This is a genomic window from Sphingobium tyrosinilyticum (assembly GCF_042654265.1).
Taxonomy (GTDB): domain Bacteria; phylum Pseudomonadota; class Alphaproteobacteria; order Sphingomonadales; family Sphingomonadaceae; genus Sphingobium; species Sphingobium tyrosinilyticum.
In genome coordinates this window covers 1-54,942 of record NZ_JBHSFZ010000013.1, presented here as the reverse complement: position 1 = coordinate 54,942, position 54,942 = coordinate 1, and the positions used below count along the sequence as shown (strand labels likewise).

55 protein-coding genes and 1 tRNA gene (1 of these 56 only partly in view) are annotated in these 54,942 nt (G+C 63.1%); 17 read left to right on the top strand and 39 right to left on the bottom strand.

Annotation, left to right across the window (positions count from 1 at the left end):
* Both groL and groES read right to left on the bottom strand, forming a co-directional pair.
* Positions 1-668, bottom strand: partial view of a chaperonin GroEL gene (groL, locus tag ACFO3E_RS08125; RefSeq protein WP_066524326.1) — the start only. The gene continues 979 nt to the left of window position 1, outside the view; 668 of the gene's 1,647 nt are visible here — the first part of the coding sequence; it begins with the start codon at positions 666-668; the stop codon falls past the left edge of the window.
* Positions 669-769: 101 nt separating this feature from the next.
* A complete protein-coding gene (groES, locus tag ACFO3E_RS08120) occupies positions 770-1,057 on the bottom strand; it encodes a co-chaperone GroES (RefSeq protein ID WP_025549259.1) in 288 nt (95 codons plus the stop codon).
* 95 nt (positions 1,058-1,152) lie between these two features.
* Between groES and ACFO3E_RS08115 the strand changes: the two genes are divergently transcribed.
* Together ACFO3E_RS08115 and yghU are read left to right on the top strand one after the other, a co-directional pair.
* Positions 1,153-1,443 (top strand): hypothetical protein, encoded by a 291-nt coding sequence (locus ACFO3E_RS08115; RefSeq protein ID WP_380803652.1) that lies wholly within the window; start codon positions 1,153-1,155, stop codon positions 1,441-1,443.
* The gene (yghU, locus tag ACFO3E_RS08110) at positions 1,433-2,305 is read left to right on the top strand and encodes a glutathione-dependent disulfide-bond oxidoreductase (protein ID WP_066524328.1); all 873 of its coding nucleotides are present in this window, start codon (positions 1,433-1,435) and stop codon (positions 2,303-2,305) included. The genes ACFO3E_RS08115 and yghU overlap by 11 nt, the downstream gene beginning before the upstream one ends.
* A gap of 216 nt (positions 2,306-2,521) precedes the next feature.
* Here yghU and ligA read toward each other — a convergent pair whose 3' ends face one another.
* The 13 genes from ligA to rimP form a co-directional block, all read right to left on the bottom strand.
* Positions 2,522-4,666: an NAD-dependent DNA ligase LigA gene (gene ligA, locus ACFO3E_RS08105; RefSeq protein WP_380803650.1), complete on the bottom strand. Its 2,145-nt coding sequence runs from the start codon at positions 4,664-4,666 to the stop codon at positions 2,522-2,524.
* A gap of 32 nt (positions 4,667-4,698) precedes the next feature.
* The gene (recN, locus tag ACFO3E_RS08100; protein ID WP_380803648.1) at positions 4,699-6,360 is read right to left on the bottom strand and encodes a DNA repair protein RecN; all 1,662 of its coding nucleotides are present in this window, start codon (positions 6,358-6,360) and stop codon (positions 4,699-4,701) included.
* Positions 6,361-6,472: 112 nt separating this feature from the next.
* The gene (locus ACFO3E_RS08095; RefSeq protein ID WP_066524330.1) at positions 6,473-7,258 is read right to left on the bottom strand and encodes an outer membrane protein assembly factor BamD; all 786 of its coding nucleotides are present in this window, start codon (positions 7,256-7,258) and stop codon (positions 6,473-6,475) included.
* A 67-nt stretch (positions 7,259-7,325) separates the two neighbouring features.
* A complete protein-coding gene (locus ACFO3E_RS08090) occupies positions 7,326-8,342 on the bottom strand; it encodes a sensor histidine kinase (RefSeq protein WP_380803645.1) in 1,017 nt (338 codons plus the stop codon).
* Positions 8,343-8,483: 141 nt separating this feature from the next.
* Positions 8,484-10,817 carry a polyribonucleotide nucleotidyltransferase gene (pnp, locus tag ACFO3E_RS08085; RefSeq protein ID WP_066524334.1) on the bottom strand — a complete coding sequence of 778 codons (2,334 nt, stop codon included), beginning with the start codon at positions 10,815-10,817 and terminating at the stop codon, positions 8,484-8,486.
* Between the two features lie 177 nt (positions 10,818-10,994).
* Positions 10,995-11,264 carry a 30S ribosomal protein S15 gene (gene rpsO, locus ACFO3E_RS08080; protein WP_022681215.1) on the bottom strand — a complete coding sequence of 90 codons (270 nt, stop codon included), beginning with the start codon at positions 11,262-11,264 and terminating at the stop codon, positions 10,995-10,997.
* Positions 11,265-11,279: 15 nt separating this feature from the next.
* Positions 11,280-12,263: a tRNA pseudouridine(55) synthase TruB gene (gene truB, locus ACFO3E_RS08075; protein WP_380803642.1), complete on the bottom strand. Its 984-nt coding sequence runs from the start codon at positions 12,261-12,263 to the stop codon at positions 11,280-11,282.
* A 32-nt stretch (positions 12,264-12,295) separates the two neighbouring features.
* The gene (gene rbfA / locus ACFO3E_RS08070; RefSeq protein WP_066524337.1) at positions 12,296-12,694 is read right to left on the bottom strand and encodes a 30S ribosome-binding factor RbfA; all 399 of its coding nucleotides are present in this window, start codon (positions 12,692-12,694) and stop codon (positions 12,296-12,298) included.
* Between the two features lie 98 nt (positions 12,695-12,792).
* On the bottom strand, positions 12,793-15,387 hold the full coding sequence (infB, locus tag ACFO3E_RS08065; RefSeq protein WP_380803640.1) for a translation initiation factor IF-2: 2,595 nt from the start codon (positions 15,385-15,387) through the stop codon (positions 12,793-12,795).
* Positions 15,388-15,457: 70 nt separating this feature from the next.
* Positions 15,458-16,114, bottom strand: coding sequence for a DUF448 domain-containing protein (locus ACFO3E_RS08060; RefSeq protein WP_380803638.1), 657 nt, complete (start codon positions 16,112-16,114; stop codon positions 15,458-15,460).
* Between the two features lie 171 nt (positions 16,115-16,285).
* The gene (locus ACFO3E_RS08055; protein WP_066524342.1) at positions 16,286-16,537 is read right to left on the bottom strand and encodes a tautomerase family protein; all 252 of its coding nucleotides are present in this window, start codon (positions 16,535-16,537) and stop codon (positions 16,286-16,288) included.
* A gap of 6 nt (positions 16,538-16,543) precedes the next feature.
* Positions 16,544-18,115 (bottom strand): transcription termination factor NusA, encoded by a 1,572-nt coding sequence (nusA, locus tag ACFO3E_RS08050; protein ID WP_380803636.1) that lies wholly within the window; start codon positions 18,113-18,115, stop codon positions 16,544-16,546.
* A gap of 13 nt (positions 18,116-18,128) precedes the next feature.
* Entirely contained in the window at positions 18,129-18,653 is a 525-nt protein-coding gene (gene rimP / locus ACFO3E_RS08045) for a ribosome maturation protein RimP (protein ID WP_066524349.1), read from the bottom strand.
* Positions 18,654-18,898: 245 nt separating this feature from the next.
* Between rimP and ACFO3E_RS08040 the strand changes: the two genes are divergently transcribed.
* Positions 18,899-20,041 (top strand): PQQ-dependent sugar dehydrogenase, encoded by a 1,143-nt coding sequence (locus ACFO3E_RS08040; RefSeq protein WP_380803634.1) that lies wholly within the window; start codon positions 18,899-18,901, stop codon positions 20,039-20,041.
* 187 nt (positions 20,042-20,228) lie between these two features.
* Here the strand turns inward: ACFO3E_RS08040 and ACFO3E_RS08035 are convergent, their stop codons facing one another.
* The 3 genes from ACFO3E_RS08035 to tpiA all read right to left on the bottom strand — a co-directional run bounded on the left by ACFO3E_RS08035 (position 20,229) and on the right by tpiA (position 23,270).
* Positions 20,229-21,860: a CTP synthase gene (locus ACFO3E_RS08035; RefSeq protein ID WP_066524353.1), complete on the bottom strand. Its 1,632-nt coding sequence runs from the start codon at positions 21,858-21,860 to the stop codon at positions 20,229-20,231.
* 90 nt (positions 21,861-21,950) lie between these two features.
* Entirely contained in the window at positions 21,951-22,331 is a 381-nt protein-coding gene (gene secG, locus ACFO3E_RS08030) for a preprotein translocase subunit SecG (protein WP_066524355.1), read from the bottom strand.
* Between the two features lie 195 nt (positions 22,332-22,526).
* A complete protein-coding gene (gene tpiA, locus ACFO3E_RS08025; RefSeq protein WP_066524357.1) occupies positions 22,527-23,270 on the bottom strand; it encodes a triose-phosphate isomerase in 744 nt (247 codons plus the stop codon).
* A gap of 169 nt (positions 23,271-23,439) precedes the next feature.
* On the opposite strand from tpiA, the gene ACFO3E_RS08020 reads away from it, so the two are divergent.
* Together ACFO3E_RS08020 and trpE are read left to right on the top strand one after the other, a co-directional pair.
* Positions 23,440-25,392 carry a peptidylprolyl isomerase gene (locus tag ACFO3E_RS08020; protein ID WP_380803630.1) on the top strand — a complete coding sequence of 651 codons (1,953 nt, stop codon included), beginning with the start codon at positions 23,440-23,442 and terminating at the stop codon, positions 25,390-25,392.
* Positions 25,376-26,923 (top strand): anthranilate synthase component I, encoded by a 1,548-nt coding sequence (gene trpE, locus ACFO3E_RS08015; RefSeq protein ID WP_380803627.1) that lies wholly within the window; start codon positions 25,376-25,378, stop codon positions 26,921-26,923. The genes ACFO3E_RS08020 and trpE overlap by 17 nt, the downstream gene beginning before the upstream one ends.
* Here the strand turns inward: trpE and ACFO3E_RS08010 are convergent, their stop codons facing one another.
* From ACFO3E_RS08010 to ACFO3E_RS07995, 4 genes are all read right to left on the bottom strand, one after another.
* Positions 26,924-27,196, bottom strand: coding sequence for a DUF4242 domain-containing protein (locus ACFO3E_RS08010; RefSeq protein WP_066528589.1), 273 nt, complete (start codon positions 27,194-27,196; stop codon positions 26,924-26,926).
* Between the two features lie 63 nt (positions 27,197-27,259).
* Positions 27,260-27,985: an extensin-like domain-containing protein gene (locus ACFO3E_RS08005; protein WP_066524364.1), complete on the bottom strand. Its 726-nt coding sequence runs from the start codon at positions 27,983-27,985 to the stop codon at positions 27,260-27,262.
* A gap of 3 nt (positions 27,986-27,988) precedes the next feature.
* A complete protein-coding gene (locus ACFO3E_RS08000; protein WP_380803624.1) occupies positions 27,989-28,816 on the bottom strand; it encodes an NUDIX hydrolase in 828 nt (275 codons plus the stop codon).
* 11 nt (positions 28,817-28,827) lie between these two features.
* Positions 28,828-28,903, bottom strand: a tRNA-Ala gene (locus ACFO3E_RS07995).
* Positions 28,904-29,112: 209 nt separating this feature from the next.
* On the opposite strand from ACFO3E_RS07995, the gene ACFO3E_RS07990 reads away from it, so the two are divergent.
* Entirely contained in the window at positions 29,113-30,045 is a 933-nt protein-coding gene (locus ACFO3E_RS07990; RefSeq protein ID WP_066524365.1) for a DUF2171 domain-containing protein, read from the top strand.
* Between the two features lie 54 nt (positions 30,046-30,099).
* Here the strand turns inward: ACFO3E_RS07990 and ACFO3E_RS07985 are convergent, their stop codons facing one another.
* Positions 30,100-31,980: an acetyl/propionyl/methylcrotonyl-CoA carboxylase subunit alpha gene (locus ACFO3E_RS07985; RefSeq protein WP_380803622.1), complete on the bottom strand. Its 1,881-nt coding sequence runs from the start codon at positions 31,978-31,980 to the stop codon at positions 30,100-30,102.
* Positions 31,977-33,578 carry a carboxyl transferase domain-containing protein gene (locus ACFO3E_RS07980; RefSeq protein WP_066528593.1) on the bottom strand — a complete coding sequence of 534 codons (1,602 nt, stop codon included), beginning with the start codon at positions 33,576-33,578 and terminating at the stop codon, positions 31,977-31,979. Before ACFO3E_RS07980 ends, ACFO3E_RS07985 begins: the two co-directional genes overlap by 4 nt.
* A gap of 63 nt (positions 33,579-33,641) precedes the next feature.
* On the opposite strand from ACFO3E_RS07980, the gene ACFO3E_RS07975 reads away from it, so the two are divergent.
* Positions 33,642-33,980: a DMT family protein gene (locus ACFO3E_RS07975; protein ID WP_066524367.1), complete on the top strand. Its 339-nt coding sequence runs from the start codon at positions 33,642-33,644 to the stop codon at positions 33,978-33,980.
* A 1-nt stretch (position 33,981) separates the two neighbouring features.
* On the opposite strand, the gene ACFO3E_RS07970 is transcribed toward ACFO3E_RS07975, so the two are convergent.
* A complete protein-coding gene (locus tag ACFO3E_RS07970) occupies positions 33,982-35,127 on the bottom strand; it encodes an isovaleryl-CoA dehydrogenase (RefSeq protein ID WP_066528594.1) in 1,146 nt (381 codons plus the stop codon).
* Between the two features lie 84 nt (positions 35,128-35,211).
* On the opposite strand from ACFO3E_RS07970, the gene ACFO3E_RS07965 reads away from it, so the two are divergent.
* A complete protein-coding gene (locus ACFO3E_RS07965) occupies positions 35,212-36,102 on the top strand; it encodes a LysR family transcriptional regulator (RefSeq protein ID WP_066524369.1) in 891 nt (296 codons plus the stop codon).
* Here ACFO3E_RS07965 and queA read toward each other — a convergent pair.
* The 5 genes from queA to ACFO3E_RS07940 all read right to left on the bottom strand — a co-directional run bounded on the left by queA (position 36,072) and on the right by ACFO3E_RS07940 (position 39,683).
* Positions 36,072-37,100: a tRNA preQ1(34) S-adenosylmethionine ribosyltransferase-isomerase QueA gene (queA, locus tag ACFO3E_RS07960; protein ID WP_066524371.1), complete on the bottom strand. Its 1,029-nt coding sequence runs from the start codon at positions 37,098-37,100 to the stop codon at positions 36,072-36,074. The genes ACFO3E_RS07965 and queA overlap by 31 nt on opposite strands.
* A 40-nt stretch (positions 37,101-37,140) precedes the next feature.
* Positions 37,141-37,893, bottom strand: a complete 753-nt coding sequence (locus ACFO3E_RS07955; RefSeq protein ID WP_066524372.1) for a peptidylprolyl isomerase — start codon at positions 37,891-37,893, stop codon at positions 37,141-37,143.
* A 96-nt stretch (positions 37,894-37,989) separates the two neighbouring features.
* Positions 37,990-38,499 carry a pantetheine-phosphate adenylyltransferase gene (coaD, locus tag ACFO3E_RS07950; protein WP_066524374.1) on the bottom strand — a complete coding sequence of 170 codons (510 nt, stop codon included), beginning with the start codon at positions 38,497-38,499 and terminating at the stop codon, positions 37,990-37,992.
* A 3-nt stretch (positions 38,500-38,502) separates the two neighbouring features.
* Positions 38,503-39,411, bottom strand: coding sequence for a polyprenyl synthetase family protein (locus ACFO3E_RS07945; protein ID WP_066524376.1), 909 nt, complete (start codon positions 39,409-39,411; stop codon positions 38,503-38,505).
* Positions 39,412-39,422: 11 nt separating this feature from the next.
* Positions 39,423-39,683, bottom strand: coding sequence for an exodeoxyribonuclease VII small subunit (locus tag ACFO3E_RS07940; RefSeq protein WP_066524378.1), 261 nt, complete (start codon positions 39,681-39,683; stop codon positions 39,423-39,425).
* A 170-nt stretch (positions 39,684-39,853) separates the two neighbouring features.
* Here ACFO3E_RS07940 and ACFO3E_RS07935 point away from each other — a divergent pair, with 170 nt between their 5' ends.
* On the top strand, positions 39,854-40,237 hold the full coding sequence (locus ACFO3E_RS07935; RefSeq protein WP_066524381.1) for a hypothetical protein: 384 nt from the start codon (positions 39,854-39,856) through the stop codon (positions 40,235-40,237).
* A gap of 64 nt (positions 40,238-40,301) precedes the next feature.
* Here the strand turns inward: ACFO3E_RS07935 and ACFO3E_RS07930 are convergent, their stop codons facing one another.
* Entirely contained in the window at positions 40,302-40,736 is a 435-nt protein-coding gene (locus tag ACFO3E_RS07930) for a DUF805 domain-containing protein (RefSeq protein ID WP_066524383.1), read from the bottom strand.
* 108 nt (positions 40,737-40,844) lie between these two features.
* On the opposite strand from ACFO3E_RS07930, the gene purL reads away from it, so the two are divergent.
* Positions 40,845-43,022 carry a phosphoribosylformylglycinamidine synthase subunit PurL gene (purL, locus tag ACFO3E_RS07925; RefSeq protein ID WP_380803617.1) on the top strand — a complete coding sequence of 726 codons (2,178 nt, stop codon included), beginning with the start codon at positions 40,845-40,847 and terminating at the stop codon, positions 43,020-43,022.
* Positions 43,023-43,073: 51 nt separating this feature from the next.
* Here the strand turns inward: purL and ACFO3E_RS07920 are convergent, their stop codons facing one another.
* Positions 43,074-43,844 (bottom strand): methyltransferase domain-containing protein, encoded by a 771-nt coding sequence (locus ACFO3E_RS07920; protein WP_380803615.1) that lies wholly within the window; start codon positions 43,842-43,844, stop codon positions 43,074-43,076.
* 60 nt (positions 43,845-43,904) lie between these two features.
* Here ACFO3E_RS07920 and ACFO3E_RS07915 point away from each other — a divergent pair, with 60 nt between their 5' ends.
* The 3 genes from ACFO3E_RS07915 to bfr all read left to right on the top strand — a co-directional run bounded on the left by ACFO3E_RS07915 (position 43,905) and on the right by bfr (position 46,015).
* Complete coding sequence (locus ACFO3E_RS07915; RefSeq protein WP_066524389.1) at positions 43,905-45,149, top strand: DUF418 domain-containing protein; 1,245 nt, start codon at positions 43,905-43,907, stop codon at positions 45,147-45,149.
* Between the two features lie 56 nt (positions 45,150-45,205).
* Complete coding sequence (locus tag ACFO3E_RS07910) at positions 45,206-45,376, top strand: (2Fe-2S)-binding protein (protein ID WP_066524390.1); 171 nt, start codon at positions 45,206-45,208, stop codon at positions 45,374-45,376.
* Positions 45,377-45,535: 159 nt separating this feature from the next.
* The gene (gene bfr / locus ACFO3E_RS07905) at positions 45,536-46,015 is read left to right on the top strand and encodes a bacterioferritin (RefSeq protein WP_066524391.1); all 480 of its coding nucleotides are present in this window, start codon (positions 45,536-45,538) and stop codon (positions 46,013-46,015) included.
* A gap of 45 nt (positions 46,016-46,060) precedes the next feature.
* Here bfr and ACFO3E_RS07900 read toward each other — a convergent pair whose 3' ends face one another.
* Entirely contained in the window at positions 46,061-46,468 is a 408-nt protein-coding gene (locus ACFO3E_RS07900; protein ID WP_380803611.1) for a (deoxy)nucleoside triphosphate pyrophosphohydrolase, read from the bottom strand.
* 79 nt (positions 46,469-46,547) lie between these two features.
* Between ACFO3E_RS07900 and ACFO3E_RS07895 the strand changes: the two genes are divergently transcribed.
* Together ACFO3E_RS07895 and ACFO3E_RS07890 are read left to right on the top strand one after the other, a co-directional pair.
* A complete protein-coding gene (locus ACFO3E_RS07895) occupies positions 46,548-46,733 on the top strand; it encodes a Flp family type IVb pilin (RefSeq protein WP_066524397.1) in 186 nt (61 codons plus the stop codon).
* A gap of 133 nt (positions 46,734-46,866) precedes the next feature.
* A complete protein-coding gene (locus ACFO3E_RS07890; RefSeq protein WP_066524400.1) occupies positions 46,867-47,028 on the top strand; it encodes a Flp family type IVb pilin in 162 nt (53 codons plus the stop codon).
* Between the two features lie 90 nt (positions 47,029-47,118).
* On the opposite strand, the gene ACFO3E_RS07885 is transcribed toward ACFO3E_RS07890, so the two are convergent.
* From ACFO3E_RS07885 to ACFO3E_RS07865, 5 genes are all read right to left on the bottom strand, one after another.
* Positions 47,119-48,594 (bottom strand): M48 family metalloprotease, encoded by a 1,476-nt coding sequence (locus ACFO3E_RS07885; protein WP_066524402.1) that lies wholly within the window; start codon positions 48,592-48,594, stop codon positions 47,119-47,121.
* A gap of 76 nt (positions 48,595-48,670) precedes the next feature.
* Positions 48,671-49,615, bottom strand: a complete 945-nt coding sequence (locus ACFO3E_RS07880; RefSeq protein WP_066524403.1) for an acetyl-CoA carboxylase carboxyltransferase subunit alpha — start codon at positions 49,613-49,615, stop codon at positions 48,671-48,673.
* Between the two features lie 11 nt (positions 49,616-49,626).
* Complete coding sequence (locus ACFO3E_RS07875; RefSeq protein WP_066524405.1) at positions 49,627-50,544, bottom strand: tyrosine recombinase; 918 nt, start codon at positions 50,542-50,544, stop codon at positions 49,627-49,629.
* Between the two features lie 5 nt (positions 50,545-50,549).
* Positions 50,550-52,358: a hypothetical protein gene (locus tag ACFO3E_RS07870; RefSeq protein ID WP_066524407.1), complete on the bottom strand. Its 1,809-nt coding sequence runs from the start codon at positions 52,356-52,358 to the stop codon at positions 50,550-50,552.
* A gap of 4 nt (positions 52,359-52,362) precedes the next feature.
* On the bottom strand, positions 52,363-52,551 hold the full coding sequence (locus tag ACFO3E_RS07865; RefSeq protein WP_066524409.1) for a hypothetical protein: 189 nt from the start codon (positions 52,549-52,551) through the stop codon (positions 52,363-52,365).
* An 82-nt stretch (positions 52,552-52,633) separates the two neighbouring features.
* On the opposite strand from ACFO3E_RS07865, the gene ACFO3E_RS07860 reads away from it, so the two are divergent.
* Both ACFO3E_RS07860 and aroB read left to right on the top strand, forming a co-directional pair.
* On the top strand, positions 52,634-53,182 hold the full coding sequence (locus tag ACFO3E_RS07860) for a shikimate kinase (protein ID WP_066524410.1): 549 nt from the start codon (positions 52,634-52,636) through the stop codon (positions 53,180-53,182).
* Positions 53,173-54,279 (top strand): 3-dehydroquinate synthase, encoded by a 1,107-nt coding sequence (gene aroB / locus ACFO3E_RS07855; protein WP_066524412.1) that lies wholly within the window; start codon positions 53,173-53,175, stop codon positions 54,277-54,279. Before ACFO3E_RS07860 ends, aroB begins: the two co-directional genes overlap by 10 nt.
* Before the next feature lie 179 nt (positions 54,280-54,458).
* Here the strand turns inward: aroB and rpmE are convergent, their stop codons facing one another.
* Positions 54,459-54,683 (bottom strand): 50S ribosomal protein L31, encoded by a 225-nt coding sequence (rpmE, locus tag ACFO3E_RS07850; RefSeq protein WP_037461922.1) that lies wholly within the window; start codon positions 54,681-54,683, stop codon positions 54,459-54,461.
* Between the last annotated feature and the right edge of the window lie 259 nt (positions 54,684-54,942).

Here is a 54,942-nt window from a genome sequence, read left to right as displayed (position 1 = left end):
TGGATCAGGATGTAAGGGTCGGCCAGTTCGACTGCCATCTTTTCCGGATTGGTCACGAAGTAAGGCGACAGGTAGCCGCGGTCGAACTGCATGCCTTCAACGACGTCCAGTTCGAATTCGAGGCCCTTGGCTTCCTCGACGGTGATCACGCCTTCCTTGCCGACGCGCTCCATCGCTTCGGCGATCTTTTCGCCCACGACGGTGTCGCCATTGGCCGAAATGATGCCGACCTGAGCGATTTCCTTGGTTCCGGAAACCGGCTTCGAACGGGACTTCAGGTTCTCGACGATCTTGGTCACGGCGAGGTCGATGCCGCGCTTCAGGTCCATCGGGTTCATGCCGGCGGCAACCGACTTCATGCCTTCGCGAACGATCGCCTGGGCGAGAACGGTCGCGGTCGTGGTGCCGTCACCGGCGATGTCGTTGGTCTTCGAAGCAACTTCGCGGACCATCTGGGCGCCCATATTCTCGAACTTGTCCTTCAGTTCGATTTCCTTGGCGACCGAAACACCGTCCTTGGTGATGCGGGGCGCGCCGAAGCTCTTGTCGATGACGACGTTACGGCCCTTCGGGCCCAGGGTCACCTTGACCGCGTCGGCCAGGATGTCGACGCCGCGCAGGATGCGCTCACGAGCGTCACGCGAAAACTTTACGTCCTTCGCTGCCATGATCTTTTACCTCTCTTGAGAATTGCAAATCTTGCGAAGTTCACACCGTTACAGGGCACGAATTCCGCCGAAAATTGGAATGCGGTATCCGGTTCGCAGCTTTACGCGACGACGCCCAGAATGTCCGATTCCTTCATGATCAGCAGGTCTTCACCATCGACCTTCACTTCGGTGCCCGACCACTTGCCGAACAGGATGCGGTCGCCAGCCTTGACGTCCAGCGGGGTCACCTTGCCATCTTCCGACTTGCTGCCGGTGCCGACGGCGACGATTTCGCCTTCCTGCGGCTTTTCCTTGGCGGTGTCGGGGATGATGATGCCGCCTGCAGTCTTCTCTTCCGCCTCTACGCGACGGACGAGAACGCGGTCATGCAACGGACGAAATGCCATGTTGAGTGCCTTTCCCTCTGTTTGGGATGGGTCTGGCGTAGGATCGCCGGGCCGTTGCCCGGAACGAATCCGCATACGCACATTCCTTCTCCCGAATGAACCATGTGCTGTTAGCACTCTCTTTTGAAGAGTGCCAGCGTGGCGGAATATGGAACTACGAATTTATCGGTCAAGGGATCAAATGCAGATTTTTTCAGCTGACCCGGCGTGACAGCCGGGAAGCCGCGCGGGTTCTGCGCCCGGAAGCTGCTCTTGTCACGCGGCCAGCGCCAGCTTGCGGGATTGTTGCGACCATCTCCATCGGCGAGGCGGTTGCGGCTCGTGCTTCCGTTGCTTACTTGCAAAGCCATCTCGCACGATGGGAGCATTCGCCGAATGACCGATAGCTACACCCCGCCCCGCGTTTGGACATGGGACAAGGATAATGGCGGCGCCTTCGCCAACATCAACCGGCCGATCGCCGGGCCTACCCATGACAAGGAATTGCCCGTCGGCAAGCATCCCCTGCAGCTTTATTCGCTAGGCACGCCCAACGGGCAGAAGGTGACGATCCTGCTCGAAGAATTGCTGGCCGCGGGACATCAGGGCGCAGAATATGACGCCTGGCTGATCAACATCGGATCGGGCGACCAGTTCGGCAGCGGCTTCGTATCGGTCAATCCGAACAGCAAGATCCCGGCGCTGATGGATCACAGCGTCTCGCCGCCGCAGCGCGTGTTCGAATCGGGCGCGATCCTCCTCTACCTTGCCGAGAAATTCGGCGCTTTCCTGCCAAAGGACCCGGCGAAGCGCGCCGCTACGCTGTCCTGGCTGTTCTGGCAGATGGGCAGCGCGCCGCTTCTGGGTGGGGGCTTTGGCCATTTCTTCGCCTATGCGCCAGAAAAGATTGAATATGCGATCAACCGCTACGCGATGGAGGTGAAGCGGCAGTTCGACGTGCTCGACCGCCAGTTGGCCGAGAATGAATTTGTGGCGGGCGATGAATATACGATCGCCGATATCGCGATCTGGCCCTGGTATGGCGGGCTGGCGTTGGATCGCACCTATACCGGCGCGGGAGAATTTCTGGACGTTGGGAGCTATGTGAATGTCCAGCGCTGGGCGAAGCAGATCGACGCCCGCCCGGCCGTGAAGCGCGGCCGCATCGTTAACCGCGCCAACGGACCACTGGAAGAGCAACTGCACGAGCGGCATGACGCTAGCGATTTCGAGACGGGGACGCAGGATAAGTTGGAAGGCGCGACTTGATGCTGGGGTAATCTTCCTCGCGTCATCCCGGACCTGTCGGCAAGCTCAGGACGGGCTTGGTTGCGCCCGCTTTTCGTCCGTCACTAGCCACTTCAGGGAGCGGGACCCCGGGTCAAGCCCGGGGTGACGGGGGTGATATCGCCACTTGGCAGAGCGGCGTGCGTCCATATGTCGTCACCCCAGCGAAAGCTGGAATGACGGATAGGTTGAGGCCACCTACCCCGCTGCTTTCACAATCTCCGCCCAAGCCGCTTCGTCGATCACCTCGATCCCCAAAGCCGCAGCCTGCTTCAGCTTCGATCCCGCGCCCGGACCGGCCACCACCAGGTCGGTCTTGGCGCTGACCGATCCAGCCGCTTTCGCTCCCAGCCGTTCCGCCTGCGCCTTGGCCTCGTCGCGGCTCATGGTTTCCAGCTTGCCGGTGAACACCACGGTCTTGCCGGTGACCGCGCTCACGGTAGTTTCGACCACATAATCGGGCGGCGACACTTCGGACAGCAGGTCGTCCCATGCTTCCCGGTTATGCGGTTCATGGAAGAAGTCGGCCAAGGCATGGCCTACCGCAGACCCCACATTTTCAACGCCGATCATCTCGGCAATCGCCTTGTCGAGCCGATTGCGAAAGCGCGCCTCTTCTTCACCGGAGAGACGGGGCGTCGCGTCACGCAGGGCGATGATCTCCTCCGCCAGGACGCGGACGCCCGCGAGGCTGGTGTAGCGCTTCAACAAGTCCCGCGCGGTCACCGCGCCGATATGGCGGATGCCGAGACCGAACAGCAGCCGCGCGGCGTCAGGCTGCCGCTTTGCTTCGATCGCGGCAAGCAGATTATCGACCGACTTTTCCTTCCACCCCTCGCGCCCCAGCAGCGCAGCGCGATGGGCCTTCAGCCGGAAAATGTCGGCAGGCTCGGTGATCCAGCCAAGGTCGAGAAATTCCCGAATCGTCTTCTCGCCCAGCCCTTCAATATCCAGCGCACCACGGCTGACGAAGTGACGCAGCCGTTCGAACCGTTGCGCGCCGCAGATGAGGCCGCCGGTGCAGCGGATATCGACTTCCCCCTCTTCACGCACGGCCTCCGATCCGCAGAACGGGCAGTGATGGGGAAAGTCGAAGGCGGCCCGCGCCTCATCCCGCGTCAGATTGTCCACCACTTGCGGGATGACGTCTCCGGCGCGCTGCACCACAATGCGGTCGCCAGGCCGCACGCCGAGCCGCGCTATCTCGTCGGCATTATGGAGCGTGACGTTGGATACGACCACGCCCCCAACGGTGACGGGGGTCAGGCGGCCGACCGGGGTCAGCTTGCCCGTGCGCCCGACCTGGATATCGATCGCTTCCAGCGTCGTCTGCGCCCGTTCTGCCGGAAATTTATGCGCGATCGCCCAGCGGGGCGCTTTGGCGACAAAGCCCAGCCGCTGCTGCCAATCGAGCCGGTCGACCTTATAGACGACGCCGTCAATGTCGAAGGGCAGGTCGGCGCGCGCCGCCTCTATGCCGCGATAATGGGCGATCAGGGCGGGCAGCGTATCGACGCAGGTCAGCCGGTCCGACACGGGCAAACCCCATGCGGCGATCGCCTGCATGACGCCAAGCTGCGTTTCCGCAGGCAGCGCGCTGACATCGCCCCAGCCATGGGCCAGAAAGCGCAGCGGCCGACTGGCGGTTACGGAGGGGTCCTTCTGCCGCAGCGATCCCGCCGCCGCATTGCGGGGGTTGGCGAACTGGCGCGCCTTTTCCGGGTCATCAGCCTCGGCGAGAAGCCGCGCGTTCAACGCCACGAAGTCGGCCTTAGCCATATAGACTTCGCCCCGCACTTCGAACAGGTCGGGGATATTGAAGCCGGTGAGACGATCGGGAATGTCGCCGATCGTGCGGACATTGGCGGTTACATCCTCGCCAGTGGTCCCATCCCCGCGCGTCGCGGCCAGTCGCAGCTCGCCCTTTTCGTAACGGAGCGAGCAGGAGAGGCCGTCGATCTTCGGCTCTGCGGTGAGTGCGACCGGCGCATCGTCCGGCAGCGCGAGGAAACGTCGAACGCGGGCGACGAATTCGGCGATGTCGTCGTCCGAAAAGCCATTATCTAGGCTCATCATGCGCACGGCATGCTGGACCTTCTTCAGCCCCGACGTGGGGGCTGCGCCGACCTGGGCGTTGGGCGAATCCGCTCGCACCAGATGCGGGAAAGCGGCCTCCAGCGCGCTATTCTCGCGGATCAGCGCGTCATAGGCCGCGTCCGTGATTTCCGGCTGATCCTGGTCATGATAAAGCCGGTTGTGCCGGGCGATCTCCCTGGCGAGGCGCATCAAGCGGTTAGCTGCTTCGGCTTCGGTCATTTGGGCGGGGTTGGTCGAATCATCCATATCCTGCTCCATCCCCGAACGGATGTTGGCCGTCAAACCCCCAGCAAGCGCTCCGCCTGCGCCCGCGCTTCCACCGTGATCTCCGCGCCCGACAGCATGCGTGCAATCTCTTCCCGCCGCTCGCCATCATTGAGCGCATGCACGCCGGTGCGTGTCACCGTGCCGTCGCTCGCCTTGGCGATCAGCATATGCCCCGCCCCGCGCGCCGCGACTTGCGGGCTGTGGGTGACCACCAATATCTGATTGCTCTGCGCCAGCCGCGCGAGCCGGTCGCCGATCGCGGAGGCCACCGCGCCGCCCACGCCCCGGTCGATCTCGTCAAAGATCAGCGTGTCGGCCCCGCCCCGCTCCGCCAGCGCGACCTTCAAGGCCAGGATGAAGCGCGACAATTCGCCGCCCGAGGCGATCTTCACCAGCGACGCGAAGGGTGCCCCGGGGTTGGTGGAAATCTCGAACTCCACCCGGTCCATCCCCTGCGCGCTCCACTGTCCTTCGTCGAGCGGGGCGACCACGGTGCGGAAGCGCGCGGCGTCGAGCTTCAGCGGCGCCAGTTCGGCCGCGACGGCCGCGTCCAACCGGGCGGCGGCTTCCTTGCGCTGATCGGACAGCGATTGCGCCGCCTCTCGATAGGCGAGCGCGTTGGCCGCGACCTCCGCCTCCAGCGCGGCGAGATGCTCCTCACCTCCCTCGATTGCCGCCAGCTTGCCTGCCATGTCGTCCCGCAAAGCCGCTAGTTCGTCTGCCGCGACATGATGCTTTCGCGCCAGTCCGCGCAGATCGAACAGCCGGGTTTCGATACTATCCAGCCGCGCCGGATCGAAGCTCAGCGCCTCGGCCGCGCTGGTCAGCCGGTCTTCGGCTTCGCCAGCTTCGATCACCGCCCGGTCCAGGGCCGCCAGCACCTCCGCAAGCGGTTCATATTCGCCCACGATGCGATCGAGCCGCCGCGCAGCCTGCCGCAATTGCGCGAGGCCGCCGTCCGATCCGGTCAGGCATTCGGTCACGGCGGACAGATCGCCGGCTAGCCGGGCGCCCTTCTGCATCGTGGCCCGCTCCTCGGCCAGCGCGGCCTCTTCGCCCGGCTCCGGCGCAAAGCGGGACAGTTCGTCGACGGCATGGGTGAGATATTCGCGGTCGCGCGCCGCCACCTCCACCGCCGCACGGCTCTCCGCCAACCGCTCCGCCGCCGCGCGCCACGCCATATAGGCCCGGCTCACCGCCCCATTGTCGCAGCGGCCATAGGCGTCGAGCAAGGTGCGGTGGCCGCGCGGGTTCAACAATCCGCGATCGTCATGCTGACCATGGATTTCGACCAGCGTGCCGCCAACATCGCGCAGCAGCGCCGCCGAGCAGGCCTGATCGTTGATGAAGGCGCGGCTGCCGCCATCGGCCTTCAGCGTGCGTCGGATGATCAGCGGCTCGCCCGGTTCAAGGTCGATGCCATTATCGCCGAGCAATTGGGCGGCGCGATGATCGGCGCGCGGAATGTCGAAGGTCGCGGTGACGCTGGCCTGCGCTTCTCCGCTGCGCACGAGACCGCTGTCTGCCCGCGCACCCAACGCGAGGCCCAGCGAATCGAGCAGGATTGACTTGCCCGCCCCTGTCTCCCCGGTCAGCACGCCCAGGCCCGCGCCGAACTCCAGGTCCAGCGCTTCGATCAAGACGACATTGCGGATGGAGAGGTTGGTCAGCAAGCAGTCGGGCTCCCAAGAACGTCACCCCAGCGGAAGCTGGGGTCTCAGGCCGCTGGATCGAACCTGGCGGCACGAGATCCCAGCTTGCGCTGGGATGACGGAAAATCCGCCCTTACGCCTTCGCGCCATGTTCCCGCATGAGCTTGTAGGAGCGCTCATACCATTCGGAACCCGGATAGTTCCTGCCCAGCACCGCCGCCGCCTTTTGCGCTTCCTCGGGGATGCCGAGCGAGAGATAGCTTTCCACCAGACGTTCCAGCGCCTCGGGGGTGTGGGTCGTCGTCTGATATTTATCGACCACGGTGCGGAAGCGAAGGGTCGCGGCCAGCCACTGCCCGCGCCGCTGATAGAAGCGGCCGACTTCCATTTCCTTGCCCGCAAGGTGATCGTTGACCAGGTCCAGCTTCAGCCGCGCATCGGCGGCGTAGCGCGTGTCGGGATAGCGGCGGATCAGTTCGCCCAGCGCATCGAGCGACTGCTGCGTGATCTTCTGGTCGCGGGTGACGTCCGCGATCTGTTCATAATAGCAGAGCGCGATCAGATAATAGGCGTAGGGCGCATCCTTGTTGCCGGTATGGATCGCCAGGAAGCGCTGCGAGGCCGCGATCGATTCACTATAATCGCGGTTCATATAATAGCTAAACGCCGACATCAGCTGCGCCCGGCGCGCCCAGGGCGAATAGGGATGCTGGCGCTCGACCTCGTCGAACAGGGCCGCCGCCAGCTTATATTGGCCGCGGTCGAGCCGGTATTTGCCCGCATTGTAGAGCGTGGACACGTCGCGCGCGACATATTGGGTGTCGGTCTTGTTCTTCGACGTGGCGCAGCCGGCGAGCAGGGCGGCAAGCAGAACCGGGGCGGTAGCCGCGCCAATGCGCGTCATGGTTTTCGTCAGCATGGCCGGGTCATAGCGGAGCGAATGGCACTCGCCAAGCGGCAGAATGGCGAGCAGGCGCTTCAGCCCGTCATCGCGCCTGAGCAGGGAGGTCCAGCCGGACGACCGCGCCGCCCTCCGGCCGGGGGTGCAACGCGAATTGGCCCCTAAGCTGTCCCGCCAGCGCGCTTGCGATCCGAAGGCCGAGGGAGCTGCCTTTGTCGATTTCGAAGCCGGGCGCGATGCCCTGACCGTTGTCGGCGATCTTCAACGTCAATGTGCCGCTTGAATCCTCCAGCGTCACGTCGATCGACCCGCCGCGATGCGGTAGGCCATGCTCTATCGCGTTGCTCACCGCCTCGGCGACGATCAAGGCGAGCGGCACGGCGACATGGGATTCCAGCGTCAGGTCTGGAGGCGCGGAGACTGTGACGTTGATGTCCCCCCTTCCGCTCGCTTCGACCACATCCTCGGTCAGCCGGGTCAGGAAGGCATGCAGATCCTGCCCCCCTTCCGAAGGATCATATAGCGCGCGGCTGATCCGGCCGATCAGCGACAGGCGGCTGGCCGCATCATCCAGAGCGCGGGCGGCCAGTTCATGATCCACATGACGCCGTTGCAACGACAGCATCGCGGCGACCACCTGAAGATTGTTGGACACGCGATGCTGCAATTCGTGGAACAGCAGTTCGCGATTCTCCGCGAGCGCCCTGCTGCGCTCACGCTCCACAGCCAGATTGAAGTTGGCGCGCTGCATCAAGTGGATGAGGGCGATGTCTATACCCACGACCGCAGCGTAAAAGATGAGAGCCAGGACAACGCCCCCGTCAAACCCGACGGCTGGAGACGCGGGTATGAAGAAAAACCAGGACAGCAGTCCGCACAATATCGCAGCGAAAATTCCTGGGCGCATGCCGAACAGGAAGGTCGAAAGGATGACGGCCGGAAAGAAGGACACGAAGGGATAGCCGATTGGCAGGAGCCTCTGCGCGCTTAGCCGCAGCCCAAGTGCGATGCCGCAAAAAAGGGCCGACAGAAGATAAGCGTAGATGGGCCTTGGTAGCAAAAGCGGCAGGCGCTCGACGAACCGTTCGTTGGTGCGCTGCATAAGTCCCCCTGCACTCCAAGAGCGACAGTATCAGAAGATTGCGCGTCTCCAATTGATGGAGATCAAAAAAAATTCCGCACCCATGAAAAAGGGGCGCCCGATGCCGGACGCCCCCTCCACTAGCGCGTTGATGCGGAACTATTAGTCCTGCGTCAGGAAGTCCGGCAGACCGGCATTGGAGCCGTCATCGTCGCCGCCATTGCCCTTGTCGCTGCGCGGACCACGGTCACGGCGCGGGCCACGATCGCCGCCGCGATCACCACCACGACCGCCACGGTCGCCGCCATCACGACGCGGGCCACGGCCACGGTCGCCACGGTCGCCGCGATCACCACGGGGTTCGCGCGGTTCGCGGGCGGGACGGGTGTCCTCCAGCTCTTCGCCGGTTTCCTGATCGACGACGCGCATCGACAGGCGAACCTTGCCGCGCGGGTCGATCTCGAGGACCTTGACCTTCACTTCCTGGCCTTCCGACACGACGTCGGTGGGCTTTTCGACGCGCTCATTCTTCATTTCGGACACGTGGACGAGACCGTCCTTGCCACCCATGAAGTTCACGAACGCACCGAAGTCGACGATGTTGACGACCTTGCCATTGTAGATCTTGCCGACTTCCGCCTCCTCGACGATGCCGAGAATCCACTTCTTGGCGGCCTCGATCTGGTCGATGTCGGACGAGCTGATCTTGATGATGCCCTCGTCGTCGATGTCGACCTTGGCGCCGGTTTCCGCAACGATCTCGCGGATAACCTTGCCGCCGGTGCCGATGACGTCGCGGATCTTCGACTTGTCGATCTGGATCGTCTCGATGCGCGGGGCGTGGGCCGACAGTTCGCTGCGGGTCGAGGACAGCGCCTTGTTCATCTCACCCAGGATGTGGGCGCGGCCTTCCTTAGCCTGACGCAGCGCGACTTCGAAGATTTCCTGCGTGATGCCGGCGACCTTGATGTCCATCTGCATGGTAGTGATGCCCGCTTCCGTGCCCGCCACCTTGAAGTCCATGTCGCCGAGATGATCTTCGTCACCCAGGATGTCGCTCAGGACCGCAAAGTCCTTGCCGTCCAGGATCAAGCCCATGGCGATGCCCGACACCGGACGCTTCAGCGGAACGCCCGCGTCCATCATCGAGAGCGAACCGCCGCAGACCGTCGCCATCGACGACGAGCCGTTGGACTCGGTGATGTCCGACAGGACGCGGATCGTGTAGGGAAACTCGTCCTTGGTCGGCAGCACGGGATGCAGCGCACGCCATGCGAGCTTGCCATGGCCGACTTCACGACGGCCCGGCGCGCCGAAGCGGCCGACTTCACCGACCGAATAGGGCGGGAAGTTATAGTGCAGCATGAAGTTTTCATAATAGACGCCGTTCAGGCCGTCGATCATCTGCTCGGCGTCCTTGGTGCCCAGCGTGGTGGTGCAGATCGCCTGCGTTTCACCGCGGGTGAACAGCGCCGAACCATGGGTGCGCGGCAGGAAGCCGACCATCGCCTCGATCGGACGGATCTGCGTGGTGGTGCGACCGTCGATGCGCTTGCCATCCTTGATGATGGCGGTGCGGACGATTTCCGATTCCAGCTTCTTGGTGACCTTGATGCCGGCCATCACGGACTGCGCGTCCAGACCTTCCTCGGCGAACCACGCCTTCGCTTTGTCGCGCGCGGCGTTGATCGCGTTCGAACGGGCCGACTTGTCGGTCAGCTTGTAAGCGGCGGCAATGTCCTTGCCGATCAGCTTCTTCAGCTTCTTCTTCAGATCCTCGACGTCATCGCCCTTGGCGACTTCCCACGGATCCTTTGCAGCCTTCTCGGCCAGCTGGATGATCGCATCGACGACCTTCTTGCTGGCTTCATGGGCAAACAGGACGGCGCCCAGCATGACGTCTTCCGACAGCTCCTTGGCTTCGGATTCCACCATCATCACGGCGTTGCCGGTAGCGGCCACGACCAGGTCGAGTTCGCCTTCCTTCACCTCGTCCGCCGACGGGTTCAGCTGATATTCGCCATCCTTGTAACCGACGCGGGCAGCGCCGATCGGACCCATGAAGGGCACGCCCGACAGGGTCAGCGCGGCCGAAGCGGCGATCATCGCAACGATGTCAGGCTCGCTCTCGCCGTCAAAGCTCAGAACCTGAGCAATGACGTTGATTTCGTTGTAGAAACCTTCGGGGAACAGCGGGCGGATCGGACGGTCGATCAGGCGGCTGGTCAGCGTTTCCTTTTCGGTCGCGCCACGCTCACGCTTGAAGAAGCCGCCCGGAATGCGTCCGGCGGCCGAATATTTTTCCTGATAATGGACGGTGAGCGGGAAGAAATCCTGGCCTTCCTTCACCGACTTGGCGGCGGTCACGGCGCACAGCACCACGGTCTCGCCATAGGTCGCCAGCACGGCGGCGTCGGCCTGACGCGCAATACGGCCGGTTTCGAGCGTGAGGGTCTTGCCGCCCAGCTCGATTGACACTTTCTTTACATCGAACATGCTTTTTTTCCTTCGCCCGCGCGGCCCTATTGCCGGGCGGGGCCTGTGTGCGAACTAAACCGGCCCGCAGCGGTTTCGGAGCATCATCTGGCCCCTGGGACGGAACGCCTTGCCGAATTGCAAGAGTCCCGGAATCGGAAACGGCCCCGCTGGGGGGCCGTCCCTTCTTTAGCAGACTTACTTGCGCAGGCCCAGCTTGGCGATGAGGTCGGTATAACGCGCCCCATCCTTCTTCTTCAGATAGTCCAGCAGCGAACGGCGCTTGTTGACCAGCATGAGCAGGCCGCGACGGCTGTGGTTATCCTTGTGGTGACCCTTGAAATGCTCGGTCAGGTTCGAAATGCGCTCCGAGAGGATCGCAACCTGAACTTCCGGCGAACCGGTGTCGCCTTCGGCGCGGGCATGTTCCTTGATCAGCGCTTCCTTGCGCTCAGCAGTAATCGACATCGGCTTCCTTTCATTTTAGAGATTAAAGCCGCGCACCACCCGGATCTCCGGGCCACTGGCTTCGACCAGCGCGACGGGCGTTTGCCCCTCCATCGCCAGCATCAGGCCGGTATGCGGTTTCCCCACAAGCACCTTCCCCTGTCGGAGAGCCAATGCGTCGTCGGGAGAGACTGCGAGAGCCGGGATGTCGTCCAGCCCCGCCGTCAACGGCAGCATAAGCTGCGCGATGCCGCCGCCCCTAGCAGCTTCGTCCAATTTGTCCAGCGAAATCGCGGTTTCCAGGGCGAACGGCCCCGCCTTCACCCGGCGGAGCATGGTGACATGGCCGACCGTGCCGAGCGCCAGCGCGAAGTCGCGCGCGAGGGAGCGGATATAGGTGCCCTTGGAGACATGGGCGGTGAGGGTGACAGCCGCCAACCTATCGTCACCCTGAATTTGTTTAGTTTCGCTGGCCTGTCGGCTCAGGGTCCATTCCTCCTCACACGCATCCGCTCCCGAAGGCGCGATGGATGCTGAAACAAGTTCAGCATGACGGACCGTGAGGGAGTGGATCGTCACCGACCGCAGCTTCATCTCGACCTCCTGCCCCTGACGGGCAAGGTCATAGGCACGCGAGCCGCCGATCAGGATCGCGGAAAAGGCAGGAGGCGCCTGCTCGATCGCCCCGGTGAAGCGCGGCAATACCGCCTCGACCTCCGCCAGCGTCGGCCGGTGGTCGCTCGTCGCGATCACCTTTCCTTCCAGGTCCAGCGTGTCCGTCTGCGCGCCGAACGCAATCGTGAAGTCGTAAATCTTGTCGCTGTTGAGCATCCGCCCCGCGAGCTTCGTCGCCTCGCCCACCGCCACCGGCAACACGCCGGTCGCCAGCGGATCGAGGGTTCCGCCATGACCGACTTTCACCTTGCCCGCGCCACTCTGCCGCAGCGCGCGTTTGACGGCGCTCACCGCCTGGGTGGAGCCAAGGCCATGGGGTTTGTCGAGGATGATCCAGCCGTGCATGGCCGGGCCCCTACCGGGGGACGGCGCTGCTGTCAGCCCTCTTCGTCCGGTTCCGCCAGGTCGCGCGCCACTTTGGGATCGCGCAGCAGTCGGTCGATATGACTGCCTTCGTCGAAACTCTCGTCCGCCAGGAATTTGAGCTTGGCCGCATATTTGAGGCGGATGCGATGCGCGACCTCGCGCTGGAGATAGGCAGTATTGGTCCGCAGCGCCTTCAGCACAGCTTCCTCATCCTGCCCCAGCAGCGACTTCACGAACACGGTGGCGTGGCGCAGGTCGGGCGACATGCGCACTTCAGTGACGCTGACCACATGCTTCGCCAGCACATCATCATGCACGTCGCCGCGCTGAAGGATGTCGGACAGGACATGGCGCACTTGCTCCCCAACGCGGAGGAGGCGGACAGAGGGACCTTCGGGTTGATTGGACATGATCAATCCTCGTCATCCCAGCGAAAGCTGGGATCTCAAGCGGCTATGAACGACCAAGAGGCACGAGACCCCAGCTTTCGCTGGGGTGACGCACTTTCTTAAAGCGTCCGGGCGCGCTCTTCGACCTCGAACAGTTCCAGCGTATCGCCGACCTTGATGTCGTTCGTGTCCTGCAGCACCGCGCCACACTCCATGCCCGCACGCACTTCGGACACATCGTCCTTGAAGCGGCGGAGCGAAGCGATGTGCGTGCGTGAGACGATGACATCGTCGCGGGTAAGGCGTGCATTGAGCCCCTTGCGGATGATGCCGTCGAGAACGAGCAGACCCGCCGCCTTGTCCTTCTTGCCCGCCGGGAACACCTGCAGCACTTCGGCCCGGCCGACTATCGTCTCGATCCGCTCGGGAGCGAGCTGGCCCGCCATTTCACCACGGACTTCTTCGAGCAGGTCGTAGATCACGTCATAATAGCGCAGCGAGATCTTCTCGCGCTCCGCCAACTGACGCGCCTTGGCATTGGGACGCACGTTGAAGCCGATCAGCGGCGCGCGGCTGGCGGCTGCCAGCGTGACGTCGCTTTCGGTGATCGCGCCGACACCGGAATGCAGGATGCGGACCTTGATCTCGTCGGTCGAGATGCGGTTGAGCGACGATACGATCGCTTCGACAGACCCCTGCACGTCACCCTTCACCACCACCGGATATTCGATGACCGTGGTGTTGAGCGCCGAGAACATATGTTCGAAGCTGGTCGGAGCCGCCGTGGTCCGCTTCTTGGTAGCCTGTTCCTGGCGGTAGGCCGCGACTTCGCGGGCCCGCGCTTCATTTTCAACGACGGTCATCTGGTCACCGGCGAGCGGAACGCCCGACAAGCCCAGAACCTCGACCGGGGTCGAAGGTCCTGCGACCTTCACATTCTGACCCTTATCGTTGATGAGCGCGCGCACCTTGCCGCTTTCGGCGCCGATGACGAAGGTGTCGCCGACCTTCAGCGTACCCTTGCGCACCAGCACGGTCGCAACCGCGCCGCGGCCCTTGTCCAGCTGCGCCTCGACCACATTGCCTTCGGCAGCGCGGTCGGGGTTCGCCTTCAGCTCGAGCAGTTCGGCCTGGAGCAGGATTTTTTCGATCAGCGTATCGAGGCCGGTCTTCTTGAGCGCGGACACTTCGACGTCCTGCGTCTCACCGCCCATGTCCTCGACGATCACCTCATGCTCCAGCAGACGCTCGCGCACCTTCTGGGGATTGGCTTCGGGTTTATCGACCTTGTTGATCGCCACGATCATCGGCACGCCGGCCGCCTTGGTGTGGTTGATCGCCTCGATCGTCTGCGGCATCAGCCCGTCATCGGCCGCCACCACGAGGATGACGATATCCGTGACGTTGGCGCCGCGTGCGCGCATTTCCGAAAATGCTTCGTGGCCCGGCGTATCGAGGAAGGTGATGATGTCACCGTTCGCCGTCTTCACCTGATAGGCGCCGATATGCTGGGTGATGCCGCCGCTTTCGCCCGCGACCACATCGGTCCCGCGCAGCGCATCGAGCAGCGAGGTCTTGCCGTGATCGACATGGCCCATGATGGTGACGACCGGCGGACGCGACTGCAGCGTTTCAGGCGAGTCAACATCGCCTTCAATGCCGATTTCGACGTCGGCATCGGACACGCGCTGGATGCGGTGGCCGAATTCTTCCACCAGCAACTCCGCCGTATCCTGATCGATCGGCTGATTGAGCGTGACGGCAGTGCCCATCTTGAACAGGGCCTTCACCAGGTCCGCGCCCTTTTCGGCCATACGGTTGGCGAGTTCCTGCACGGTGATGCTTTCGGGTACGACCACATCGCGGACCTGCTTCTCACGCTGCTGAGCGCCGCCCGAATAATGGGCGCGGCGTTCCTTCTCGCGGGCGCGCTTCAAGGCGGCCAGGCTGCGAGCGCGTGCGCTGTCATCGTCCGCCAGAGCGCGGGTGACGGTCAGCTTGCCCGACTGGCGGCGATTGTCGTCGCCGCGCTTGGCGCGTTCAGGCTTGGCAGGCTCGGGCCGCTTGATCGGGGTGACCGGCGTGAAGCGGCGCGGGGGCGGCGTGGCCGAAGTCGGCGCGGACGCGGGCGCAGCGCGCTGCTCAGGCGCTTCGGCTGCGGGCTGTTCCTCCGCCCGAGCGGGCGCAGGCTCGGCAGCCGGAGACTCGGCGGGCGCTTGGGCTTCCTCCGTGACGCGGCGCGCGGCTTCCGCCTCCGCGGCTTCGGCGGCCAGGCGATTTTCCTCGACCCGGCGCTTCTCTTCCTCGGTGGCGGCAAGGCGCTGCGCATCCTCGCGGCGGCGCGCTTCCTCCAGCGCGTTCATCCGCGCTTCCTCAGCCTCCCGCAGCAGCTTCGCCTGCAATTCCTGACGCGACATCAGGCTCTGCGGCGGGGCCGGGCGAGCCGGTGCGGCAGGCTGCGGCGCGCGCGCCTGGGGCTGCTGCGGCGCAGGGGTTGCGGCAACGGGTGCGGGGGTCGGATCAGGCTGCGGCGCAGGCGTGGGCGCGCCGGCTTCGCCCGGCTTCCCCAGGATGCGGCGCCGCTTCACCTCAACCACGACCGTATTCTTGCGGCCATGGCTGAACTGCTGCTGCACCTGGCCGGATTCGACGGTCCGCTTGATGCCCAGCGGCTTGCGGCCCAGAACCGGCTTGTCTTCCTTGCTGTCACTCATACGACTGAATAGTACCCTTCGCTTCATCCCGACCGGCAAGGCCCGTCGGCGCCTTATTCAAAATGCTGCCTCAGGCGCCCAGCGCATTGGCGGAGTACTGCTCCCCATGCACCGGCGCTCCGGTAGCGCAACCCAGATAGCTTTCCAAGCGGCCTATGGCCGAACGCAGACGCGACGCCGCACGCGAGTCGGTCACTGCGATATGGACGACATTGTCCCGCCCCATTGCCATAGATAGGGCCTGTCGGTCCACAGGCAAGACGAGCCCGGCCAAATCGGTGCCTTCCGCCTCCTGCCCGACACGCAAAGCCTGGTCCAGCTTGCGATTGCCATCGGCCGCCGCATCGCTGGCGTGGAGCAGCAGCTTCACATCGCCCTTGCGGCAAGACACGTCGATTTTTTCTGAGCCCGTAAGAACCATGGAAGCCTTCGCCTCCAGCCCCAGCCGATCGAGCAACGCCTTGCGCAGCCCGTCTTCGATAAGGCCGGGCAGCGTGTCGGGGATCTGCAACTCGCCGGTCTTGAAGGCCCGCGCGAGCGCACCCTTGAGCTTGCCCTTGGCGAGAGCCTGCTCCAATTCAGCGCGAGCCACGCCAATCCACGCCCCTCTGCCGGGAGCCTTGGCGCGAATGTCGGGCAGCACCTGCCCCTCCGGCCCAACCGCAAGGCGGATCAGCATTTCCGGATCAGCGCGATCGCCGGACAGGATGCATTTGCGCTCGGTCATGGAACTAGCCCCTCCCTTTCAAGAGAGGGCTGGGGTGCGTGCGCATCGCGCGCCCGCAACCTCACCCAATCGCCGGTGCTGGCAATTGTTGTGCAATCGCACCCACCCCCTGCCCTTCCTTTGAAAGGAAGGGGTGAGGATGTCGCAGCGCTAAAAGTCGGCCTTAGCCTCTCATCGGGAAGTGACCGCAGCATTAGCGTCCTCCCCAGGCTTGGGCCCAGTTGCTTGAGGAGCGGGCGCGCGGTCAGCGATCAGCTGTCCGCCCGACCCGTAATTTTCCGTCGAGATTTCGGAAATCACCACCTGGACGGCAGAGGCCGGCTTGCCCAGCCGCTCGACGAGCGATTGGGTGACGTCAGCGACGATAGCCGCTTTCTGCTCACGGGTGGCGTTTCCGGCCAGACGGATATCGATAAAGGGCATGAGTGCTTAGGCTTCCTCACCCTCGAACCAGTGGGCGCGAGCGGCCATGATGATTTCATTGCCCTGCTCTTCGCTGAGGCCATATTGGGCAAGGATTCCGCCCTTGTCCTCCGTGGTCTCGCTGCGGCGGCGGCGCTGATCGACGCGCTTCTTCGCCACCAGTTCGTCGGTCGCAAGATCGGCCAGATCGTCGAGCGTCTTGATCCCTGCCTTGCCCAGCGTCACCAGCATGGCTTCGTTGAGGTGCGGCATGTCGGCCAACGCGTCCTCGACGCCCAGCGCGCGGCGCTCGTCGCGGGCAGCGGCTTCGCGGCGTTCCAGCGCTTCCTGCGCACGGCTCTGCAGCTCTGCGGCGAGATCTTCGTCGAAACCTTCGATCCCGGCCAATTCCTCGACGCCGACATAGGCGACTTCTTCCAGCTCGCCAAAGCCTTCAGCCACCAGCAGCTGCGAGAGGGTCTCGTCCACGTCCAGTTCGTTCTGGAACAGTTCGGAACGGGCGACGAATTCCTTCTGGCGCTTCTCGGACGCGTCGGCCTCGGTCATGATGTCGATCGCCTTGCCGGTCAGCTGGCTGGCGAGCCGGACATTCTGGCCACGACGGCCGATGGCGAGGCTGAGCTGATCGTCGGGAACGACGACTTCGATGCGCTCTTCTTCCTCGTCAATGACGACGCGGGCGACCTGAGCAGGCTGGAGCGCGTTGACGACGAAGGTCGCGGTGTCTTCGCTCCAGGGGATGATGTCGATCTTTTCGCCCTGCATTTCCTGCACGACGGCCTGCACGCGGCTGCCCTTCATACCGACGCAGGCGCCGACAGGATCGATGCTCGAATCGCGGCTGATGACGCCGATCTTGGCGCGCGAGCCCGGATCGCGGGCCGCAGCCTTGATCTCGATCACGCCGTCATAGATTTCGGGCACTTCCTGCGCGAACAGCTTCTTCATGAATTCGGGATGCGCGCGGCTGAGGAAGATCTGCGGTCCGCGATTTTCGCGGCGCACGTTCAGGATCACCGAACGGATGCGGTCCCCGACGCGCACGACTTCGCGCGGGATCTGCTGGTCGCGGCGGATGACGCCTTCGGCGCGGCCCAGGTTCACGACGACATGGCCGAACTCGACCGACTTGACGACGCCGGTGATGATCTCACCCACGCGGTCCTTGAATTCCTCATGCTGACGCTCGCGCTCAGCGTCGCGGACCTTCTGGAAGATCACCTGCTTTGCCGACTGCGCGTCGATTCGGCCAAGGTCGATCGGGGGCAGCGGATCGACGATGAAGTCGCCGACAACGGCGTCCTTCTTCAGCTTCTGCGCCTGCTTGAGATCGACCTGCTTGAAATAGTCATCGACGGCCTCGACCACCTCGACCACACGCCACAGGCGCAGGTCGCCGCTTTCGGGGTCCAGCTTCGCGCGGATGTCGTTTTCCGCACCATAGCGCGCGCGGGCGGCGCGCTGGATCGCATCTTCCATCGCCTCGATGACGATCGCCTTGTCGATCATCTTCTCGCTGGCGACGCTGTTCGCGATTGCGAGCAACTCGGCCTTGTTGGCGGAAATGGCGTTGGCCATGGCAGTCGAACCCTTATTCTTCGGTGTCAAACTCGTCCGCACCCTCGGAAGAGAGCGGCATGGTAGCAGAAATGAGCGCGTCGGTCAGCACGAGCTTGGCCTCGCCCACGGTCGCGAAGGGGATCATCACATCCCCGGCCTTATTGTCCTTGAACTGAATTTCCTCGCCTTCGACGCCGTTCAGAAGCCCGCGAAAGCTCTTGCGCCCGGCAACCGTCTCGGTCGTGGCGATCTTTGCTTCGTGCCCGGCCCATTCCATGAAATCGTGCAGCCGGGTAAGCGGCCGGTCGATCCCAGGCGAGCTGACCTCCAACCGATAGGCCTCCTCGATTGGATCAGCTTCGTCCAGCACATCGGACAGGCGGCGCGAAATGGTGGCGCAATCCTCGATGACGAGCTGCTTGGTGGCTGGATTTTCCGCCATGATCTGCAGCGTATATTCGTCACCGGACCCGAACAGCTTGATGCGCACAAGCTCGAACCCCAAGGCTTTCACCTCTGGTTCGATCAGCGCGGTCAGTTCGGCGATGTCCGCCATGCAGTCTCCAACAGAATATGTGCGCTTCCGCCGCCGCGAGCGTCCCCGCCCGCGACCCTGACATGTTTGACGATGTAAGGAAGCAAGCGCGATATAGGCAGGATGCGGGAAAGCTGCAACATTATTCGTGCGAGAGGATTGTAGGAAAAACTGTATCCCGCTTGTCCTGAGTTTGCTGAAAGGCTGTTCTTCTCTTCAAGGGGAAACCCGGTTTCGACAAACTCAGCCCGAACGGAGAAAAAGGCATGCGTACTTCCCTGGTGGCTTTGCTTCCTCTCATCCTATTGGCCTGCTCGCCCGACAACGCCACCGGCCAGAACAGCGCAGCCTCGGCCGAAAGCACTAAGCCTTTCAAAACCTCCATTATCGCCGATTTCGATTCGCCCTGGGCGATGACCTTCCTCCCCGACGGACGCGCTCTGATCGCGGAAAAGGCGGGCGAGATGGTCCTGTTCGATCCGAAGAACGGCACCAAAATCCCGATCGCTGGCATCCCGCAGGTCGATAGTGCGGGCCAAGGCGGGCTGATGGATGTTGTCTTGGCGCCGGGCTTTGCCAAGGACGGGACAGTCTATTTCAGCTTTTCCGAATCCGGCCCAGGCGGCAAGGGCGTGGCGCTCGCCACCGGCATCTTCAACCAAGCAAGCGATGGCACAACCAAGCTAGACGGCGTAAAAACCATCTTCCGCGCGACACCCTATGTGGAGGGAAACGGCCATTATTCGGGCCGCATCGCTTTTTCCCCCGATGGAAAATATCTCTTCTTCACCAATGGCGAGCGGCAGAAATTCGATCCGGCGCAGGACCCTAAATCAACATTGGGTAAGGTGCTGCGCCTCAATCTCGACGGCACGCCCGCCGCGGGCAATCCCCTCGCCGCCAAGGGTTTCCACCCGGCCATCTGGTCCTACGGCCACCGCAACCTGCTGGGCATCGCTTTCGATAAGGATGGCCGCCTGTGGGAGCAGGAAATGGGCCCGAAGGGCGGCGACGAGGTCAACCTGATCAAGCCCGCGCTCAACTATGGCTATCCCAAGGCGTCGAACGGGGACCATTATGACGGCAAGCTGATCCCCGATCACAGCGCGCATGACGGGTTTGAAGCGCCTAAAGTGTGGTGGAATCCGGTGATCTCGCCCGCGGGGCTGCTGTATTATTCAGGCAATATGTTTCCGGAATGGAAGGGTTCGCTGTTCATCGGCGGACTGTCGAGCCAGTCGCTTGTCCGGGTGAAGCTCGATGGTGAGACTGCCGCCAAGGCCGATCAATGGGATATGGGCGCGGGGATTCGCGAGGTGGAACAAGGTCCCGACGGCGCACTCTGGCTGCTGGAGGATGGGGGACAAGGGTCTCAAGGCCGGTTGTTGAAGCTGACGCCGGCGCGTTAGTCCCTCCCCAACCTCCGTTCGTTTCGAGCGTAGTCGAGAAACGGAAAGCGCACCCACATCATTTCTTGACTACGCTCGAAACGAACGGAGCTTTTATCGTCATCCCAGCAGAAGCTGGTATCTCATGAGACGTGTCGCACGCGTGCGCCCGAGACCCCAGCTTTCGCTGGGGTGACGGGTGCGAATATCAAACCAACCGGCTTTGCTTCACTGCCGCTTCGATAAAGCTCGCAAACAAGGGATGCGGGTCGAACGGCTTGGACTTCAGCTCCGGATGGAACTGTACCCCGACGAACCAGGGATGGTCCGGCCGCTCGACAATCTCCGGCAGCGTGCCATCGGGCGACATGCCCGAAAAGATCAGCCCGCCCTTTTCCAGCGGCTCGCGATAGCCCGCATTGACCTCATAGCGATGGCGGTGCCGCTCGCTGATCTCGGTCGCGCCATAGACGCCCGCCACGACGCTGTTGCCGTCGAGCTTTGCCGGATAGGCCCCCAGCCGCATCGTGCCGCCCAGATCAGTTTCGGCCGTGCGCTTCTGCAGCCCTTCCGTGCTCATCCATTCGGTGATGAGGCCGACCACAGGTTCGCTTGTCTCGCCAAATTCGGTGGTCGATGCTTCGGCGATTCCCGCCGTATTGCGCGCGCCTTCGATGCAGGCCATCTGCATGCCCAGGCAAATGCCGAAGAAAGGCACGTTCCGCTCACGCGCGAACTTGACGCTGGCGATCTTGCCTTCCGACCCGCGCACGCCAAAGCCGCCGGGGACGAGGATGCCGTGCATCGGTTCCAGGCTGGCGGCGACATCGTCGCCCTTCTCGAACAGCTCGGCGTCGATCCACTTGATGTTGACCTTCACCCGGTTCGCGAAGCCGCCATGATGCAGCGCTTCGTGCAGCGACTTGTAGGCATCAGGCAGGCCGACATATTTGCCGACCACGCCAATGGTGACCTCGCCTTCGGGATTTTGCTGCCGGTCCATGATGTCGAGCCAGCGGTCCATCGACGGCTTGCGCGACCCTTCGATGCCGAAGGCGCGCAGCACTTCGTCATCCAGCCCTTCGGCATGATATTGCGCAGGAACGGCATAGATGCTGCTGGCGTCGAGCGCCGGGATCACCGCTTCCTTCCGCACATTGCAGAAGAGCGCGATCTTCGCCCGCTCACTGTCGGGCAGCGGATGTTCGCAGCGGCAGAGCAATATGTCGGGCTGGATGCCGAGCGACGTCAGCTCACGCACGCTATGCTGCGTCGGCTTGGTTTTCAGTTCGCCCGCCGCCGCGATATAGGGAACCAGCGTCACATGAACGAAGATCGACTGCCCGCGATCAAGGTCGTTATGCAGCTGGCGGATCGCCTCCATGAAGGGCAGCGATTCGATGTCGCCCACCGTGCCGCCGATCTCGCACAGGACGAAATCCAGATCGTCGGTGTCGGCGGTCGCGAACGCCTTGATCTCATCGGTTACGTGCGGGATCACCTGCACCGTCGCGCCAAGATAGTCACCGCGCCGCTCGCGCTGGATGATGGTCTGATAGACCCGGCCCTGCGTCACATTGTCCGATTGGCGCGCGGAAACGCCGGTGAAGCGCTCATAATGGCCAAGATCGAGGTCGGTTTCCGCCCCGTCGTCGGTCACATAGACTTCGCCATGCTGATACGGGCTCATCGTGCCCGGATCGACGTTGAGATAGGGATCGAACTTCCGAATGCGCACACGGAAACCTCGCGCCTGCAGCAGTGCTGCAAGCGAAGCGGCCATCAGGCCCTTGCCAAGCGAGGAGACCACGCCGCCGGTGATGAAAATATACCGCGCCATGGGAGTGGAGGCTTAGCCTTTTACAAACAAGTTGGGCAAGCGCGCGAATCCACGCGCGAGCAAAAAAGATTGGAAATCTGATCGAAAAGTTCAGTTGGCGAGCGGAACCGCGCCGTTTGCCGCCTGGCCATTGCTCGCCGCGCCCGCTGCACCAGCAAGCGGATCAGCGCTGCCGGTGGCCGGAGCCGGAGCAGCGGGCGTCGCGGGCGCCTGCTTCACCAGGGACGTGTCGATATCGCTCGGCGCATGCTGGACCGAAGCAATCACCGCCAGCACCACCGACAGCAGCACGAAGATGGTCGCCAGAACAGTCGTCGAACGGGTCAGGAAGTCCGCTGCACCACGCGCGGACATCAACCCCGCCGGGCTGCCACCGACTCCAAGGCCGCCACCTTCCGACTTCTGCATCAGAATGACGGTGACAAGCAGGGCCGCGACAATGGCCTGCACGACGAGGATGAAAGTGAACATGCGAGGAATCTGTCCCAATGGGTGCGTTGGGGAGCCCATAGCGGCGAAGGGCGGCGGGGGCAACCGGCCACCTCACCTCCAACTTCGCACAGTGCCGTCCGTTGCGGCTCCCTCCGTTCGCTTCAAGCTTGCCGAGACGTTTTCGCGCCGCTTCTCGACTTCGCTCGAAGCAAACGGATCATGGAGAGGCTAGGTTCAGCGCGCCGCCGCGATCACCGGGGCGAATTTCGCCGCAGTCAGGCTCGCACCGCCGACCAGACCGCCATCGACATCCTCGATCGCCATCAACTCGGCCGCATTGTCGCCGTTCATCGACCCGCCATAGAGGATGCGCATCGCGCCGGCCTTGCCTTCGCCGATGCGGCCCGCAAGCGCCGAGCGCAGCGCCTTGTGCATGTCCTCGACCGCTTCCATCGTCGGGATGCGTCCGGTGCCGATCGCCCAGATTGGCTCATAGGCAATCGCCAGCCAGTCCGCCGCCGCGCCCTCGGGCAGCGAGGCCAGCAGTTGCGCCGAGACAATTGCTTCGGCATCGCCCGCATCGCGCACGTCCAGGCTTTCGCCAACGCAAAGGATGACCTTCAGACCCGCAGCCTTTGCCGCGAGCGCCTTGGCCGCCACATCGGCATCGCTTTCGCCCTGGTCCTGCCGCCGCTCGCTATGGCCGACGATGGTCCAGCTCGCGCCCGCTTCGGCCAGCATCGTCGCCGACAGGCAGCCGGTATGCGCGCCGCTATCCTTCATGTGGCAGTCCTGCGCCCCGACAAAGGCCGCGCCACTGACCGCGCTCGCCGCTGTAATCAGCGTCGCGGGCAGGCACAGGCCAACCTCCACCCCAGCATGTTCCGCGGCAACCCCGCCGATCGCCTCGACCTCACCCAGCTGGGCGCGGAGGCCGTTCATCTTCCAATTGCCGACCACCAGCTTGCGCCTGCCCATCGATCCATACCCCTTCAGTCATCAATCTGCATTGTCAGCCGTCAGGAGCCGACCCACCGAGGCGGATGGACAAGAGCAGTCCATTTGTCCAGCCATGCCGGACTTGCCGCCGCGACGATCCGCCCCTAAAGCGGGCCACCGTAAAGTCTTCCTATTCTGGACTTCCTTCATGCTTTCCAACTTCCGCCGCTTCATCCATTCGAAATTCGGCGCGCTTTTCGCGCTCCTTTTCCTCGGCGTCATCGCGGCGGCCTTCATCATGGGCGACATCAGCAGCGGGAAGTTCGGTTCATCGCTCGGCGGCGGCGGCGAAACCGTGGCCAAGGCCGGCGGCACGCGCCTGACGCTGACGCAGTTCCAGGAACGGGTGCAGCGCGTCTTCGAAAATGCCCGCCGCGGCACCCCCGGCCTCCAGATCAGCGAGTTTCTGGCACAGGGCGCTGCTAGCCAGATCTACGATCAGTTGGTCGCTGCGATGACGCTGAAGGAATATGCCAAGGATCAGGACGTCCACATTTCCAAGCGCCTGGTCGATGCGCAGATCGCGCAAATCCCCGCCTTCCAGGACGCAGCCGGCAATTTCAGCCAGGAAAATTTCCGCCAATTGCTGCTCCGCGAACGCATCACCGAACAAGCATTGCGCGAGGATATCACGCGAGAGATACTCGAGCGGCAGATGCTTGCGCCCTTGGGCTTGGGCGCGAAGCTCTCCGACAGCATCATCCTGCCTTACGCCTCGCTTCTGCTTGAGGCGCGTCAAGGCACGATCGCCGCTATCCCGGCCATGGCGTTCAAGGACATCAAAGATCCCAGCGACGCTCAGCTTGCTGGCTACTATCGCGAGAATGCGGCGCGTTTCACGATCCCCGAACAGCGGCGCATCCGTTACGCGGTCATCGATGGTGAACGCTTCACCCAGGCTGCTCAGCCGACCGAAGCTGAAATCGCCGCTGCCTATAATCAGAACAAGGCCAGCTATGCCGCGAAGGAAAGCCGCAGCTTCGAACAACTGATTCTGCCCACCGAAGCGGCCGCCAAGGCGATCGCTGCTGAGGTGAAGGGTGGCAAGTCGCTCGCCGCCGCCGCGCAGGGCGCAGGTCTTGAAGCATCGACGCTGACCGACCAAAGCCGCGAGAGCCTGGCCGCTTCCTCTTCGGCTGCCGTCGCCAATGCCGGTTTCGCCGCCAAGCAAGGCGAGTTGGCCGGTCCGATCCGCGGGTCGCTCGGATGGGTCATCCTGCGTGTCTCGTCGGTGAAGACCATCCCGGCGCGTGCCCTGTCAGCTGTCCGCGATGAAATCGCCGCCACGCTGCGCAGCCAGAAACAGAAGCGTCTGCTGAGCGAATTCACCGGCAAGGTCGAAGACCAAATCGCGGACGGCGGCAGCTTTGAAGAAGTGGTCAAGGATAATGGCCTGAAGTTGGAAACCACGCCCTTCCTGCTGGCGAACAGCAAGCAGGTCGAGGATCAGGCCTATCAGCCCTCCGCCGATGTGGTCCCGCTGCTGGCGCCGGTTTTCCAGATGAGCCAGGACGATGATGCCCAGCTTATTCCGATCAAGCCCGACCAGCGTTATGCACTGGCCGCACCTGCCGAAATTCGCGCGGCAGCCCCGCCGCCGCTGGAAAAGGTGAAGCCCCTTGTCGTTGCCCAATATAAGCTGACGCAGGGCAGTGCGAAGGCGAAGGCGCTGGCGGAACAGATCCGGGCGAAAGTCGCCAAGGGCATGAAGCTAGCCGACGCTGTCTCGCAAGCGGGCGTTGCCTTGCCCGCGCCGCAGACCGTTGGTGGCCGCCGCGCCGACATCATGCGCGAAGGACAGCGTCCCCCTGCCGAAGTCGCCATCCTCTTCTCCATGGCCGCGAACAGCGTGAAGACGCTGCCGATCGGACAGGATCGTGGCTATTTCGTCGTGCAGTTGAACGGCATCAAACATGGTGATGCGGGCGGGCAGACAGCGTTGCTCAATCAGGTCCGCAGCCAGCTCAGCGATGTCGTCGGCCAGGAATACGCCCAGCAGTTCGAACGCGCCGTGGAAAAGCAACTTGGCGTGACGCGCAATCCGTCAGCGGTGGCAGACGTCCAACGGGCGCTCGCCAGCACCAATGGCGGCGCGCAATAAGATGGCGATCGGCGTGGGCCCGGCAGGCAATGACGGCATAGCGGCCGCGCGCGCTGCACTGACCGCTGGCAAGTCCGCCCTGGTGTGGCGGCGTCAGATTGCGGACACTGACACGCCCATCTCCGCCGCGCTCAAACTGTTCGAACCCGATCGCGGCGACTTCCTGCTGGAATCGGTGGAAGGGGGCGCGGTGCGCGGCCGCTACAGCCTGATCGGTCTCGCTCCCGATCTGGTTTTCCGCGCGCAAGGGCAGTCCGCCGAGATCAACCGCAATTGGGCAAACGATCGCGATGCGTTCGTCCCGGAAGCCGTGGGCGCGCTGGAAGCCTTGCGCGCGCTGGTCGCCGAATGCCGCGCGGAGTTTGACCCTGCGCTTCCTGCGGCGCTCGCCTGCCTTGTGGGCTATTTCGGTTATGAGACCGTGGGCCTGGTGGAAAAGCTCCCCCGCCCCGTCCCCAATCCGCTTGAACTGCCCGACATGCTGTTCGTGCGACCGACCGTCATACTGGTTTTCGATCGGCTGGCCGACGCGCTCTACCTGGTCGCGCCGGTGTGGAAGGGGAGCTTCAGCAATGCCGACGCCGCGATCGACCAGGCTCTCGACCGCATCGATGCTACGGCGGCGCGCCTTGCAGCACCCCTGCCGTCCGAGCCGCCTCCGCCGGAGATCGCTGATGTCGAGGTGACGCCCGTGCTGGAGCCGGGCCGATATAAGAGCATGGTCGAGCGAGCCAAGGACTATATCGTCGCGGGCGACATATTCCAGGTAGTGCTGGCGCAGCGTTTCACTAGCCCCTTCACCCTGCCCCCGATCGCGCTTTATCGCGCGCTGCGGCGGATCAACCCCTCGCCCTTCCTCTATTATCTGGACCTGCCCGGCTTTGCACTGATCGGATCAAGTCCGGAAATATTGGTCCGGGCGCGCGATGGCGAAGTCACAATCCGGCCGATCGCGGGCACCCGTCCGCGCGGCAAGACGGCGGTCGAGGACGCGGCCAATCGGGAAAGCCTGCTGGCCGATCCGAAGGAACGTGCCGAACATCTGATGCTGCTGGACCTTGGCCGCAACGATGTCGGCCGCGTGGCCAGCGCCGGGACGGTCACGGTCACCGACAGCTACACCGTCGAATTCTACAGCCATGTCATGCACATCGTGTCGAATGTGGTCGGCAGGCTGTCGCCGGACAAGGATGCGCTGGACGCCCTGTTTGCGGGCTTCCCCGCAGGCACCGTGTCAGGAGCGCCCAAGGTGCGCGCTTGCGAGATCATCGCCGAACTGGAGCCGGAAACGCGCGGAGCTTATGCGGGCGGCGTGGGCTATTTCGGGCCTGACGGGAATATGGACAGCTGCATCGTTCTGCGCACCGCCGTGCTGAAGGATGGCGTCATGCATGTGCAGGCCGGGGCCGGCATCGTCGCTGACTCAACGCCCGAATATGAGCAGCGCGAATGCGAGGCGAAGAGCGGCGCGCTCCTCGCTGCGGCAAGGGAAGCCGTTTATCTCGCCCGGCAGGCCCGCTTCGGCCAATAGCTACTCGGCCGTCGTCGGATCAATCGTCGCACGTATGCGCGCGATACTGTTGGCAGGGAGGCCCGCCAGTTCCGCATGCTGGCGGATCAGCTCTTCGCTTGGGGCTCGATAAACGCAGTATATCTTGTCGTCGGTGACATAGCTGTGCACCCACTGGATCTCCGGCCCAAGCTCGCGCAGGACATTGCAGGAGCCTTGCGACGCGTTTCTCAGTTCATCGCTTCGCAGCCTTCCCGCGCCGGGCATTTCCCTCTCGATCACGAATTGCGGCATAACCACCTCCATGCGTGAAGGCGCAGAATCTATGCCTCGGCGGGCCGTGAGTCCACAGCAGGATCAGCGGCATCCCCGCCAGCCGAAAGCGCCCCGTTCCGCCTGATCCAGATGAAAATGATCGCGATGCGCGGCGTTATAGTCCGGCGAGAGGACGGTTGCGAAAAATTGGCAGGCACCTTTGCGGACGCGCCGGAGGAAATCGGCATCCTTGCCCCCACCGCTCCAGTCCGCTGCAACACTGATCCGTCGGCCATCTGCGAGGGTAAAGCCGCTAATGTCGATCGCATCGGCCGTCGCATGTTCGCTGAAGTCACCCTGCGGACGGCCATATAACCGCCGGCAACTGTAGGCGCCGAAATGGTTGATGGACCTCACCGCCTGCCCGAAGGTCTGCTGCGCGGCGGGCTGCACCACATGCCATTCCCATAGTTTGAGCGCGGCGACCACCGGACAGGACGGCGCGACCACGGCGGGAGATAAGCGCGCGCTGCCTTCTTGGGACTTCAGCCGGACCGCGTCGCTGTAACGGCATTGGCCGCTGCCACCGGGTTCGACCGGCGTATAGGCTATGCCCGCACGCTTCAGCAAAGCGCGGCAGCGGTCCGGCTCATGGGTCAGGGCGGCGAGCTTTCGCCCGGTGAAAAGGCCGACGGGCTGGGCCAGGTCGAGGTCGGTCCACGGAAGGTGCTGCGACCCCTGTCGCACATAACCATAGCCGATCAGCGCAAGGATCAGGAAAGCGGCAAGCAGCACAAGCCTGCGTAGGATGAGGTGGATCCGGCGCATGGCCTAACCACGCTGTACGCGGTCCATCGGTTCCGATGTTATGGGATAGCCAAGATGGTCAGGGATGCAGAGATGACACTCCCCGCCCCGCTCCTCCACCCAAGGGCAGACCTTCTCCACAGGGAAAGAGGCCGCATGCGCCGACATAGCGTCGAAGCTGTCGAACAAAGCAAGACGTTCGAGATTGCGCCGGGTCGGGAAGATGATCCGGCCGCCACCCGCATCGCACAGGTCGATCGTGTCCTGCGCGCTCTTCCAGAACAGCCGGACATTTTCGGTCGCATCGACGCTGGCATCCTGCCCTTCCGGCGCGCGGGCCAGATAGAAGCGCGTGTCATAGACTCGCATAGCCATTTCCGCGCCCCCCGGATGCCAGCGGCTGAACGGCATCAACTGATCCAGCGCGAGGTCCAGCCGATGCGATTGGAGGATCGCCGAAAGGCTGACGCCCCGTAGCAGCGCGTCCCGCATCTCGTACGCCTGTGCGGGGTCAAGCGGCGTCGAGAAACCGATCGCAAGACCGCTTTCCTCCAGCGTCTCGCGGATCGCGGCGATACGCGCCGCCGTCTCCTCAAGCGGGCCCGTCCCGCTCATCGCCTCCGCCAGATCGCGGTCCGCCTGATCGATCGCGCCGCCGGGGAAGACCAACGCTCCCGCCGCGAACGCCATGGTTCCGGCGCGCTCCATCATCAGGATCTGCGCTGGTCCGTCCGCCATGTCACGAACGATGACGGCTGTTGCAGCGGAACGGCTTTCAATGCTGGGGGTCGCCATGAAGCCGCCATAAGCGGCGAGGATAGTGGCGGTAAAGTCTTTCCGGATCACTCCCATGATGGAGGGAGTGGTGGAGCCGAGGGGGATCGAACCCCTGACCTCGTCATTGCGAACGACGCGCTCTCCCAGCTGAGCTACGGCCCCGGAGGAGCGCTGCCTATAAGCGAGCGCCGATGCCCTTGCAACGGTCTTTTTGCGCGAAAATTGTCTGTCTCGGGGCCGCGTGGGCCTGTCGCCGGGCCGGTGCAAAGCACGGATGTTACCAGCACGTAACGTCCGGAACGAACACCCTCAATGCTCATTGGTGATGCAACGGCCACAGGCCGTAGCAACAGCAGTCAAGGAGACAGACGATGGGCTATCAAGGTGGACGTCGTTACGGAGACTATGACAGGATCCGGGGCGATTGGGATCGCGGGACGGATCGCTATCGCGGGCAGCGCGACTGGCGGGACGACCGCAGCTATCGCTACGGGACGCGTGGTCAATTCGGCGGGCCGGAGGCGCGGCGCGCGCCAGAAGCCTATGATCCGGAGGAACGCGGCTTCTTCGATAGAGCGGGAGATGAAATCCGCAGCTGGTTCGGTGATGAGGAAGCCGAGCGCAGGCGCGAATATGACGAATATTATAACCGTCCCTATGGCGACCCGCGCGATGAGAGCAGCCGGATCGGCTTCGCGTCGGCATCACGCAGCAACCAATATCTCCCGAACCGGGGCTATGCCCCCTTCACCGGCGAACGCAGCGGCTTTGGCAGCGAAGACCATGGCAACCGCATCCGCTCTTATGGGCCGACCCATGATTATGGGGCGCATCATGACGCCAACTATTATGCATGGCGCCAGGAGCGGATTAATGAACTGGATCGGGACTATGCCGAATATCAACGCGAGCATCGCGATCGGTTCAACAGCGAGTTCGGCAGCTGGCGCAGTCGTCGCACCGAACAGCGCCAGGCGGTGCAGCAGGTGCACGACCATATGGAAGTCGTCGGCAGCGACGGTGAGCATATCGGAACGGTCGATCGCCTGAGCGGCGACCGCATCATCCTTACGAAAACCGACCAGGATGCTGGCGGCGTTCATCATTCCGTGCCGTCTTCGTGGATCAAATCGGTCGATGAACAGCGGGTGACACTGGAAAAGACCGCTGACGAAGCCCATGCCGCCTGGCGGACCGAAAGCGAGCAAAATGCCTTGTTCGGCCAGGGACGCGAAAGCGGCGGATGGGGTTCCGGCAATGAGTCCGCAGCCAACAGGTCGCGGGATTATAATCGCGATCGGTGATCTGAGTTGGCAACCACATCAAAAGGGGCTCGGCACTGCCGGGCCCCTTCCTTTTCAGCCACCTCTCGGCTCTATCCGCAGCAGCAGGGCGCCCTCTGCCACCTGCTGCCCTTCCGCGGTGGCAAGTTCGGCCACGACACCGTCAAAAGGTGCGGTCAGGCCATGCTCCATTTTCATGGCCTCCACTGCGACGAGTTTCTGCCCCTTTGCGACAAGCGCGCCCTTTTCGACATTCACGACTGTGACCCGCCCGGGCATGGGCGAACGGATAACACCGTCGGAAGCAGCGCTGCCCTGAGCAGCACGGGTGTCAGCCAAAGCTAAGACATAAGTTTCGCCCTCCTGCTGGACCAGGATTCGGCCGTCGTTCAGCCGTCTGCCATGCGCAGCATGCTCATTCGGAACGCCCTCCATATCGAGATTTGCGCTGTCGGTCTGGCCATCGACAGTCAGTGCCATTCGGGTCTGATGCGGGCCATTCAGCCTGACGCCGCGCAACGCTGGAGGGACTAAATCGAGCCACGGCGCGGCAAGCATCCCGGCCAGCTCACCCAATTTTTGCAACGGGGGCTTGGCCGCAAGCCGCTCAATATGCTGGGCGATGTAGCCGGTATCTGCTGAACCACGACGGAAATCCTCATTCAGCAAGCGCGCAAGAAATCCGGCATTGGTCTTGACCGGCCATGTCTCCACCGACGCGCAAAGCGCACGCAGCCGGTTGATGGCTTCATCCCGATCGGCGGCATGGCAGATCAGCTTTGCGATCATGGGGTCGTAAAAGGGGCTGACGGCGTCGCCTTGCGCAACTGCTTGCTCAACCCGATCGCCGTCCTCAGCCTTCAGCGAGAAAATCTCGAGCTTGCCGGTACTGGGGAGGAAATTATTGGCCGGATCCTCTGCATAAAGCCGCGCCTCTATCGCATGGCCATTGATTGCAAGCTCCTCCTGCTTCCGCGGCAACGCCTCACCGCTGGCCACGCGCAACTGCCATTCGACCAGATCGACGCCGGTGATCTCTTCCGTAACCGGATGCTCGACCTGCAGCCGCGTGTTCATCTCCATGAACCAGATGCGGTCCGCACGGAGGCCCTGACTCGCATCGGCGATGAACTCGACCGTGCCCGCCCCGACATAGGCCACCGCCCGCGCAGCGCTGACGGCCGCAGCGCAGATCGCTTCGCGCGTAGCAGGATCCATGCCACGCGCTGGCGCCTCTTCGATCACTTTCTGGTGTCGGCGTTGCAGCGAACAATCGCGCTCGAACAGATGGACGATGTTGCCATGGCTATCGCCGAACAGCTGCACTTCGATATGGCGGGGCGACAGGACATATTTCTCAATCAGCACCCGGTCGTCTCCAAAGGCGGACTGCGCCTCGCGGCGGCAGGACCGCAGCGCCTCGGCGAAGTCGGCGGCCTTGTCCACACGCCGCATGCCCTTGCCGCCACCGCCCGCCACGGCCTTAATCAACACGGGATAGCCGATCGCGTCGGCTTCAGCTTTCAACCTGTCGGGATCTTGATCATCGCCGAGATAGCCGGGCGTTACCGGCACCCCGGCATCCGCCATCAGCCGCTTGGCCGCGTCCTTCATCCCCATGGCGGCGATGCTGGCAGGGTTCGGCCCGACCCATATCAGCCTCGCATCGATGACCGCCTGCGCGAACGCCGCATTTTCCGAAAGGAAGCCGTATCCCGGGTGAATTGCGTCTGCGCCCGAAGCCTGGGCGGCGGCGATGATCCGGTCGCCTACGAGGTAGGATTCCGATGGCGGCGAAGGACCGATATGAACAGCCTCATCGGCTTCGCGCACATGCAGCGCCTTGGCATCGGCGTCGGAATAGACTGCCACCGTCCTGATCCCCAGCCGCCGGGCGGTACGGATGATGCGGCAGGCGATCTCCCCGCGATTGGCGATGAGCAGCGACCCGATCACATGCGGAACAGCCCGAAGCGGGGCGCCTCCTCAACCGGCGCATTGAGAGCGGCGGCGAAGGCCAGCCCCAGCACATCGCGTGTTTGTGCCAGATCGATCACGCCGTCGTCCCATAATCGTGCGGTGGCATAATAGGGGTTGCCTTCATCCTCATATTTTCGGCGGATCGGCGCCTTGAACGCCTCGGCCTCTTCCGCCGTCCATTTCGCGGCGTCCCGGTGAACGGTCGCCAGCACGCTCGCCGCCTGCTCCCCGCCCATCACCGATATGCGGCTGTTGGGCCAGCTGAACAGGAAACGGGGGCCATAGGCGCGGCCGCACATGCCGTAATTGCCCGCTCCGAAACTGCCGCCGATCAGCAGCGTGATCTTGGGGACACTGGCGGTCGCAACGGCGGTGACCAGCTTTGCGCCATGCTTGGCGATCCCTTCCGCTTCATATTTGCCGCCGACCATGAAGCCGGAGATATTCTGCAGGAACAGCAGCGGAATGCGGCGTTGGCAGGCTAGTTCGATGAAATGAGCCCCCTTCAGTGCGCTTTCGCTGAACAGCACGCCATTATTCGCGAGGATGGCCACCGGCATGCCCCAGATATGGGCGAAGCCGCAGACCAGGGTGGCGCCATAAAGCGCCTTGAATTCATGAAATTCGCTACCATCCACGATGCGGGCAATGACTTCCCGCACATCATAGGGCGCGCGCACATCCTGCGGGATGACGCCATAGAGCTGCCCGGCATCATATTTGGGCGGCTTGGGCTCGCGCAGGTTGACGCCGCTTCCTGCGGCGGGCGCAAGCGTCGAGAGAATATCGCGTACGATGGTGAGCGCGTGCGCATCGCTTTCGGCGACATGATCCACCACGCCGGAGCGGCGGCCATGCACCTCCGCGCCGCCCAGATCCTCGGCGCTGATCACCTCCCCTGTCGCAGCTTGCACCAGCGGCGGGCCAGCGAGGAAGATCGTTCCCTGATCGCGCACGATCACGGTTTCGTCCGACATGGCCGGAACATAGGCGCCGCCTGCGGTGCAACTGCCCATGACGCAGGCGATCTGGGCGATCCCGCGCGCCGACATTTGCGCCTGGTTGTAGAAAATGCGGCCGAAATGCTCGCGGTCGGGGAAGACCTCCGCCTGATTGGGCAGGTTCGCACCGCCGCTGTCCACCAGATAGATGCAGGGCAAACGGTTTTCGAGCGCGACCTCCTGCGCCCGTAAATGCTTTTTCACGGTGAGCGGGTAATAGGTCCCGCCCTTCACGGTGGCGTCATTGCAGACGATCATCGCCTGCCTGCCGGATACGCGGCCTATGCCTGTGATCAACCCGGCGCCGGGCACTTCGTCATGATAAAGGCCATTGGCGGCCAGTTGCCCCAGTTCCAGAAACGGGCTGCCGGGGTCCAGCAGCCTTTCTACCCGATCCCTTGGCAGCAGTTTGCCGCGTGCCATGTGCCTGTCTCGCGCCGCCTGCGATCCGCCGAGCGCTGCGTGGGCGACCCGGTCGCGCAGTTCGGAAACCAGCGCGCGGTTATGCGCATCATTGGCGCGGAAGCTGTCGCTTTCGATCGATAGCTGGCTGTCGATAACGGGTGCGCTCACAGGCTTGCGCTCCATGGCCCGGCAGTGCGAGAGCGCAGGACCAGCATATCCTTGAGGCCGTTCATGCCCACCATTCTGCTCCTCGTCATTTCCAACCTGTTCATGACCGTTGCCTGGTATTGGCACCTGAAGGGCGGGATGGAAAAACCCATCCTGTTGGTCATCCTCATCAGCTGGGGCATCGCCTTCGTCGAATATTGCTTTGCCGTACCCGCCAATCGCGTCGGCTTTGCCAGCGGCTGGAGCGCAGGACAGCTGAAGATCGCGCAAGAGGCGATTGCCTTGATCGTTTTCGGAGGCTTCATGGTGACGGTGCTGGGAGAACCACTCCACTGGCGCCATCTCGCCGCCTTCCTCTGCATCATGGCCGCGGTCGGGTTCCTGTTCATCGGCCGCACCTGATTCATGCTCCGATCAACTCGCGCCCGATCAGCATCCGGCGAATCTCATTGGTTCCCGCCCCGATGTCGAGCAGCTTGGCGTCGCGCATGAAGCGTTCGACCGGCCAGTCCTTCGTATAGCCCGCGCCGCCTAGCGCCTGGACGGCCTCCAACGCCACCTTCACCGCATTTTCGCTGGCCAGCAATATCGCGCCCGCCGCGTCGAAACGGGTCGTCTTGCCCCGGTCGCAAGCGCGGGCGACGGCATAGACATAGGCGCGCGCGGAATTCAGCGCGACATACATGTCCGCAACCTTGGCCTGCATCAACTGAAAGGCGCCGATCGGCTTGCCAAACTGCTGACGCTCGCGGACATAAGGAAGCACGACGTCGAGGCATGCCTGCATGATGCCGAGTTGGATGCCGGACAGCACAGCCCGCTCATAATCGAGGCCGGACATAAGGATGGCTACGCCGCCATTGAGCGAGCCCATGATATTTTCGGCGGGCACTTCGCAGTCATCGAAGACCAGTTCCGCAGTGGGTGAACCGCGCATGCCGACCTTGTCGATCTTTTGCCCGATGGAGAAACCCTTGAACCCCTTCTCGATCAGGAAGGCCGTGACGCCGCGAGGCCCTTCGTCCGTGCGCGCATAGACGACCAGCGTGTCGGCCTCGGGTGCGTTGGTAATCCAGAATTTTGTACCATTCAGCGCATAACGATCGCCCTTGCGGTCGGCGCGCAGCTTCATGGAAAGGACGTCCGATCCTGCTCCGGCCTCGGACATGGCAAGCGCGCCCACATGCTCGCCGGAAATCAGCCGGGGCAGGTAGCGGGCCTTTTGTTCGGCGGACGCCCAACGCCGGATCTGATTGATGCAGAGGTTGGAGTGCGCGCCATAGCTAAGACCTATGGAGGCGGATGCCCGCGCCACTTCCTCCTGCGCGACCACATGTTCCAGATAGCCGAGGCCGAGACCGCCATCTTCCTGATCGACCGTGACGCCATGCAGTCCAAGAGCGCCCATTTCAGGCCAAAGGTCGCGCGGAAACCAATCCTTGGCATCAATCTCGCTGGCCAGCGGCGCGATGCGGTTGCTCGCGAAACGGGCCGTTGCTTCCCGGATCATGTCGGCATCGTCGCCCAGCGCGAAATCGAAGTCGGTCATCGCCATCCTCTCTGCCCCTATCCTATCGTCGATGAACCCTCCGGAAAAATTGAAACGGACAGGATAAGTGTATAGTTTCCATCTATGATCGAGCGCTATCTGCTTCGCTATTTTCTGGCCGTTATCGACCAGGGCAATTTCTCGCGCGCTGCCGCCCATTGCCATGTGTCGCAACCGACCTTGTCCACCGGCATTGCGAAGCTGGAGCAGATGACGGGCGCCGCCCTGTTCATGCGCAACAATCAGCGGGTGGAACTGACGGCGGCAGGCACGCGGCTGATGAACCATGCGCGGCGGATCGAGCGCGAGTTCAACCTCGCGGAACAAGCTGTAGCTAAGGAGCCGGGCGGCGCTCCGCTGCGCATCGGCGTTCTCAACAGCATAGCGGGGGATGTTATCGCGCGAGCGATGGTCCTGACGGGGCTGGATACGGGCATCATGGTCGAATTGCTGCCGGGCAATGAGCGGGAGCTGCTCGCGCGCCTCGACAGCGGACGGATTGATGTTGCGCTGACGCTGGTGCGGGGGGACAAGAGCGAAGCGATCATTGATGACGGCTATGGCGTCGCTCTGTCGGCTACGCATCGGCTGGCAGGCCGGGACGAGATCGCGGCGGAAGAACTGGCGTCGGATCCGATGATCGTGCGGAGACATTGCGAGGCGCTGTCCGCGACCAGCCGCCACTTCGTCGCATGCGGCGTACGGCCGCACTTCGCCTTCCGATCCACCAATGACGAGCGAGTGATGCAGATGGTAGCGGCCGGTTTGGGCGTAACGGTGATGCCCATGTCCTATCGGTGGCCCGGCATGGCGCGCGCCAGGCTGAAGGATTTTGAGCTGCGGCGTAGCATCGGCCTTCTGTACGGGGCACGCGCCGAGAATATGAGCGGAGAGGCTGCGGCGATAATATCAGCTATCGCGCAGGCGCTGCGGGAGGCTCACGCTCAAGGGATTAGAAGCGAAGAGTCGCCATAGGAATAGAAGCGATAGCCGGTCGCGATGGCGTGGGCATAGGCCGCTTGCATCCGATCACGCCCCATCAACGCGCTCACAAGCATGAACAGGGTGGAACGCGGCAGATGGAAGTTGGTCATGAGTCCGTCGATCGCGCGGAAGCGATAGCCGGGCGTGATGAAGATACGGGTTTCGTCCGCGAAGGGCCGAATGACGCCATCCTCGCTACAGGCGCTTTCCAATAGGCGCAGGCTGGTTGTGCCCACCGCGATCAGGCGACCGCCCTTCTGCCGGGCCGCATTCAACCGTTCCGCCGCCGCCTGGTCGATGCGTCCCCACTCGGCATGCATGCGGTGATCGTCAGTATCGTCTGCCTTGACCGGCAGGAAAGTGCCCGCGCCGACGTGGAGCGTCAGTGTTTCCGAAGCGACGCCTGCCGCGTTCAGTGCAGCCATCAACTCCGGAGTGAAGTGCAGCGCCGCCGTGGGGGCCGCTACGGCCCCGTCTTCCCTGGCGAACATGGTCTGATAGTCGCTGCGGTCCCGCGCGTCCGTCGGCCGCTTGCTGGCGATATAGGGAGGCAAGGGCATGCGGCCTGCCCTTTCCAGGAGCAGTTCCACCGGCTCCTCGCCTTCGAAGCTAAGCGTGACGCCGCCATCCTCGTCACGCGGCCCGGCGAGCGCCGTAACGCCCTCGCCGAAGTCGATCTGGTCGCCGTCCCGCACACGCTTGGCGTTGCGCAAGAAGGCCTGCCACTGGCGCAAGCCGAGGCGCTTGTGGAGCGTTGCGCCAATCTTGGCCTCGCCCCGCCTGCCCTCAAGCTGGGCGGGAATGACCTTGGTATCGTTGAAGACCAGAACGTCCCCTGCGCACAGCAGAGCCGGGAGATCGCGAACGCTATGATCCTCAAACGGCGCGTCGCCCGAAACGAGCAGCAACCGGGCGGAATCGCGAGGGGATGCGGGCCGGAGCGCGATGCTCTCCGGCGGAAGATCAAAGTCAAATAGATCTACGCGCATATGGGCGCCGTCCTGCGGTGACGAGCAGTGCGGCTCGGCCTTACTTCTTCTTCCCCACCGTCTTCTTGGGCGCAGGGGCAGGCGCTACGATCGAAGGCGGAGGCGGGGGAGGCAGCGCCGTCACGGGTGCCTTGCCGTCACTTTCAATCGACGCCTGCAGGATCGTCGATGGATTGGCGGGCGGCTCACCCGGCGTGATCGCATCGACATATTGCATGCCTTCGATCACGCGGCCGAAAACCGTATATTTTTTGTCCAGCTGCATGCGGGGCAGCAAGACGATGAAGAATTGGCTGTTCGCGCTGTTTTCATCCTGAGCGCGCGCCATCGAAACAGTGCCGCGCAGATGCGGCATGGGATTGAATTCAGCCTGCAGATCAGGGAGCGTGGAACCGCCAGTGCCATCACCCTTCGGATCACCGCCCTGCGCCATGAAGCCAGGGATCACGCGATGGAATTTCAGACCGTTGTAAAAGCCCTGCCGCGTCAGTTGCTTGATGCGTTCGACATGGTTGGGCGCGATGTCCGGGCGCAACTGAATACGCACGCGGCCACCGCTCGACAGATCAAGGTCCCACACATTCTGCGGATCGACCGGCACGGTCGCAGGCGGCAGCTTAGTCGCCGGGTCCTGCCCCAATGTTTTTGCATTCTGTTCGGCGCGGGCGGCAGCCTCTTCCTTCTTCATCTCTTCGGCCTTGCCGCCACCGCCGCCCTGGGCAAGCGCCACGCCGCCGGACGCATAGAGAGCGACAGTGATCGCCACGGTCTTGAACGCCGAACTGAAGCGCATGGATAAGCTTTCCCTGATATCTAAGCCTGGTGGCGAAGCTGCCCTGATAGCGCGCTCTTCGCGATTGGCAACTGAACGAAGGCTGAGCGGCCTTAACTAGCCGCCCTTCTGGCCGATCAATGCGACCCGGGCAACCACCTCATCCCGCACGCGGGGGCTGACGAACTTGTCGATCGGCCCGCCATAAAGGGCGATTTCCTTCACCAGGCGCGAGGCGATCGGCTGCAGCGAAACGTCGGCCATCAGGAACGCGGTTTCTACCCGATGATTGATTTGCCGATTCATGCCGGTGAGCTGATATTCATATTCAAAGTCGGTGACGCCCCGGATGCCGCGGATTACGACCTTGGCGCCCTGCGATTCGGCAAAGTCCATCAGAAGCGAGTTAAAGCCGGTCACGACGATATCCGCGTCGATATCGGCACATTCGCGGCGAACCATCTCCAGCCGTTCCTCGTCAGAGAACATGGGCGACTTAGCGATGTTGGTGGTGACCCCGATCACCAGCTTATCGACCAACTTCGCGCCGCGGCGGATGATGTCCATGTGCCCCAAAGTGATCGGGTCGAACGTGCCGGGATAGACCCCCACCCTCTGCCTGCTCATGCCTTACCGGTCCCTTTCCACGATATAGTCTGCGATCGCCCGCAGCAGATCGGCCTCCCCGCCGAACCCATGAAGATGCGCCTTGGCCTGGTCGACAAGCATCCGCGCCTGCTCGCGCGCGCGTTCGATACCAAGCAGAGAGACGAAGGTTTCCTTGCCCGCCGCCGCATCCTTGCCCAGCGCCTTGCCCGCGATGTCGGCATCACCTTCCACATCGAGCAAATCGTCCGCGATCTGAAAAGCCAGGCCGATGTCGCGCGCATAGCCGTGCAGACTGACACGCGCCTCGGGCGGGATGCGCGCCATGATGGCGGCGGCATCGACGCAAAAGCCGATGAGGGCCCCAGTCTTGAGCTGTTGAAGCCGTGTGACCGTGGCAAGGTCGAAACTCGCATTTTCCGCCACCAGATCCATCATCTGCCCGCCCGCCATGCCAGCCGGGCCGCTTGACAGGGCAAGCGCCTTCACCAACTCAACCCGGACGAAGGGATCGGGGTGCGTTTCCTCGTCAGCCAGCACTTCGAAGGCGAGGTCGTGCAAACAGTCGCCAGCAAGGATGGCGGTCGCCTCGTCAAACGCCTTGTGGATCGTCGGCTTGCCACGGCGCAGATCGTCATCATCCATTGCAGGCAGATCGTCGTGCACCAGCGAATAGACATGGATGCATTCCACCGCGAGCCCAACTCGCAGCACGGATTCGCGGGAGATATTGAACAGGTCGCCAGCCGCCTGGACGAGCAACGGCCGCAGTCGTTTGCCACCGCCTATCGCGGCATGGCGCATCGCCTCATAAAGGCGCGCGCGCGGATCGGCAGGGACGGACAGCAGCAGATCGAAGGCATGATCCACATCGGCGGCAACCGCAGCCGCGCGGGCAGCTATCAGCGCCTTGCCGGAGGCGACGCCCTCCATGACCGCCGCGCTCAATCGGCGCCGAACGGCTGTGCGCCAGTCACAGCGCCGGCGGGATCGATCGTCAGCTTCTGAATGCGGGCCTCCGCCGCCTGCAGCCGTTCAAGACAGCGCTTCCGCAATTCCTCACCCTGCGCATAGAGCGAGATGGATTCATCGAGCGGAACATCGCCGCTTTCCAGCCTGCGAACGATCGACTCGAGTGCGCGCAGCGCATCCTCAAACGACAATTGGGACAAATCGCCCTGCTCAGTCTTGCTGTCCTCGGCCATGTGTCCTGCATTGGCGGGGCCTGCAAGCCTGGTCAAGTCCGCACCGTGAAACGGGCATGATTCCTTCCCCTTGCGTCACGAAAACGCCATGAAAGACGTCAAGAGGCTGGCGGAATTTCGGCAGTTTTGCGTTGACGCTTGCACCGCCAAGTGCACATAGAAGGACCGCTATGAAATATTATCTCCCCCTGATTTCCGCCATGGCTCTCAGCCTCCTTTCCGCGTGCAACAATAATGACGAACCCGAAGTCGTGGGCGGCCCCGCCGACCCGATGGCCGAAAAGCTCGCAAATGCAGCGCCGATCGAACTGCCGCCTTCGGTGAAGGAAAGCCATCAATATCGCTGCAAGGACAACAGCCTCATTTTCGTCGATTTCATGAGCGACGACAAAACGGCCAACCTGCGCACTGAAAAGAATGGATCGCCCACGAAGCTGGTCGCAGCAGAGCCGGGGAAGCCCTTCACTGCCGACGGCGGCTACTCCGTCGAGGGCGGCGGCAAGCAGATCACCGCGACCCTGCCCGGCAAGAGCGCGCTTAGCTGCAAGGCCTGAGCCCTCCGCCTTTTCCCTTCGCGGGCCGGGCCTCCCCCTGGAGCGCCCGGCCCTTTTATATGTATCAGGAGCGAGCGAATTCAGGCTCGCCAGCCTCTACCGGATCGGGCCCGAAGCGATTGGGACCGCGCGTCCCGCTCATGATGAAGAAGACCAGCAGGACCAGGCTGCCGATCAGCGGAAAGAAGATGATGAGCAGCCAGAAGCCGCTGCGATCGCTGTCGTGCAAGCGGCGCACTGCGACTGCGAGCCAGGGGATGAGAATCGCCAGGCCAAACAGCCCAGTAAGTGGCCCGCCGCGGGTGCGGTAGCCGCTGTCGAACCACCAGGGGCCATGGCGCGCCCAATGTTCGGTGGTGCTGAGGCCGAGCAGCCCTTCAACGATGGCAATCGCAATAAAGCAGAGCAGCAGGAACAGGATGAACATCCAATATTCCTTCGGCCGCGACCGTCCGGAAAAGCGGGCGTAGCGGCGCAGCGGCAACAGCATCCATTCCATCGTCTGCGTCTCCCTGCCCGGGGGCTGAACGCATATAAATAGCATGTTTTCCCGACTTGCGCTGGCCAAGGATTGTCTATCCGCCGCGCCCCGGCTAAAGGCGCGCTCATGTCGACCGCAGCCACCCAGATCACCCCGGAAATCGTCGCCGAACATGGCCTTTCGCCGGAAGAATATGACCGCGTTCTGAACGCCCTCGGCCGAGAGCCGAATCTGACGGAACTCGGCATCTTCTCGGTCATGTGGTCGGAGCATTGCTCCTATAAATCCAGCCGCATTCACCTGAAGAAGCTGCCCACCGAGGGCCCACAGGTGATTTGCGGCCCCGGCGAAAATGCAGGCGTCGTCGATATCGGCGATGGGCAGGCGGCGATCTTCAAGATGGAGAGCCACAACCACCCCAGCTACATCGAACCCTATCAGGGCGCGGCAACGGGCGTGGGCGGCATCCTGCGCGACGTCTTCACCATGGGCGCGCGTCCGGTGGCGAACATGAACGCGCTGCGTTTCGGACGGCCTGATCATCCGAAGATGAAGCATCTCATCAGCGGCGTGGTGCATGGCATCGGCGGCTACGGCAATTGCGTGGGCGTACCGACCGTGGGCGGCGAGGTAAATTTCCACCCGGCCTATGACGGCAACATTCTCGTCAACGCAATGACCGTGGGCGTCGCGGACACCCACAAGATCTTTTATTCCGCGGCGTCGGGCATCGGCAATCCGATCGTCTATGTCGGGTCGAAGACCGGCCGGGATGGCATCCATGGCGCGACCATGGCCTCCGCAGACTTCGGCGATGATGCCGATGCCAAGCGCCCGACCGTGCAGGTCGGCGATCCGTTCACCGAGAAGCTGCTGATCGAAGCCTGCCTTGAACTCATGGCATCCGACGCGATCGTCGCCATCCAGGATATGGGCGCGGCGGGCCTTACCTCCTCTTCGGTGGAGATGGCATCGAAGGGCGGCGTGGGCATCCAACTCAACATGGATGACGTGCCGCAGCGCGAAACCGGCATGACGGCCTATGAAATGATGCTGTCGGAAAGCCAGGAGCGGATGCTCATGGTGCTCAAGCCCGGCCGCGAAGCCTTTGCCGAAGCCATTTTCCATAAATGGGAACTGGACTTCGCGGTGATCGGCCATGTGACGGATACCGGCCGCATGGTGCTGATTCACAAGGGCGAGACGGTGTGCGACATCCCGCTCGCGCCGCTGGCCGACGATGCGCCGCTCTACGACCGTCCGGCGATGCCGAAGGACGAATATAAGGCGTGGTCGGGCGTCAAGCCGCTGGGCCAGATCGCCGAAAGCGCGGACATTGGCGCGGATCTCATCAAGCTGATGGGTTCGCCAGACATCGCCTCACGCCGCTGGATCTGGGAGCAATATGACCACATGGTCGGCGCAGATACGGTGCAGCGCCCCGGTGGTGACGCAGCCGTCGTTCGCGTCCATGGCACGCAAAAGGGCATTGCGATCAGCACCGACTGTACGCCCCGCTATTGCTATGCCGACCCCTATGAAGGCGGCAAGCAGGCGATCGCGGAATGCTATCGCAACATCAGCGCCGTTGGCGCGACCCCGCTCGCCGTCACCAACTGTCTGAACTTCGCCAATCCGCAGCGGCCGGAAATCATGGCGCAGTTCACCGGCTGCCTTGAAGGCATGGGCGACGCCTGCCGCGCGCTCGACTTCCCGATCGTGTCGGGCAATGTCAGCCTCTACAATGAGTCCAAGGCGACTGGCGGTGGATCGGCGATCCTGCCCACCCCCGCGATCGGTGGCATTGGCCTCCTCCAGAATATCGACGTGATGGCGACCGTGGCCTTCAAGAATGAAGGCGACGCGATCTGGGTCATTGGCGGCGAGGGTTCACATCTGGGCCAGTCGATCTGGCTGCGTGAGATCGCCGGTCGGGAAGCGGGCGACGCGCCGAAGGTCGATCTCGAGGCGGAGCGTGCCAATGCCGAAGCGGTGCGGGCCCTGATCGCAGACGGCAAGGTCAATGCGGTGCATGACATTTCGGATGGCGGTCTGCTGGTCGCCGTGACGGAAATGGCGCTGGCCGGCAGCATCGGCGCCGGACTGAGCGTGCAACTGACGACCGCGAGCGCCTTTGGCGAGGACCAGGGCCGCTATGTCGTTGCGGCAGCACAGGGCGTCGAAATCCCCGGCGCTGTGCGGATCGGTACGGCCGGCGGTGACAAGGTGGCGGGCGTGGCGCTCGATGCGTTGCGCTCTGCGCATGAGGGCTTCTTCCCGGCTCTGATGGACGCAGAACTGTAAGGGGACCAACGCCGCCGTCATGCTGGACCAGGTTCGGCATGGCGGAATTCGTCAAACGTCTGGCCGGGTGATTCTGCCGAAGAGCAGTTGGTAAATGTCGTCGCCGCCCGCTTCGTCGAAGGCCGCCATCACTTGGCGCAAGTCTTTCGGAGCGAGGGGCTGCCTTCCCTCACTCGGTACCACCGCACCAATCCCCTTAAGGTGCCGCACCAGCCCCCGCGCGCTGCTGCTGGAAAGCAGATATTCCTCGTCAAAAGCGAAGGCATCTTCATAGCGCGCCAATATCGTGCGAAGCTTTGCCAAGTCAGGATAGACCGGCACTCCAGCCACGTGCCCGCATTCCTCATGTGCCTGCCGCCACCGCGCAAAGCTCCCTTCCCCCATGGTCGAGAAGATCAGACTTCCGCCCGGCCGCAGCAGCCGGGTCAACCGCTCCAGCGCCTCTGGCAGATTATCGAACCACTGAAAGGCGAGGTTGGAGAGGATGAGGTCGAACCACTCCCCCTCGAAGGGAGGCGCTTCGCCATCCATGGTGAAAAACGTGCCCGCAACGAAGGCGCCTTTCGCCGTTCGCGCAAGCATGTCGGGTGAAAGGTCTGTGACAACCAGTTCCGCGCCGGGCCATCGCGCCTGGATGTGCCGCGTCAACAGACCGGTGCCGCACCCGATCTCCAAAATGCGCTCCACGCCTGTGGATTTCTGCCGCTGGGCCAGGTCGGCGACCAGCGCCGCAGCCGCACGTTGCGGCCCGGCATGGTCGTCATAATGATTTGCCGCCGCGCCGAAGGCATCGCTTATCCGTTGCTTGCGGCCGCTGTTCATGGCTAGTCGCATGACAGAGCGCTGCCCGCTTTGCCAGTATCTTTGAGGAACGCCCGCTGCATGACTGCTCCTTCGTCCCGTATTGCCGCCATGGACGTGCTGCGCGGCTGCGCGGTGATGGGCATATTGTGGATGAACATCACCGCCTTCGCCCTGCCGCAAACCGCCTATTTTAACCCGGCGGCGGTAGGACCACTGTCATGGGCCGACAAGCTGTTCTGGCTGGTCAGCTTCCTCTTCTTCGACGGCAAGATGCGCGCGCTGTTTTCCATGCTTTTCGGCGCATCGATGCTGCTGCTGATCGACCGTGAGGAGATGGCGGGCCGCAGCGGCCGCCGCGCCCAGATCATACGGGCGGCCTGGTTGTTCGTCTTCGGCCTCGCTCATTATCTGCTGCTCTGGTGGGGCGACATTTTGATGACCTATGCGGTGGTCGGGCTGGCCGCGTTAATGTTCATCCGGCAGGAGCCGCTCTCGCTGCTGAAATGGGCGTTCCTGTGCTTTCTCGCTCATTTTCTGATCTGCGCCGCCTTCATCGTCAGCCTTTATGGCTGGGCCCACGCCGCTGCTGCCCCGGGTGCGGCAGAGAGCATCCGCGAAGGCTTCGCGCAATTCACCGGCCCTTTCATCAATCCCGACGATCCCGCCATCCACCAGGAAATCGCGACCTATCGCAGCGGTTTCGGGGCGATCGTCGCGCATCATCTAAATCTTTATGCCAGCGAATGGTGGTGGACATTCCTGTTCACGGCTTTTGACACATTGGGCTTCATGCTGATGGGCATGGCCATGCTGAAGGGCGGGTTCCTCGCGGGACGGTGGGATGCGGAACAATATCGGCGCACTGCCCGGCACTGTTTTCTGATCGGCTTGCCGCCGATGGCGGCGCTCGCTGCGTGGCTTATGCTGCGTGATTTTCCAGCGCTTCCCGCCCTGGGCACGGCGCTCGCATGGTCCTTTCCTTTCCGGATTCCGCTGGCCGTCGGTTGGGCTGCGCTCATCTTGTGGGTGCTGGCGCTGAATAAGGAACGGCGCGTAATGATGGCGATCGCGCGCACAGGGCGGCTGGCGCTCAGCAACTATTTGGGCACCAGCCTAATCATGTGCGCTGTCTTTTACGGGTGGGGTCTGGGGCTTTTCGCGCAACTGCGCCCTGCCGAACTGCCGCTGCTGGTGATCTGCACATGGCTGGCCATGCTGGTCTGGTCCACCGCTTGGCTATCGCGATTCGCGGTCGGGCCGGCGGAGTGGCTGTGGCGCAGCGTCGCCCGAGGAAAAACGCAAAAGATTCGCAACAGCATCTGATATTCTATTGCGACCCATTATCATCTAGGCTATTTCTCGAGTCCAGGGAGAGCCTCATGGTCGTCTGTGTCTGTAATGCCATTCGCGAAAAGGATCTGAAGGAAGCCGTGCGCGGCGGTGCCGACACGCCCTGTAGCGCCTACGCCCGGCTGGGCCGTCGCCCCAAATGCGGTCAATGCGTTCCCTTCGCCCGCACGATCATTGCCGCTGAGCGAGCTACCGCCTGACACTATTGCGGATCAGCCGCAATCATATGACCCCGCCAATCGCAAAGCCGACGCAATAGCGAGCCGCAGAAATGGCGGATTTCCGAGGCTTTCGGATTAACATAGCGACGAAATAGGCTATAGTTACGGCTTCATTCCAATAAGCCGGAGCAATGCGCCATGAAGGGCGATTCCAAGGTCATCGATTATCTGAACGAGGTCCTCAAGAATGAGCTGACCGCGATCAACCAATATTTCCTGCACTATCGCATGCTCAATCATTGGGGCATCGAGAAGTTGGCCAAGTTCGAATATGAAGAATCCATCGATGAGATGAAGCACGCCGACAAGGTGGCTGAGCGCATCCTTTTCCTGGACGGCTTGCCCAATTTCCAGCTGCTCGGCCGGCTGAAAATCGGCGAGACGGTCGAAGAGGTTCTGAAGGCAGACCTTGAGCTGGAATATGAAGCGCTGCCGGTCCTCAAGGACGCCATCGCGCATTGCGAGACGGTACGCGACTATGTGAGCCGCGACCTGTTCCAGTCGATCCTCGAAAGCGAGGAGGAGCATGTCGATACGCTGGAAACCCAGTTCGAGATGATCGAACGCATGGGCATCCAGAATTATATCCAGCTGCAGAGCAAGGCAGCCGAAGATTGATCAGCCGGGCGGGGTAGCGCATCCGGCCGCGCCCCGCCCCTTCCATCAAATCAGCGAATCGAGCAAACCGATCAGCGGCAGGTCCGCTGGCGGCATTTCCAGCGCGTACATCTGGCTGGGCCTCGCCCATTTCAACTCAGTCGCGTGTCGCGCTTGGGGCAGGCCCTGCCATTTGCGACAGACGTAGAGCAACAGGAGCAAATGCCGATCGCCCAGCGCTTCGCTGGCGAAAGCCGCTGGCGCGAGGCAACTGGCGTGGGTGCGGATGCCCAGTTCTTCCTCCAGTTCCCGAATCAAAGCGGATTCCGGCGTTTCATCCGTTTCCACCTTGCCGCCGGGAAATTCCCAAAGCCCGGCCATCGCCTTTCCCGGCGGGCGTTGCTGCAGCAGCACGCGCCCATCGGCATCGACCAGGGCAGCGGCGACCACCAGCAGCGGAGAAATTATCGTCATATCGATCCAGCAAAGGGGTTTGTTAACTCTGGCTCTTTTACAAGGCCAAGCGGGGCTGTCTGCAACAAATGGTGGTGGCATGCGCGGGTTGATCGAAAGCATATCCCGGTTGGGACTGCTGCAATGTCAGCGGGGGGCTACCGCAGTTGAATATGGGCTGATCCTGGCGCTGATCTGCCTCGCCATGATCGCTGCGCTGTCGAACGTCGCGAACAAGACGATCGGCATGTGGAACAATGTCGCGACGGAAGTTCTCGCGCATTAACCATCAATATCTGACACTTTCGGTGCTCTATTAAATCTTTGTCAACCTAACCCGCATAAACCGTCCATTGCTGACCTAATTCGAAGCGGGGCGGCCGGGTAGTAATCGGGAACATACGTCAAGGAGACTTCAAATGCAGTTCGTGCGTAAGATGCTGAAGAACGAAAAGGGTGCAACGGCCATCGAATACGGCCTGATCGCGGCTCTGATCGCCGTCGCCGCCATCGGCGCGATGACCAGCCTCGGCGGCAAGCTGGGCAACACCTTCAACAATGTCGGCGGCAACCTGAAGTAAGGTCCACGTCATTGCGAAAGAAAGGCGGCAGAAGCAATTCCGCCGCCTTTTCTTTTGCATCTCCTCCCAAGCGAGGGCAGCCGCCGTCCGCTAAATGATGATCTTCACCCGCTGGCCGGGGCGCAGCACGCTTTGTGCAGTCAGGGAATTGAGTGTGAGGAAGCGATCCAACTGATAATTGGGATAGGCCATGCGCTGGCTGAGTGACTGTACGGTGTCGCCGGACTTCACGGTGACGACGCTGATGCGCCGCGGCTTGATTGCGGCAGCTTCCTGCGGCGAGAGGCGCTGAACGGACTGCACCATAGAGGAAAAGGGGCCGATGCCCTGCCCTGCCGCAGTCAGCAGGAGAAAATGATAGGCCTTCCCGCCGCCGAAATCATAGGCGAACACTGTCGCATCAACTTGGCTCGACTGGGTACTCGCCCGGATCGTGCGCCAGGCTGCAGGGATGCCATTTACAGTAGTGCGCCGCACTTCCCCTTCGGGCACGCGGCTGTTGCTGCCGCCCAGCTTGGCAAAGACGGAATTGATATAGGCAGATAAATCCCCTGAATAGGAGGCGCCGCCAAACTGTGCCTGCCCGCCTGATCCCGACACGGACACAGCGTCAGCGGCATTTTCCATGCCGAAGCCGGAAGGTGCGGTGAAGGACAGGCGCAGGTCGGGATGACGGAAACGGCTTCCCTCGATGACGCCCTGTCGCGGGTCGTCGCCATAGAGCACGCCATCCAGCGCCGTCAGAAACGCTTCCTTGTTACGTGCGCCGGAAGTCCCCCTCTGCCCTGCGGCATTACGCGCGGCGCGGCCGACGCGGGACCCGGGGTCAGGGTGCGTGCTCGCCCACTCTGGCACCGAACGGGCATTGCCCGTCACGCGCGCATCTAGACTGCTTTGAGCGGCGAGGGACGCGAGCATGGTCGAAAGAGCGCGCGGGTCATAACCGCCGGCCGCAAGGTAGCGGATGCCGAGATCATCTGCCTCATATTCCTGTGAACGGGAGAATTTGAGCGTCAGCAACTGACTGCCCGTACCGATTCCCTTCTGCAGCAGCCCCGCGAAAGACGAATCGCCGAGCAAAGCGCCAGTCAGCACCTGTAGCAGCGTGCCGCCGATCGCGTTGCGCTGCGCCGCCTGCTGCCGCCGCTGTCCATGCTGGGCCGCCACATGGCCTATTTCATGACCCAGCACGCCCGCCAGTTCCGCCTCGTCATTCATCAGCGCCATGAGCTGGCGCGTCACATAGACATAGCCGCCCGGGATCGCGAAGGCGTTATTGACCGGTGAGTTCAGCAGAGTGACCGTGAAGTCGCTCTGCGCATTGGAGAGGCCGGACTGCACCGCAATGCGGCGGCCAACCGTCTCCACATATTTCGCCTGAGGCCCGGCATAAGCCCCGCCAAATTCATTGAGCAGTTGCGGATGCTGTTTCGCTCCGCTCGCCTTGTCCTGCGCGCTGATCGATGAGACTGTCCGGATCGCACGCTGCTGACCCAGCACCGCCGGCGCGGCAAGAGCGGCGGCCATGCCCGTCGCGCCGCAAATCCATGCAATTCCCTTGTTCATGCCTCCTCCCACATGCTCAGCCTGTTACCAGCACGTAACGAGATTGGCAGGCGCATGTTCCCAACGGCCGGGAAGTTCAGGCTCCGATCGCGAGGAACTTGTCGGCGCGGTCAGTCCGCAGGTCTTGGGGGCTGAGGCCGGTGAGCAAGTCCAGTTCTTCACCAATCGCCGCACCCAGATTGGCGATTGCCTGCACCGGCTCACGATGCGCGCCACCGGTGGGTTCGGGCACGATCCGATCGATGACGCCCAGCCCCTTCAGATGCTGCGCCGTCACCTGCATGGCCGTGGCGGCATCGCTCGCCTTGTCGGCCGTCCGCCAGAGAATGGATGCGCAGCCTTCGGGCGAGATGACCGAATAGACCGCATGTTCGAACATCAACACGCGGTTCGCCGCCGCCAGCGCGACCGCGCCGCCAGAACCACCTTCGCCCACCACGGCCGCGACCATTGGCACGCCCAGGGCAAGGCACTGCTCGGTTGAGCGGGCAATAGCTTCCGCCTGGCCGCGCTCCTCGGCCTGCACGCCGGGGAACGCTCCGGATGTATCGACCAAAGTCACCACCGGCAGGCCGAAACGGTCCGCCAACTGCATCAGGCGGATGGCTTTGCGATAGCCTTCGGGCTTGGCCATGCCGAAATTGTGACGGACGCGGCTGGCGGTGTCGTCGCCCTTTTCATGGCCGATCACCATGATGCGCCGTTCGCCCAGCGTCGCCAGACCACCGATGATCGCCTGGTCGTCGGAAAAGGCGCGGTCACCGGCCAGCGGCATGAAATTGTCAAACATGCCCGCCACATAGTCCTTGAAATGCGGGCGGTCGGGATGGCGCGCAACCTGCGTCTTCTGCCAAGGCGTCAGCTTGGCATAGGTGTCCACCAGCATCTTGGCGGCGCGCTGCTCGAGCTTGTCGATCTCGCCGCCGATGTCGATATCGCCAGCGCTGGCCGTCGCGCGCAATTCGATGACGCGCGCCTCAAGCTCAGCGATAGGCTTTTCAAATTCCAGAAAGCTAACCATGGGCGACGGCGTTAGGGCGCAGATGCCTCGTCGTCAACGAAACGATGGCGCATCGTTGCCAGTGGATGGCGGCTGTTGACCAGTTCGACCAGCCTGCGGCTATCGACATGGGTGTAGATTTGCGTTGTCCCGATATCGGCATGCCCCAGCATGGACTGGAGCGCGCGCAGATCCGCCCCGCCTTCCAGCAAATGGGAGGCGAAGGCGTGCCGTAACACATGGGGGCTCACCCGTTCCGGCGCGATGCCTGCCGCCGCGGCGAGTTGCTTCACCATCTGATACAGGCGGATGCGACTGACATGGCTCTTGCCCGACGGGAAAAGCCAGGGACTGTCGGCGGGCACATGGGCAAGCCAGGCGGCGACGGCCGCCCGTGCGCGATCGGAAATGGGCACCAGCCTTTCCCGCGCACCCTTGCCTTTCAGGATGAGGAACGGCCGGTCGGCGGCCAGCGCACGACGCGGCAAGGACATCAGTTCGGTGGCTCGTAGGCCCGACCCATAAAGCAGTTCGATGAGCGCAGAGAGTCGCAGGTCGAGAGGCGCGGGATGCTCCACGGCCAACTTTTGTTCGATCAGGGCGAAGAGGGAATCGACTTCCTGCGCCGACAATATCTTGGGTAGCGGCCGCCGCGTCACAGGGCGCGGCAGTGCGGAAGATGGATTGTCCGCCCTTAGTCCTTCTTCCTCCAGAAAGCCGTAAAAGGCCCGAAGCGCCGAAGCCTTCCGCGCGACCGAGGAAGCGGCGAGTTCCGCCCATGCGGCCGCCAGCCCGGCGATCGCATCCTTCGTCGCCAGGGACAGACCGTTCAGCAGGCTTCCCGCACCCTCCAGATCGGCGCGATAGGCGAGCAAGGTGTTGCGCGATGCCCCTCGCTCGGCTGCCATCATCTCCAGAAAGCGATCGATGAGAGCGGCATCTTCTCCCATGGGCGTCAGGTCCGGCTGATTGCCTCCGCCGCGATCATGCGCGCTTCGGGATCGAGCCCGACCTGGTGCAGCGCCGCGACGATATGATAAAGATGCGTCGGTGGTAGGCGCGCCCAATCGGCAGTCTGCATGCCGACCGCCGCCAGCAACGCCACGGTCGCCTTTTCCCCACGCGAAGCAGCTTGGCCAATTGCTCGCGCCCAGCGGCTGTTGGCAGCGAGATTGAGCCCATTATCTTGCGCCAGCGATGCGACCGCCTGCGCATTGAGGCGGGCTAGACCGGCTAGACCGGCGATCAGCATCTGCCCTCTCCGGCCGCCAGCTTCTTCCGTGAAGGACGATACGCGTCCCTCGCTGATATCGACGACAGCGCTCGGCGCGCCGACCGCGAGCAGCGCCCATAGATCCCCCGCACCGTCGCCTTCGGCCTGACGCGCCACTCCGCTCCAGCGGACAGCGCTACGATCATAGCCCGCCGTCAACATGGCGGCGATGAGATTGGCGGCGTCGCGCGCCTCGACGGCGGTGATCGGCAAGGCTGCGGCAGCACGCGCGGTGGCGATCAATCCGACAAAATCAGGCCTGGCATTGTCGCGCCAAATGGTGCGCATCGCCTGCAACCGTTCTTCGGCCGACGGGCCCCGATAGGCGGTTCGCAGAGCTTCGATCCGGTCGGCGACCTCCGGAGCGGCATCGCCATCCGCACCAAGCTGGCTGTAGAAGCCGACCAGCGCCTTGTTCGAAAAGACACCCAGCCGCGCTGCAGCCTCAGCCCCCGGCAAGCGGCGAACCGCGCTCAACGCAGGCGCGCGCGCCTCCCACGCCCGTACATGCTGACCGGCGGTCGCGTAGAGCGGCTCGGGGATTTCGACGTTGAGGGCGGTCGCCAAGCCAAAGCGCCATGCCGTCAGCCGATCGACCGCGTCCCATTCGATCTTCACCGACCGCCGGGCATTGAAGCCGGTGCCGACGACCTTCTCCGCAAGTCGATAGTCGATGCCGCGAACCACCCCTCGCCGCTGCGCCTGATTGAGCGCAGCGCTGGACGAGCCCTGATCCCCGGACAAAGCAGGGCAGATGGCCCGGGTCATATCCCAGCCCGGCTCTTTGCTGTAGCGCAGCGCGCCGGCCGAAAGAGGACAAAGGCCGGCCGGGTCCGCCGTCGCAAGGTAGGTTTGCATCGCCACCGCATAGAGACGGGGCGTAAATTGATCGGAATCGACGCTTTGCACCAACAGCCGCGCGCTGTCGGCCTCGCCCATGCGAAGCAACAGCCATGCGCGCTCGGCTACCCAATCCGCGCCATTGATGTCACGCGGCGTGTCTGTGGCGGACAACAGAGCGCGGCGCAGCAGGATGGAGGCCCAGCGCGACGTGATTGGCGCGCGCGTTTCCTTCATCAGAGTTGCAAGAAAAAGACCTGATCGGCCACCAAAGGCGTCAGATCCGAAGCCGAGTTGCTCCGGCTTCAGCGGGCCTACGCGGTCCAGCGACCTATGCGCATCTTCGGGCAGGTCATATTTCTGCTTCTGCGCCGCCAGCTCTTCTTCGGACAGAGCCTCATCCGCCGCATTCATCACCGCATTGTCAGCCGGAGCCTCGACGCTCGGCGGCAATGGCTGGATCATCGGCGTAGGGCTGGCCGGACCCGTTGGCCGGGCAGGCTGCGGCCCGGAGGAAGGCGGCGCTTCGGGCGCTTCGCCGAAACCCGGCGGCAGGAGCGATTCCGGAGCTTCCTGCGCGATCACCGGCAGCGCGAGAGCGAGCGTGAGCGTACCCAGCGCCCATTTCGCATTCACCCGGCTTTGACGCATAATTTTATTTGCCCAGCTTTTCGGCGGGAATGGCTTTTTCCACGCGCTGCTGCGGGCGTTCCCCGCCGCGCGACCATAGCAGCGCGACCAGGCCGATAAGCAGGACGATCAGGATGATGGGAATGATGGGCAGGCGCGACCCCCGACGGCGTGAACTGCTATCGAAGGTGCTGAAGGAACGATTGCTTCTCATGGATCCTTGTGCGGCCGAGCCGGAAAGTTGAGGAAAGATGCGATTTGCCTCTGCGACGGGGGGATGTATAGCCCCCTCCGCCATGCAGCGAAACAGCAAATCCGTGTCCCCTCAGTCTAAGCGCGGCCCGATCGTCCTGATCGGCATGATGGGCGTGGGAAAATCGACCGTCGGACGGCGGCTCGCGGCGCGCCTCGGCCTTGCGTTCGTGGACGCTGACGAGGAGATCGAAAGGGCTGCGGGCATGACGATCACCGAAATGTTCGGACGCTATGGCGAATCCTATTTCCGCAATGGCGAGCGGCGCGTAATCGCCCGACTGCTGGATGATGAGCCCAAGGTGATCGCGACCGGCGGCGGCGCTTTCATGCAGGAAGAGACGCGCACGTTGATCCTGGAGCGGGCGACGGCCGTGTGGTTGGACGCCGACATCGACACATTGGTCGATCGCGTCTCCAGGCGAGAGGGTCGTCCCCTACTGAAAGGCAAGGACCCGCGCGTAGTGCTGACCGAACTCGCCGCCGCGCGCAATCCTTTCTACGCACTCGCCCCCATTCATGTGAAGAGCATCGCCGCGCCCCATGAAGTGGCGGTCGAGCGCATCCTGGAGAAACTGGTCGCATGGCATTAGTCCGCGTCGCGCTGGATGCGCGCAGTTACGATATCGTCATCGAACAGGATGCGCTGGGCCGGGCCGGTGAGCACCTGGCGCGATATGCGCGCAACGGGCGGCTGGTGGTGGTGACCGACGCGAATGTGGCGAAGGCGCAGCTGCCGCGCCTGGAGGGCGCATTGCGCGCCGTCGGGATCGCTGTAGAGCCGATCATCCTGCCAGCGGGTGAACAGACGAAGAGCTGGCGGCATCTGGAGCAACTGCTCGACCAGTTGCTGACGCTGGAAGTCGAGCGCGGCGATCATGTCGTGGCGCTCGGCGGTGGCGTCATCGGCGATTTGGTGGGTTTTGCTGCTTCAATCCTGAAGCGTGGCTGTCACTTCATACAACTGCCCACCACCCTGCTTGCCCAGGTTGATAGTTCGGTGGGCGGCAAGACAGCGATCAACGCCCGCGCGGGCAAGAACCTGGTCGGCAGCTTTTACCAGCCCAGCCTCGTGCTGATCGATCCATCGACGCTCGACAGTCTGCCGCGGCGGGAGACGCGAGCGGGCTATGCCGAAGTCGTTAAATATGGACTGATCGACGATCCGGACTTTTTCGCCTGGTGCGAGACTGAAGGCGCGCGCCTGCTGGCAGGTGACCGCGCCGCACGGGAATTTGCGATCGAACGCAGCGTGCAGGCAAAGGCGGCGATCGTCGCCGATGACGAGCGAGAGACGTCCGGACGCCGCGCCCTGCTCAACCTCGGCCACACCTTCGGTCACGCGCTGGAGGCCGACACCGGCTTTTCCGACAGGCTTCTGCACGGAGAAGGCGTTGCGGCCGGAATGGCTCTCGCCTTCCGCTATTCGGCACGCCTCGGGCTCTGTGCTCCCGACGATGCCGAGCGGGTGACGGAACATTTGAAAGCCGTGGGCCTGCCCTACGACCTCGCCAGCGCTCATGTCACAGGTGATGGCGCAGCACTGGTCGCGCATATGCTGCATGACAAGAAGATGGCGGCGGGCACGCTGCCCTTCCTGCTTGCACGAGGCATCGGACAGACGTTCCTGTCGAAGGATGTCGTGCTGGCGGATGTGGCCGCGTTTCTGGATGAAGATCGGGCGGGCTGACAGCGGCGGTTCACTCCGGAGAACCTGAGGCTTTCCCGCTCATCCGTTCGCTTCAAGCGAAGTCGAGAAGCGGCACGCGCTATACCGACGTTCTCACCTGACCTCCAACATTGCGCTTCCTGCAAACAAAAAGGGCGCCCCGGAGGGCAACCTTCTCATTCGTCCGTCGAACGGAGCGATTACTTCTTCAGCGTCAGGCCGCCGAAACGCTTGTTGAAGCGCGCCACCTGGCCGCCCTGCTCCAGCTGACGCTGACCACCCGTCCAGGCCGGGTGCGACTTGGGATCGATGTCGAGAGCCAGCGTGTCGCCTTCCTTGCCCCAGGTCGAGCGGGTACGGAAGGTGGTGCCGTCGGTCATCTGGACGGTGATGAAGTGGTAATCGGGATGCGTATCGGCCTTCATGAATCTGCTCCGTCGATGGGCCGGTTTCCGACCGGCCATGGATGCGAAAAATAGCGAAGGCGCGCGGTTACATGGGATTTCCCACGAACGCAAGCCTTCTCATCGGCGCAACCTTCGCCTCCGTTCGGGATGAGCTTGTCGAAGCTCATCCACCTTCGTTCTAGAGCAAAATCTGACCGGACTGAATCATTGGGATTCCCCTTCGCTCAGAAATGTGATTCACCATGTCAGCTGGACGAGGAGGCCAGCCTGGCATGAC

What these genes read in the sequence shown, in the direction of transcription:
- groES (WP_025549259.1), bottom strand. Translation starts at nt 1,057, where the DNA reads ATGGCATTTCGTCCGTTGCATGACCGCGTTCTCGTCCGTCGCGTAGAG.
- ACFO3E_RS08115 (WP_380803652.1), top strand. Translation starts at nt 1,153, where the DNA reads ATGAACCATGTGCTGTTAGCACTCTCTTTTGAAGAGTGCCAGCGTGGC.
- yghU (WP_066524328.1), top strand. Translation starts at nt 1,433, where the DNA reads ATGACCGATAGCTACACCCCGCCCCGCGTTTGGACATGGGACAAGGAT.
- ligA (WP_380803650.1), bottom strand. Translation starts at nt 4,666, where the DNA reads ATGGATGATTCGACCAACCCCGCCCAAATGACCGAAGCCGAAGCAGCT.
- ACFO3E_RS08095 (WP_066524330.1), bottom strand. Translation starts at nt 7,258, where the DNA reads ATGCTGACGAAAACCATGACGCGCATTGGCGCGGCTACCGCCCCGGTT.
- ACFO3E_RS08090 (WP_380803645.1), bottom strand. Translation starts at nt 8,342, where the DNA reads ATGCAGCGCACCAACGAACGGTTCGTCGAGCGCCTGCCGCTTTTGCTA.
- pnp (WP_066524334.1), bottom strand. Translation starts at nt 10,817, where the DNA reads ATGTTCGATGTAAAGAAAGTGTCAATCGAGCTGGGCGGCAAGACCCTC.
- rpsO (WP_022681215.1), bottom strand. Translation starts at nt 11,264, where the DNA reads ATGTCGATTACTGCTGAGCGCAAGGAAGCGCTGATCAAGGAACATGCC.
- truB (WP_380803642.1), bottom strand. Translation starts at nt 12,263, where the DNA reads ATGCACGGCTGGATCATCCTCGACAAACCCCATGGCCTTGGCTCCACC.
- rbfA (WP_066524337.1), bottom strand. Translation starts at nt 12,694, where the DNA reads ATGTCCAATCAACCCGAAGGTCCCTCTGTCCGCCTCCTCCGCGTTGGG.
- infB (WP_380803640.1), bottom strand. Translation starts at nt 15,387, where the DNA reads ATGAGTGACAGCAAGGAAGACAAGCCGGTTCTGGGCCGCAAGCCGCTG.
- ACFO3E_RS08060 (WP_380803638.1), bottom strand. Translation starts at nt 16,114, where the DNA reads ATGACCGAGCGCAAATGCATCCTGTCCGGCGATCGCGCTGATCCGGAA.
- ACFO3E_RS08055 (WP_066524342.1), bottom strand. Translation starts at nt 16,537, where the DNA reads ATGCCCTTTATCGATATCCGTCTGGCCGGAAACGCCACCCGTGAGCAG.
- nusA (WP_380803636.1), bottom strand. Translation starts at nt 18,115, where the DNA reads ATGGCCAACGCCATTTCCGCCAACAAGGCCGAGTTGCTCGCAATCGCG.
- rimP (WP_066524349.1), bottom strand. Translation starts at nt 18,653, where the DNA reads ATGGCGGACATCGCCGAACTGACCGCGCTGATCGAACCAGAGGTGAAA.
- ACFO3E_RS08040 (WP_380803634.1), top strand. Translation starts at nt 18,899, where the DNA reads ATGCGTACTTCCCTGGTGGCTTTGCTTCCTCTCATCCTATTGGCCTGC.
- ACFO3E_RS08035 (WP_066524353.1), bottom strand. Translation starts at nt 21,860, where the DNA reads ATGGCGCGGTATATTTTCATCACCGGCGGCGTGGTCTCCTCGCTTGGC.
- secG (WP_066524355.1), bottom strand. Translation starts at nt 22,331, where the DNA reads ATGTTCACTTTCATCCTCGTCGTGCAGGCCATTGTCGCGGCCCTGCTT.
- tpiA (WP_066524357.1), bottom strand. Translation starts at nt 23,270, where the DNA reads ATGGGCAGGCGCAAGCTGGTGGTCGGCAATTGGAAGATGAACGGCCTC.
- ACFO3E_RS08020 (WP_380803630.1), top strand. Translation starts at nt 23,440, where the DNA reads ATGCTTTCCAACTTCCGCCGCTTCATCCATTCGAAATTCGGCGCGCTT.
- trpE (WP_380803627.1), top strand. Translation starts at nt 25,376, where the DNA reads ATGGCGGCGCGCAATAAGATGGCGATCGGCGTGGGCCCGGCAGGCAAT.
- ACFO3E_RS08010 (WP_066528589.1), bottom strand. Translation starts at nt 27,196, where the DNA reads ATGCCGCAATTCGTGATCGAGAGGGAAATGCCCGGCGCGGGAAGGCTG.
- ACFO3E_RS08005 (WP_066524364.1), bottom strand. Translation starts at nt 27,985, where the DNA reads ATGCGCCGGATCCACCTCATCCTACGCAGGCTTGTGCTGCTTGCCGCT.
- ACFO3E_RS08000 (WP_380803624.1), bottom strand. Translation starts at nt 28,816, where the DNA reads ATGGGAGTGATCCGGAAAGACTTTACCGCCACTATCCTCGCCGCTTAT.
- ACFO3E_RS07990 (WP_066524365.1), top strand. Translation starts at nt 29,113, where the DNA reads ATGGGCTATCAAGGTGGACGTCGTTACGGAGACTATGACAGGATCCGG.
- ACFO3E_RS07975 (WP_066524367.1), top strand. Translation starts at nt 33,642, where the DNA reads ATGCCCACCATTCTGCTCCTCGTCATTTCCAACCTGTTCATGACCGTT.
- ACFO3E_RS07970 (WP_066528594.1), bottom strand. Translation starts at nt 35,127, where the DNA reads ATGACCGACTTCGATTTCGCGCTGGGCGACGATGCCGACATGATCCGG.
- ACFO3E_RS07965 (WP_066524369.1), top strand. Translation starts at nt 35,212, where the DNA reads ATGATCGAGCGCTATCTGCTTCGCTATTTTCTGGCCGTTATCGACCAG.
- queA (WP_066524371.1), bottom strand. Translation starts at nt 37,100, where the DNA reads ATGCGCGTAGATCTATTTGACTTTGATCTTCCGCCGGAGAGCATCGCG.
- ACFO3E_RS07955 (WP_066524372.1), bottom strand. Translation starts at nt 37,893, where the DNA reads ATGCGCTTCAGTTCGGCGTTCAAGACCGTGGCGATCACTGTCGCTCTC.
- coaD (WP_066524374.1), bottom strand. Translation starts at nt 38,499, where the DNA reads ATGAGCAGGCAGAGGGTGGGGGTCTATCCCGGCACGTTCGACCCGATC.
- ACFO3E_RS07945 (WP_066524376.1), bottom strand. Translation starts at nt 39,411, where the DNA reads ATGGAGGGCGTCGCCTCCGGCAAGGCGCTGATAGCTGCCCGCGCGGCT.
- ACFO3E_RS07940 (WP_066524378.1), bottom strand. Translation starts at nt 39,683, where the DNA reads ATGGCCGAGGACAGCAAGACTGAGCAGGGCGATTTGTCCCAATTGTCG.
- ACFO3E_RS07935 (WP_066524381.1), top strand. Translation starts at nt 39,854, where the DNA reads ATGAAATATTATCTCCCCCTGATTTCCGCCATGGCTCTCAGCCTCCTT.
- ACFO3E_RS07930 (WP_066524383.1), bottom strand. Translation starts at nt 40,736, where the DNA reads ATGGAATGGATGCTGTTGCCGCTGCGCCGCTACGCCCGCTTTTCCGGA.
- purL (WP_380803617.1), top strand. Translation starts at nt 40,845, where the DNA reads ATGTCGACCGCAGCCACCCAGATCACCCCGGAAATCGTCGCCGAACAT.
- ACFO3E_RS07920 (WP_380803615.1), bottom strand. Translation starts at nt 43,844, where the DNA reads ATGAACAGCGGCCGCAAGCAACGGATAAGCGATGCCTTCGGCGCGGCG.
- ACFO3E_RS07915 (WP_066524389.1), top strand. Translation starts at nt 43,905, where the DNA reads ATGACTGCTCCTTCGTCCCGTATTGCCGCCATGGACGTGCTGCGCGGC.
- ACFO3E_RS07910 (WP_066524390.1), top strand. Translation starts at nt 45,206, where the DNA reads ATGGTCGTCTGTGTCTGTAATGCCATTCGCGAAAAGGATCTGAAGGAA.
- bfr (WP_066524391.1), top strand. Translation starts at nt 45,536, where the DNA reads ATGAAGGGCGATTCCAAGGTCATCGATTATCTGAACGAGGTCCTCAAG.
- ACFO3E_RS07900 (WP_380803611.1), bottom strand. Translation starts at nt 46,468, where the DNA reads ATGACGATAATTTCTCCGCTGCTGGTGGTCGCCGCTGCCCTGGTCGAT.
- ACFO3E_RS07895 (WP_066524397.1), top strand. Translation starts at nt 46,548, where the DNA reads ATGCGCGGGTTGATCGAAAGCATATCCCGGTTGGGACTGCTGCAATGT.
- ACFO3E_RS07890 (WP_066524400.1), top strand. Translation starts at nt 46,867, where the DNA reads ATGCAGTTCGTGCGTAAGATGCTGAAGAACGAAAAGGGTGCAACGGCC.
- ACFO3E_RS07885 (WP_066524402.1), bottom strand. Translation starts at nt 48,594, where the DNA reads ATGAACAAGGGAATTGCATGGATTTGCGGCGCGACGGGCATGGCCGCC.
- ACFO3E_RS07880 (WP_066524403.1), bottom strand. Translation starts at nt 49,615, where the DNA reads ATGGTTAGCTTTCTGGAATTTGAAAAGCCTATCGCTGAGCTTGAGGCG.
- ACFO3E_RS07875 (WP_066524405.1), bottom strand. Translation starts at nt 50,544, where the DNA reads ATGGGAGAAGATGCCGCTCTCATCGATCGCTTTCTGGAGATGATGGCA.
- ACFO3E_RS07870 (WP_066524407.1), bottom strand. Translation starts at nt 52,358, where the DNA reads ATGCGTCAAAGCCGGGTGAATGCGAAATGGGCGCTGGGTACGCTCACG.
- ACFO3E_RS07865 (WP_066524409.1), bottom strand. Translation starts at nt 52,551, where the DNA reads ATGAGAAGCAATCGTTCCTTCAGCACCTTCGATAGCAGTTCACGCCGT.
- ACFO3E_RS07860 (WP_066524410.1), top strand. Translation starts at nt 52,634, where the DNA reads ATGCAGCGAAACAGCAAATCCGTGTCCCCTCAGTCTAAGCGCGGCCCG.
- aroB (WP_066524412.1), top strand. Translation starts at nt 53,173, where the DNA reads ATGGCATTAGTCCGCGTCGCGCTGGATGCGCGCAGTTACGATATCGTC.
- rpmE (WP_037461922.1), bottom strand. Translation starts at nt 54,683, where the DNA reads ATGAAGGCCGATACGCATCCCGATTACCACTTCATCACCGTCCAGATG.